Annotated in this window: 52 protein-coding genes; 43 read left to right on the top strand and 9 right to left on the bottom strand. The window is 41.2% G+C overall.

The annotated features are described in order from the left end of the window. Nucleotides 1-312 precede the first annotated feature (312 nt). The 6 genes from B9T36_RS17925 to hisG all read left to right on the top strand — a co-directional run bounded on the left by B9T36_RS17925 (nt 313) and on the right by hisG (nt 5,800). Entirely contained in the window at nt 313-624 is a 312-nt protein-coding gene (locus tag B9T36_RS17925; protein ID WP_086210789.1) for an ankyrin repeat domain-containing protein, read from the top strand. An 864-nt stretch (nt 625-1,488) separates the two neighbouring features. Then, on the top strand, nt 1,489-2,943 hold the full coding sequence (locus B9T36_RS17920; RefSeq protein WP_086210788.1) for an RNA polymerase factor sigma-54: 1,455 nt from the start codon (nt 1,489-1,491) through the stop codon (nt 2,941-2,943). A gap of 171 nt (nt 2,944-3,114) precedes the next feature. Next, entirely contained in the window at nt 3,115-3,447 is a 333-nt protein-coding gene (gene hpf / locus B9T36_RS17915) for a ribosome hibernation-promoting factor, HPF/YfiA family (protein ID WP_004695021.1), read from the top strand. A gap of 137 nt (nt 3,448-3,584) precedes the next feature. Beyond that, nucleotides 3,585-3,836 (top strand): BolA family iron metabolism protein IbaG, encoded by a 252-nt coding sequence (gene ibaG, locus B9T36_RS17910; protein WP_004695019.1) that lies wholly within the window; start codon nt 3,585-3,587, stop codon nt 3,834-3,836. Between the two features lie 6 nt (nt 3,837-3,842). Further along, on the top strand, nt 3,843-5,102 hold the full coding sequence (gene murA / locus B9T36_RS17905) for a UDP-N-acetylglucosamine 1-carboxyvinyltransferase (protein WP_086210787.1): 1,260 nt from the start codon (nt 3,843-3,845) through the stop codon (nt 5,100-5,102). Next, nucleotides 5,099-5,800 carry an ATP phosphoribosyltransferase gene (gene hisG / locus B9T36_RS17900; protein ID WP_004984172.1) on the top strand — a complete coding sequence of 234 codons (702 nt, stop codon included), beginning with the start codon at nt 5,099-5,101 and terminating at the stop codon, nt 5,798-5,800. Before murA ends, hisG begins: the two co-directional genes overlap by 4 nt. Nucleotides 5,801-5,873: 73 nt before the next feature. Here hisG and B9T36_RS17895 read toward each other — a convergent pair whose 3' ends face one another. Continuing rightward, on the bottom strand, nt 5,874-6,218 hold the full coding sequence (locus tag B9T36_RS17895; RefSeq protein ID WP_086210786.1) for a hypothetical protein: 345 nt from the start codon (nt 6,216-6,218) through the stop codon (nt 5,874-5,876). 175 nt (nt 6,219-6,393) lie between these two features. Between B9T36_RS17895 and hisD the strand changes: the two genes are divergently transcribed. Beyond that, complete coding sequence (hisD, locus tag B9T36_RS17890) at nt 6,394-7,695, top strand: histidinol dehydrogenase (protein ID WP_162900311.1); 1,302 nt, start codon at nt 6,394-6,396, stop codon at nt 7,693-7,695. Between the two features lie 174 nt (nt 7,696-7,869). Then, a complete protein-coding gene (gene hisC / locus B9T36_RS17885; protein WP_086210784.1) occupies nt 7,870-8,961 on the top strand; it encodes a histidinol-phosphate transaminase in 1,092 nt (363 codons plus the stop codon). A gap of 72 nt (nt 8,962-9,033) precedes the next feature. Here the strand turns inward: hisC and pabB are convergent, their stop codons facing one another. Further along, on the bottom strand, nt 9,034-10,383 hold the full coding sequence (gene pabB, locus B9T36_RS17880) for an aminodeoxychorismate synthase component I (RefSeq protein WP_086210783.1): 1,350 nt from the start codon (nt 10,381-10,383) through the stop codon (nt 9,034-9,036). Between the two features lie 254 nt (nt 10,384-10,637). Here pabB and B9T36_RS17875 point away from each other — a divergent pair, with 254 nt between their 5' ends. From B9T36_RS17875 to B9T36_RS17850, 6 genes are all read left to right on the top strand, one after another. Further along, on the top strand, nt 10,638-11,591 hold the full coding sequence (locus B9T36_RS17875) for a DUF6160 family protein (RefSeq protein WP_086210782.1): 954 nt from the start codon (nt 10,638-10,640) through the stop codon (nt 11,589-11,591). Between the two features lie 185 nt (nt 11,592-11,776). Further along, nucleotides 11,777-12,610 (top strand): C39 family peptidase, encoded by an 834-nt coding sequence (locus B9T36_RS17870; protein ID WP_086210791.1) that lies wholly within the window; start codon nt 11,777-11,779, stop codon nt 12,608-12,610. Nucleotides 12,611-12,674: 64 nt separating this feature from the next. Further along, nucleotides 12,675-13,793 (top strand): hypothetical protein, encoded by a 1,119-nt coding sequence (locus B9T36_RS17865; protein WP_086210790.1) that lies wholly within the window; start codon nt 12,675-12,677, stop codon nt 13,791-13,793. 12 nt (nt 13,794-13,805) lie between these two features. Further along, a complete protein-coding gene (locus B9T36_RS17860) occupies nt 13,806-15,470 on the top strand; it encodes an OmpP1/FadL family transporter (RefSeq protein ID WP_086210781.1) in 1,665 nt (554 codons plus the stop codon). Nucleotides 15,471-15,475: 5 nt separating this feature from the next. Continuing rightward, nucleotides 15,476-16,711: a putative pilus assembly protein FilE gene (gene filE / locus B9T36_RS17855; RefSeq protein ID WP_171264506.1), complete on the top strand. Its 1,236-nt coding sequence runs from the start codon at nt 15,476-15,478 to the stop codon at nt 16,709-16,711. 19 nt (nt 16,712-16,730) lie between these two features. Beyond that, entirely contained in the window at nt 16,731-18,650 is a 1,920-nt protein-coding gene (locus B9T36_RS17850) for a flagellar protein FilF (protein WP_086210779.1), read from the top strand. 55 nt (nt 18,651-18,705) lie between these two features. Here B9T36_RS17850 and B9T36_RS17845 read toward each other — a convergent pair whose 3' ends face one another. After that, a complete protein-coding gene (locus tag B9T36_RS17845) occupies nt 18,706-19,254 on the bottom strand; it encodes an NUDIX hydrolase (RefSeq protein WP_162622349.1) in 549 nt (182 codons plus the stop codon). 124 nt (nt 19,255-19,378) lie between these two features. Here B9T36_RS17845 and B9T36_RS17840 point away from each other — a divergent pair, with 124 nt between their 5' ends. The 9 genes from B9T36_RS17840 to B9T36_RS17800 all read left to right on the top strand — a co-directional run bounded on the left by B9T36_RS17840 (nt 19,379) and on the right by B9T36_RS17800 (nt 27,640). Continuing rightward, nucleotides 19,379-19,981 (top strand): CoA pyrophosphatase, encoded by a 603-nt coding sequence (locus B9T36_RS17840; protein WP_086210777.1) that lies wholly within the window; start codon nt 19,379-19,381, stop codon nt 19,979-19,981. A 23-nt stretch (nt 19,982-20,004) separates the two neighbouring features. After that, nucleotides 20,005-20,535 (top strand): gamma carbonic anhydrase family protein, encoded by a 531-nt coding sequence (locus B9T36_RS17835; RefSeq protein ID WP_086210776.1) that lies wholly within the window; start codon nt 20,005-20,007, stop codon nt 20,533-20,535. Nucleotides 20,536-20,664: 129 nt separating this feature from the next. After that, on the top strand, nt 20,665-21,330 hold the full coding sequence (gene tsaB, locus B9T36_RS17830) for a tRNA (adenosine(37)-N6)-threonylcarbamoyltransferase complex dimerization subunit type 1 TsaB (protein ID WP_086210775.1): 666 nt from the start codon (nt 20,665-20,667) through the stop codon (nt 21,328-21,330). 12 nt (nt 21,331-21,342) lie between these two features. Beyond that, on the top strand, nt 21,343-22,167 hold the full coding sequence (locus tag B9T36_RS17825) for an undecaprenyl-diphosphate phosphatase (RefSeq protein ID WP_086210774.1): 825 nt from the start codon (nt 21,343-21,345) through the stop codon (nt 22,165-22,167). Continuing rightward, complete coding sequence (locus B9T36_RS17820; protein ID WP_086210773.1) at nt 22,161-22,979, top strand: class I SAM-dependent methyltransferase; 819 nt, start codon at nt 22,161-22,163, stop codon at nt 22,977-22,979. The genes B9T36_RS17825 and B9T36_RS17820 overlap by 7 nt, the downstream gene beginning before the upstream one ends. 123 nt (nt 22,980-23,102) lie before the next feature. After that, nucleotides 23,103-24,479: a C13 family peptidase gene (locus B9T36_RS17815; protein ID WP_078426258.1), complete on the top strand. Its 1,377-nt coding sequence runs from the start codon at nt 23,103-23,105 to the stop codon at nt 24,477-24,479. Between the two features lie 23 nt (nt 24,480-24,502). After that, a complete protein-coding gene (gene fghA, locus B9T36_RS17810; protein WP_086210772.1) occupies nt 24,503-25,339 on the top strand; it encodes an S-formylglutathione hydrolase in 837 nt (278 codons plus the stop codon). Between the two features lie 125 nt (nt 25,340-25,464). Further along, a complete protein-coding gene (locus B9T36_RS17805; protein WP_086210771.1) occupies nt 25,465-26,574 on the top strand; it encodes a YjgN family protein in 1,110 nt (369 codons plus the stop codon). A 10-nt stretch (nt 26,575-26,584) separates the two neighbouring features. Continuing rightward, nucleotides 26,585-27,640 carry a M48 family metallopeptidase gene (locus B9T36_RS17800; protein ID WP_086210770.1) on the top strand — a complete coding sequence of 352 codons (1,056 nt, stop codon included), beginning with the start codon at nt 26,585-26,587 and terminating at the stop codon, nt 27,638-27,640. A gap of 23 nt (nt 27,641-27,663) precedes the next feature. Here the strand turns inward: B9T36_RS17800 and B9T36_RS17795 are convergent, their stop codons facing one another. Then, entirely contained in the window at nt 27,664-27,939 is a 276-nt protein-coding gene (locus B9T36_RS17795; protein ID WP_086210769.1) for a DUF2218 domain-containing protein, read from the bottom strand. A gap of 179 nt (nt 27,940-28,118) precedes the next feature. Between B9T36_RS17795 and rpe the strand changes: the two genes are divergently transcribed. The 8 genes from rpe to B9T36_RS17755 all read left to right on the top strand — a co-directional run bounded on the left by rpe (nt 28,119) and on the right by B9T36_RS17755 (nt 34,285). After that, complete coding sequence (rpe, locus tag B9T36_RS17790) at nt 28,119-28,805, top strand: ribulose-phosphate 3-epimerase (protein ID WP_086210768.1); 687 nt, start codon at nt 28,119-28,121, stop codon at nt 28,803-28,805. 432 nt (nt 28,806-29,237) lie between these two features. Continuing rightward, nucleotides 29,238-29,711, top strand: a complete 474-nt coding sequence (locus B9T36_RS17785; protein WP_086210767.1) for a hypothetical protein — start codon at nt 29,238-29,240, stop codon at nt 29,709-29,711. 45 nt (nt 29,712-29,756) lie between these two features. Beyond that, nucleotides 29,757-31,625 carry a copper resistance system multicopper oxidase gene (locus tag B9T36_RS17780; protein WP_086210766.1) on the top strand — a complete coding sequence of 623 codons (1,869 nt, stop codon included), beginning with the start codon at nt 29,757-29,759 and terminating at the stop codon, nt 31,623-31,625. Continuing rightward, nucleotides 31,612-31,905 carry a hypothetical protein gene (locus tag B9T36_RS17775; protein ID WP_086210765.1) on the top strand — a complete coding sequence of 98 codons (294 nt, stop codon included), beginning with the start codon at nt 31,612-31,614 and terminating at the stop codon, nt 31,903-31,905. The genes B9T36_RS17780 and B9T36_RS17775 overlap by 14 nt, the downstream gene beginning before the upstream one ends. Further along, nucleotides 31,892-32,818 (top strand): copper resistance protein B, encoded by a 927-nt coding sequence (locus B9T36_RS17770; protein ID WP_086210764.1) that lies wholly within the window; start codon nt 31,892-31,894, stop codon nt 32,816-32,818. Before B9T36_RS17775 ends, B9T36_RS17770 begins: the two co-directional genes overlap by 14 nt. A gap of 236 nt (nt 32,819-33,054) precedes the next feature. After that, a complete protein-coding gene (gene sugE, locus B9T36_RS17765) occupies nt 33,055-33,372 on the top strand; it encodes a quaternary ammonium compound efflux SMR transporter SugE (RefSeq protein WP_005400191.1) in 318 nt (105 codons plus the stop codon). An 82-nt stretch (nt 33,373-33,454) separates the two neighbouring features. Next, complete coding sequence (gene sugE / locus B9T36_RS17760) at nt 33,455-33,772, top strand: quaternary ammonium compound efflux SMR transporter SugE (protein WP_010325989.1); 318 nt, start codon at nt 33,455-33,457, stop codon at nt 33,770-33,772. Between the two features lie 33 nt (nt 33,773-33,805). Then, nucleotides 33,806-34,285 (top strand): methylated-DNA--[protein]-cysteine S-methyltransferase, encoded by a 480-nt coding sequence (locus tag B9T36_RS17755; RefSeq protein WP_086210763.1) that lies wholly within the window; start codon nt 33,806-33,808, stop codon nt 34,283-34,285. Here B9T36_RS17755 and B9T36_RS17750 read toward each other — a convergent pair. Next, the gene (locus B9T36_RS17750; protein WP_086210762.1) at nt 34,282-35,535 is read right to left on the bottom strand and encodes an ImmA/IrrE family metallo-endopeptidase; all 1,254 of its coding nucleotides are present in this window, start codon (nt 35,533-35,535) and stop codon (nt 34,282-34,284) included. The two genes, B9T36_RS17755 and B9T36_RS17750, sit on opposite strands and share 4 nt — an antisense overlap. A 68-nt stretch (nt 35,536-35,603) precedes the next feature. Then, entirely contained in the window at nt 35,604-36,371 is a 768-nt protein-coding gene (locus B9T36_RS17745; protein WP_086210761.1) for a hydroxymethylpyrimidine/phosphomethylpyrimidine kinase, read from the bottom strand. A 93-nt stretch (nt 36,372-36,464) separates the two neighbouring features. On the opposite strand from B9T36_RS17745, the gene B9T36_RS17740 reads away from it, so the two are divergent. Next, nucleotides 36,465-37,112 (top strand): HAD-IA family hydrolase, encoded by a 648-nt coding sequence (locus B9T36_RS17740; RefSeq protein WP_086210760.1) that lies wholly within the window; start codon nt 36,465-36,467, stop codon nt 37,110-37,112. Between the two features lie 45 nt (nt 37,113-37,157). After that, nucleotides 37,158-38,408: a hypothetical protein gene (locus B9T36_RS17735; RefSeq protein ID WP_086210759.1), complete on the top strand. Its 1,251-nt coding sequence runs from the start codon at nt 37,158-37,160 to the stop codon at nt 38,406-38,408. Nucleotides 38,409-38,421: 13 nt separating this feature from the next. On the opposite strand, the gene B9T36_RS17730 is transcribed toward B9T36_RS17735, so the two are convergent. Further along, nucleotides 38,422-38,886, bottom strand: a complete 465-nt coding sequence (locus tag B9T36_RS17730) for an Lrp/AsnC ligand binding domain-containing protein (RefSeq protein ID WP_004694947.1) — start codon at nt 38,884-38,886, stop codon at nt 38,422-38,424. A 137-nt stretch (nt 38,887-39,023) separates the two neighbouring features. Here B9T36_RS17730 and B9T36_RS17725 point away from each other — a divergent pair, with 137 nt between their 5' ends. From B9T36_RS17725 to B9T36_RS17705, 5 genes are all read left to right on the top strand, one after another. Next, the gene (locus B9T36_RS17725) at nt 39,024-40,283 is read left to right on the top strand and encodes a D-amino acid dehydrogenase (protein WP_086210758.1); all 1,260 of its coding nucleotides are present in this window, start codon (nt 39,024-39,026) and stop codon (nt 40,281-40,283) included. Nucleotides 40,284-40,319: 36 nt separating this feature from the next. Next, nucleotides 40,320-41,417: an alanine racemase gene (gene alr / locus B9T36_RS17720; protein ID WP_086210757.1), complete on the top strand. Its 1,098-nt coding sequence runs from the start codon at nt 40,320-40,322 to the stop codon at nt 41,415-41,417. A 37-nt stretch (nt 41,418-41,454) separates the two neighbouring features. After that, on the top strand, nt 41,455-41,814 hold the full coding sequence (locus tag B9T36_RS17715; protein WP_004694941.1) for a RidA family protein: 360 nt from the start codon (nt 41,455-41,457) through the stop codon (nt 41,812-41,814). 142 nt (nt 41,815-41,956) lie between these two features. After that, nucleotides 41,957-43,399 (top strand): amino acid permease, encoded by a 1,443-nt coding sequence (locus B9T36_RS17710; RefSeq protein ID WP_086210756.1) that lies wholly within the window; start codon nt 41,957-41,959, stop codon nt 43,397-43,399. A gap of 186 nt (nt 43,400-43,585) precedes the next feature. Further along, the gene (locus B9T36_RS17705) at nt 43,586-44,692 is read left to right on the top strand and encodes an acyltransferase family protein (protein ID WP_086210755.1); all 1,107 of its coding nucleotides are present in this window, start codon (nt 43,586-43,588) and stop codon (nt 44,690-44,692) included. Nucleotides 44,693-44,772: 80 nt separating this feature from the next. Here B9T36_RS17705 and B9T36_RS17700 read toward each other — a convergent pair whose 3' ends face one another. After that, nucleotides 44,773-45,225: a CopD family protein gene (locus B9T36_RS17700; protein ID WP_005011820.1), complete on the bottom strand. Its 453-nt coding sequence runs from the start codon at nt 45,223-45,225 to the stop codon at nt 44,773-44,775. Between the two features lie 23 nt (nt 45,226-45,248). Beyond that, nucleotides 45,249-46,478 (bottom strand): beta-ketoacyl synthase N-terminal-like domain-containing protein, encoded by a 1,230-nt coding sequence (locus B9T36_RS17695; RefSeq protein ID WP_086210754.1) that lies wholly within the window; start codon nt 46,476-46,478, stop codon nt 45,249-45,251. Nucleotides 46,479-46,756: 278 nt separating this feature from the next. Between B9T36_RS17695 and B9T36_RS17690 the strand changes: the two genes are divergently transcribed. The 5 genes from B9T36_RS17690 to B9T36_RS17670 form a co-directional block, all read left to right on the top strand. Then, nucleotides 46,757-48,211: an EcsC family protein gene (locus B9T36_RS17690; protein WP_086210753.1), complete on the top strand. Its 1,455-nt coding sequence runs from the start codon at nt 46,757-46,759 to the stop codon at nt 48,209-48,211. Nucleotides 48,212-48,365: 154 nt separating this feature from the next. Then, nucleotides 48,366-48,740: a 30S ribosomal protein S12 gene (gene rpsL / locus B9T36_RS17685; RefSeq protein WP_002050319.1), complete on the top strand. Its 375-nt coding sequence runs from the start codon at nt 48,366-48,368 to the stop codon at nt 48,738-48,740. 177 nt (nt 48,741-48,917) lie between these two features. Then, nucleotides 48,918-49,388 (top strand): 30S ribosomal protein S7, encoded by a 471-nt coding sequence (gene rpsG, locus B9T36_RS17680; protein WP_004694929.1) that lies wholly within the window; start codon nt 48,918-48,920, stop codon nt 49,386-49,388. 131 nt (nt 49,389-49,519) lie between these two features. After that, nucleotides 49,520-51,655, top strand: a complete 2,136-nt coding sequence (gene fusA / locus B9T36_RS17675; protein ID WP_086210752.1) for an elongation factor G — start codon at nt 49,520-49,522, stop codon at nt 51,653-51,655. A gap of 93 nt (nt 51,656-51,748) precedes the next feature. Next, the coding region (locus tag B9T36_RS17670) for a GTP-binding protein (RefSeq protein WP_228147030.1) at nt 51,749-52,032 on the top strand (284 nt) is incomplete at its 3' end.

The raw sequence follows: 52,032 nt of genomic DNA, 5'->3' as shown, positions 1-52,032 counted from the left end.
CCGAACTCAGAAGTGAAACCTCTTAGCGCTGATGGTAGTGTGGCGTTTGCCATGTGAGAGTAAGTCATCGCCAGCTCATTATTCAAAAGCCCCCTAACGATTAAGTTAGGGGGCTTTTTTTATTATGCGGTTAGTGAATCGGGAAGAGGTTTATCAAAAAATAAATAAAAATGATGTTTCGAGTTATTGATGGTCTCTATGGCTAATATTAACTTAATTAAATTTATAGAAAGTTTTTAAACATGGATTGGATTACCTTTAATGAATATGCTTTTATATATTCGGTCTAAAATTAAATTTTGAGGTGGTTTAATGAAACTTAGTTCATTCTCCCCAATCCCTGAAAGCGATGATGAACTGCATTTACCTGAATTGGTTTATTGGGCATCTTTAGGTGAGTTGGCAGAAGTTGAAAAAAGTCTTGCCAGCGGTACAGATGTGAATTCTACTGATGATGAAGGCTATAGCGCGCTTCAAGCTGCTGCTGAAAATGGTTATCTAGATGTGGTGAAACTACTGGTTGAAAAAGGCGCAAATGTTCAGTACAAAGGTGAATATACTGCATTACAACTGGCTGAAATGGCGGAACAATTAGAAATTGCCTCCTATTTAAAAAGTCTGTAATTTTAGAAAGTGAATACAAGGGCTTGATGAATTTCAGGCTTTTTTATTTTATAAAGCTTTTAATTAGATTGATTGGATTTAGCTTCGCTCAAGACTAGTGATTGGATATTTACTGGGACACATAAGCTGATCACGGAATAGCTAGGAGTATTGCATTTGTTGGTAGCTTCATTGACCCAAATCCTGCCCATATTTTCCAAATCAAATTATATAGTTTTACGCGAGTTTAAGGAAAGATGTTCAGCTTCAATGCAGATGATATATCACAGTATGTTTTGGCTACATGACTAAAGCATCCAGTAATTTCGAGTGTTTTGTGATGGCGGTTAACCAATTAATATTGATTGATGCACCTAGAATAATGAAAAAACCATCGTTTTTTAATGCGCGTGTGCTAAGTCCGTATCCGAGGTGGTCTTGCATAGCTTCTTTCTTTATTTGACAGTGTAGATTTCGCTGTGCTCAATACTGTGCAATCTACAAAATAGGAGGCTGAATTTACGCATTATGTTCTACAGCTATGTTTGAGGTTCTTAATAATACTTTTGAGTTGTGTAAATTACTTTAAAAAATATCTATACGTAGGTTTTTACAAAGTTGAATGACGATGATGTTTTTATTTAATTGGCCCTTATAGCGAACTGAAAGTATGCGTTGAGTCTATTAAAATAGGATGGGATGATTTATTTTTTCTTAATTGATAAAAATCTGTGTAAAGCATGATGTTGTGTTATTCAGGTTGCGTAAAATAATATGCTCAAAATTTGTAGGTTTTTTGAATTTTTTATGCTATAAAAAATAAAACGGCACAAAAATTGCTTGTAATGCGTGCTTTAGAAAAGTTGTATAAAAGAGTAGGGATCTATGAAGTTATCTGTTGGATTGAAAGTTGCGAACTCTTTGTCGCTAACCCCCCAATTACAACAAGCTATTCGATTGCTTCAATTGTCGAGCCTTGAACTTGAACAAGAAATTCAGATCCAACTCGATAGCAACCCGCTTTTAGAAAAAGTAGAAGAACAATCTTCAATGGAAAGCTTATCTAGTGTACAAGAGCAAGAAGTAGATAAGAAAGACTTAACCAATGAACTGAATGCTGACCATTTACCTGATGATTTACCTGTCGATACAGATTGGGATGATGTTTATACACATCAGCCGACAAGTCTCGGTGCGGCAGAATTTGAAGAGCGTGAAGATAACCGCCAAGGGCATTTGGGTTTAAAAGAGCATATGCTCGAGCAAATTAATCTTTTGCATTTTTCGCAAGTGGATCAGTTGATTGCTTATTGCATTATTGACTCATTAGATGATAAAGGATTTTTAGATAGCGATATTTCAGAAATTACGACTTCAGTTCAGCACCTTTTAGAAAGTATGGACTATGACGATGAAGTGGAAGATGATGAAGTCGTTGTCGTGCTCAAACATATTCAGCGTTTAGATCCATTGGGTGTTGGTTCTCGTAATTTGGCTGAGTGTTTAATGGTGCAGTTAGAAGCCTTGCCTGTACAAACTGTTTGTCGAAATGATGCCATGATTTTACTGAAAAATTATGAGCTGTTAATTACCAATGAGTTGGCTAAACTGATTAAACAAACAGGGCTGAATCAAGAGCAATTAAAATGTGCAGTGGATTTATTAAAAACTTTAAAAGCACATCCAGGATTGGAATTTGAAGATAAAGACTCGGATTATCAAATTCCTGATGTCGTGGTCATGAAGAAAAATGAGCAATGGCAAGTGGCATTGAATCCAGACATTATGCCTAAACTGCGTATTAACTCTTTTTATGCCAATATGATTAAACGTGCTGATCAAAGTGATGATAATCAGTACTTACGTAATCAGATGTTGGATGCGAAAAACTTTATTAAAAGTGTCGACGAACGGCATAAGACCTTGTTGAAAGTGGCGACGTGTATCATTGAACATCAACGCGCATTTTTAGAAATTGGTGCTGAAGGCATGAAGCCTTTGGTCCTTCGCGATATTGCCGAAGAGGTAGAATTACACGAATCGACCGTTTCTCGCGTAACTACAAATAAATATATGCTGACGCCACGCGGCTTGTTCGAGTTGAAATATTTCTTTTCAAGTCATGTCGGTACAACTTCAGGTGGCGAAGCATCTTCAACTGCAATTCGCGCCAAGATTAAAAAATTGATTGCTGAAGAGAATGCTCGTAAACCTTTGTCTGACAATGCAATTGCCAATCTTTTAAAAGATGATGGGATTGATGTTGCTCGTCGGACGGTGGCAAAGTATCGTGAATCGTTACATATTCCGTCATCTTCTGAACGAAAAGTCTTGATCTAAAATTTAAAATCTGACTATTCTAGAGGTTCATTATGACAACATAATGAACCTCTTTTTTCTTTAAGGAATGGCTAAAATGATTTGATGTTTCTATACGCACTGGTTGTTTTGCAGTCATTAAATCGTCTTGGCTTTTCCTCATTAATCCTAATGAAGGTGAGGGATAGATATATGCAAATAACAATTCGTGGACACCATTTAAGCATTACCCCAGCTATTGAAGATACTATTCGCTGCAAGTTTGCAGAAATGACCAAGCATATTGATCAAGTGAACAGTATGCAGGTAAAATTGACCAAAGATCATCAGGTCGATAAACATACTAAAAAAGGCAGTAGCAATCATATTGCAGAAGCAATTATCCGTTTACCGGGCATTGAATTTTTTGCTCAGGCTTCAGCAGATGATATGTATACGTCGATTAAAAAATTATCAGAAAAACTCAAAAGACAGCTCGATAAGCATCGTAAAATGCAGCAAGTTTACCAACCTATTGCCATTTAGTTTGATTTTTAAGCAAAAAGAGGTTTTTTTGAACCTCTTTTTTTATATATAAAGTGTATGGGTCTAATGCTTTATTTTTCAGATTTATAGTAAAATGGCAGGTTTTTACACCGTTGGTCCTATAAGAGGTCTTTGTGATGAATAGTGAACAGCTCACTGAAATTTTAAAAGCTGCTTTTCCTGAAGCTGAGGTTGCAGTTAGTGGGCAAGGCGGAAAGTTTGACTTACGTATTGTCGATGATCAATTCGAAGGCAAGCGTCCTGTTGCGCGTCAGCAAGCTGTTTATGCACCATTAAATTCTTATATCGCAAGTGGCGAAGTGCATGCGGTGACTATTCGTGCAATGACTAAAGAAGAATGGCGTAAAGCAAGCTTATTCGGAGCTTAATACTAGATGGATAAATTTTTAATTCAAGGTGGCACTAAGCTCGAAGGTGAAGTCCGTATTTCGGGTGCTAAAAATGCTGCTTTGCCTTTGCTTGCAGCAATGATTTTGCCTGAAACTCCAACCAAGCTTACCAATGTGCCACATTTAAAAGATGTGAATACTTTAGTGCAGTTGATTGGTGGTTTAGGGATTACCATGACCTATGAAGGGGATACGGTCACTGCAGATACTTCAACATTGGACAATCAGTTTGCACCGTATGAGTTGGTGAAAACCATGCGTGCATCTATTTTAGTGCTTGGTCCGTTGGTGGCGCGCTATGGTAGTGCAAAAGTATCTTTGCCGGGGGGCTGTGCGATTGGCTCGCGTCCAGTCGATCAACACTTAAAAGCTTTAGAAGCTTTAGGTGCAGAAATTGAAGTTGAAGCGGGTTATGTACACGCTAAAGTCGATGGACGTCTGAAAGGTGGCGAAGTCGTTTTTGATATGGTGACCGTAGGTGGTACCGAAAATATCTTAATGGCTGCGGCATTGGCAGATGGTGTAACTACGATTCGCAATGCGGCACGTGAACCTGAAATTACTGACCTTGCGAAAATGTTGATCGCGATGGGTGCAAAAATTGAAGGTTTAGACACTGATACCTTAGTGGTAACAGGCGTTGAAAAACTACATGGCTGTGAATACGCTGTAGTTGCTGACCGGATTGAAACGGGTTCGTATTTGGCTGCTGCGGCCATTACAGGTGGTCGTGTAAAAACTACACATACTGATCCAACGTTGATGGAATCTGTTTTAGAAAAGTTTGAAGAAATGGGCGCAGAAGTGACCCGTGGTGATGATTGGATCGAACTGGATATGATGGGTAAACGCCCGAAAGCAGTGAGTTTCCAAACGCTTCCACATCCTGACTTCCCAACCGATATGCAAGCACAGATTATGGCAGTCAATGCCATTGGCCGTGGTTTTGCCACCATTTCAGAAACGATTTTTGAAAACCGTTTTATGCATGTACCTGAATTGTCACGTATGGGTGCAAATATTCAGGTCGAGGGTAATGATGCTGTCGTGACGGGTGTAGAGAAACTTTCTGCAGCACCTGTGATGGCAACAGATTTACGCGCTTCTTTCTCGCTGGTGTTGGCGGCACTTGCTGCTGATGGTGAGACGCTGATTGATCGTATCTATCATATTGATCGCGGTTATGAAGATGTCGAAGCGAAATTACAAGGTATAGGCGCCCAAATTAAGCGAGTAAGTTCATGAGCGATATGAGAAACGATGATCCAAATTTTGACGTAATGGGCAATTTTGATCATGGTTTAACATTGGCATTGAGTAAAGGTCGTATTTTAAAAGAAACCCTGCCTTTACTTGAAACGGCTGGAATTAACTTACTGGAAGATCCTGATAAATCACGTAAGTTAATTTTCCCCACCACCCATAAACAAGTCCGTATTTTAATTTTACGTGCTTCTGACGTACCTACCTATGTGGAAAATGGTGCGGCTGATATCGGTGTTGCGGGCAAAGACGTGCTTATGGAACATGGCGCGCAAAACGTTTATGAACCACTCGATCTAAAAATTGCAGTATGTAAACTGATGACCGCAGGTAAAGTTGGCATGGAGCGTCCTAAAGGGCGTTTAAAAATTGCCACCAAATATGTAAATTTAACCCGTCAGTACTATGCAAGCTTAGGTGAGCAAGTCGATGTGATTAAGTTATATGGTTCAATGGAACTTGCGCCATTGGTGGGTTTAGGTGATTACATTGTTGACGTGGTTGATACGGGGAATACTTTACGTGCCAATGGTTTAGAACCTTTGGAAGAAATTTGTAAAGTCTCTTCACGTTTGATCGTGAACAAGGCAAGTTTCAAGCGTAAGCAAGCATTGTTAAATCCAATTCTTGCACAGTTAGAAACAGCTGTGGCTGAGCGTGAAGCATTAAAGAATAAGTAAGTTGATCTTTTGTGTTTAAAGAAACCGCTATCTATGATGGCGGTTTTTTTGTGCGTACTCATTTTTAATATTTTTATTGGATTGAAATACAATAGGATTGAATTTGAACCAGTTGATTTAAAGCATCAAAGTTATAGACATCACAAGCAGAAATTCGGGATGTCTGCTTGGCATCATGGAATTGCGCTTCACCTTGAATAATTACATGATGAGCTACTTGATGAACCGCTTGGATTTGGAACTCATGCGATATGCGCTTAAAATAATTTTCAATAGAGTGGCAATGTTTTAGAACTTGGTCGATGCCTGAGAGCTGTCGCTCGTCGATGATTTCCCATACAATATTTTGTGAAAAATACGGCTGAACTTGGCTGAATTGCCCGATGGAAAAGCTTTGGGCTATATCTGTAATCGTCATTAACGTTCACCTATTCTTTTAATTCTTAAAATCATTCTAGTTCAAAAATAAGATTTCTACTTATTTGCCGATGCGCTTAAAAGTAATTTTTCATTAAACTCTATCTTAAGCTGCAGGATTGTTGCCCACAAAATACAGGAAACAAGGTAAACTAAAGCTTCCGTTTATTTTCATTGTGGATAAATTGATGCGACGTTTATCGACTCAAGATCAGAACTTTAAACAAGTCTTTGCTGATTTGTTGGCTTTTGAAACCGTGAGTGACCCAGAACTTTTAAAAACCGTAGATCAAATCATTGCTGATGTCCGTCAGCATGGTAATGCTCATGTTCTTAAACTCACTCAACAGTTCGATCGACATCCCGCGCATCAATTCTCAGATTTAGAGCTGACCCAAGAACAATTAAAAACCGCTTTTGATGGTTTGAGTAGCGAAGTTCGCGAAGCTTTAGAGCTTGCAGCAAATCGTATTCGTGAGTTTCACCAAGCACAGAAGCAAGAAGGCTGGACTTATGTGGATGCCTTGGGCAATACGCTCGGACAAAAGGTCACACCACTCGACCGTGTCGGGATTTATGTACCGGGCGGTTTGGCATCTTATCCGTCGTCAGTATTGATGAATGCTGTACCTGCACATGTCGCAGGTGTACCTGAAATTATTATGGTTGTACCTGCACCAAACGGCGAGTTGAATCCGCTGGTGTTGGCTGCCGCTTATTTAGCTGGTGTGCATCGTGTCTTCACTATTGGTGGGGCACAAGCAGTTGCAGCATTAGCTTATGGTACAGAAACGATTCCATCGGTGGATAAAATTACAGGGCCGGGCAACCGTTTTGTGGCTGCAGCGAAGCGTGCAGTATTTGGTCAGGTCGGTATCGACATGATTGCAGGGCCGTCTGAAATTTTAGTCTATGCTGAAGGCGTGAATAATGCAGAATGGTTGGCGATGGATTTATTGTCTCAAGCTGAGCACGATACTGTGGCGCAAGCTGTATTTATCACGCCAGATGCACAGTTGTTAAATGACGTAGAACAAGCGATTGAAGCACATTTACAAGCTTTACCTAAAGCGGAGATTGCACGTACTTCGATCGCCAACCGTGGTGCATTGGTGCTTGTGAAAGACCGTGCCGAAGCTGTTGAACTGATTAATCAAGTGGCGCCTGAGCATTTAGAGCTTTGCCTAGACGAAGCGCAGGAAATGGCCGAAGATATTCGCCATGCAGGCGCAATCTTCATGGGGCGTTATACCCCAGAAGCGATTGGTGACTATTGTGCAGGGCCAAACCACGTTTTGCCAACTTCAGGTACAGCACGCTTTTCCTCGCCGCTGGGTGTCTATGATTTCCAAAAGCGTTCAAGTTTGATTATGTGCTCTGAGCAAGGTGTGAAAACTTTGGCGAAAACTGCGGATATCTTAGCGCAACAAGAAAACTTAGATGCGCATGCGCGTTCAGCACGTTATCGTTATCAATAATATAAATTTAGATCCCTCATTTGTTCAGTAATGAATGTTCCTCTCCCTATGGGAGAGGTTAGGAGAGGGGAAAATATTTAATTCAGTTTGGGACATCATAAACCTTTCCCAAATCCTCTCCTAGAAGGAAAGGGCTTACAGAAAAGTAAGTTGAGTGCATAAATGAGATAGACAATGTCTAACATTACTACAGAACAAATGCGTTTTTGGAGCCCTGAAGTACGCGAATTAGAACCGTACGTACCAGGTGAACAACCGAAAATTCAAAACTTATTGAAGCTCAATACCAACGAAAACCCATATCCACCTTCACCAAAAGTAGTGGAAGCAGTTCAAGCGGTCTTGGCAAATTCTGCAGATGTACTGCGTTTATATCCAGATCCAGATGCTTCTGCGTTAAAGCAGGCGATTGCGAAACAACAACATGTTGCCGTTGAAAATGTCTTTGTCGGCAATGGTTCAGATGAGGTCTTAGCGCATATTTTTAAAGCTTTTTTTGTGCAAGAGCTGCCTGTGCTTTATCCAGATATTACTTATAGTTTTTATCCTGTTTATAGCCAATTTTTTGGAGTCAAAACCAAAATTTTGCCACTTAATGATGACTTTGAAATCGTGGTGGATGACTATAAGCAAGCCAATGGTGGCATTATTATCACCAATCCAAATGCACCAACCAGTATAGATATCGGTTTGGTAGCTATTGAGGAAGTACTTCAAGCTAACCCAAATTCAGTCGTGGTGATTGATGAAGCTTATGTGGATTTTGGTGCAGAGTCTGCGGTCAGTTTGGTGGAAAAATATGAGAATTTGGTGGTGTGTCAAACGACTTCAAAATCTCGTTCATTGGCAGGCTTACGTGTAGGTTTTGCGATTGCTCAGCCGCATTTGATTGCTGCCTTAGAAGCGGTGAAGAACAGTTTTAACTCTTATCCGATGGACCGTTTTGCGATTGCCGCTGCGGTTGCATCATTTGAAGATCAAGCTTATTTCGAAGCACAAAATCAAAAAGTCATAAAGAGTCGTGAACGATTGGTTGAACAATTGACCGTGCTGGGCTTTAACGTTTTGCCATCGAGTGCCAACTTTATCTTTGCATCATTGTCGAGCAAAGATGCAGGTGAATTAGCGGCTGAATTACGCGAACAAGGTATTATTGTACGTTATTTCAATAAACCGCGTATTAACCAGTTTTTACGTATCACGGTTGGAACTGATGAACAAAATCAGCGTCTTGTCGATACATTGAAAAATGATATTTTAAAATAACTTTTCAGTGAATTTGCCCGTGGAAAAAGTGAACCGTCATTGATGTGAAGGTTCACTTTTTTATTTTGGTGGCTATTCGACATCCTGTTTTACAAAGGTATTGAGTAAATTAAGAAGGGCGGAGACCTTGTCAAAGCATTCTTGATATTCAGCCTCACACTCTGATGCAATGGTGATTCCGCCACCAGCCCAAAGTGAAAGTTTGTCCTGTGATTTTTGGATTGAGCGAATCAGAATGTTCCAAGAGCCCGTACCATCGAAATTAAAATACCCCATTGAACCGCAGTACGCTCCACGTGGAGCACTTTCCAGCTCGTCAATAATTTGCATAGCCCGAATTTTAGGTGCACCTGTAATTGAGCCACCGGGCAGTGCAGAGAGTAAAACATCAAAGGGATGAATATCTGCTCTAAGTGTGGCTTCAACTTCGCTGACCATGTGGTGGACTTGGTTAAAACTTTCAATATTAAACAGCTTAGGTGTTTTGACTGAACCTGTTTCAGCATAAACGCTTAAATCATTTCGCAATAAATCTACGATCATTACATTTTCAGCTTGGTCTTTTTCTGAAGCCATCAAACGTTGTTTTGATTGTTCATCTAATATTGGATCTGCATAGCGGGGCATTGTCCCTTTAATTGGTTTTGTGACAATTTTCCGCTGTTCTTTAAAGTCGATAAACAGTTCAGGAGAGCAGCTTAGAAGTTCAAAATCATCAAGACGTAAGTATCCTGAATAGGGTGCATCCGTGAGTTTCCAAAAATGCTCAACGGCGCTGAGTAACTGACCTTCTGCGTTAGCTGTGAATTCTTGTGTGAGATTAATTTGATAGCAATCGCCCGCTTTAATGTACTCTTGCACCTGCTGAAATGCCTGCTGGTATTGGGTTTGGGTCCAGCGAGCTTGGCATGTGGATTGAAGCTGTAAAGGCGAGGGAAGAACAGGCATTGTACTGATGCATTGTTCTATTTTGCTGAAAATACGTTCTGCTTGCGGATCTGTACTATAAAAGACCCAGCCTGCATTGCTCCATTTGAGATAAGTGCTATATAGCCCTAAAAATAAGCTGGGTTGAGACTTTATTTGAATGTTAATTTGTTTTTGTGCTGCATAATCATAACTAATAAATCCAATGATCCCCCCATTGAAAGAATCTGTTTTGGAAGTAGATATTGGTTTGATTTCGGTAGAAAGTTCACTTGCCTGATCATCAGATATGTAACAAAAATCAGCAGTACGTTGAAAGAAAAAGTGCTGTTTTTCCTGAAAAACTTGATAACGCTCAGGCAGGAAAGCAATGACAGGTGCATCTACATTTTGTAAATAGACTAACTGCGTGAGATCATTCAAGGCATGCAATAGTCTTGATACTGAAATGCTAGAATCACAGATTGTCTTTTTAAATGATGGGTTTAGAGTCATGCTAACGCAAATAGAGTCAAAAAATTCAGGCTATTTTACCGCATTGTGAGTATGTGCACAGCGTAAATACCGTTTATCGGTAAGCTGGGGATTACGACCAACAGCAGTTGATCAAAAAAGCACGCACATATAACTTAGTTCTGGCAGTTAGGTCACTCAAGGATAGATGTTGATACTGGGTCAAAATAAAAAAAACAGTAATTAACATCGAGTGACTGGTATCACAAAAATAAAGCTCTTAGGAGAGGAACAAGATGAAAATTATTACTAAACTTGCTTTAGTTTCTTCAATGGCAATCAGTGCAAATGCAATGGCAATGCAAGCAATGGATGACGCTTCGCTCAGTGCCGCTACAGGTCAAGATGGTTTAAATATCGGCATCGGTATTTCTAAAATCGAAATTGGTAAAGTCTTTGTCCACGATAATGATGGTCTAGCAGTTGCAAATGGCGGTACTGCCAAAGCTGGTGCTATTGTGATTCAAGGAAATGGTAAAGCGGGTGATGTGCTCGAAAATCACGGTATTATTATCGGTGCAAACTATGACAACGCGGGAGCATACTTACTGCCTTCTCGTAACTTGGCTGATCTGCAAATTGACTCTGATGCAAACGGCGGTAATGCATTTATTAACGTTGCAGCTCAAGTTTCTGGTTTAGATATTAAAATTGGTCAAATTGGTGTCGTGGCTTCAGCTGATATACCAACTACAGGGGCAACATCTATCCGTCGTGGTGGTACAGGTACTGTAAACCCAATCTTAAGTGGCTTATCACTTAAAACGGGTCCAATGTCCGCAAATATCCAATTGGGTGCTGCACCGCAAGGCGCAATGATCCAATTGAACGCAACGATGGTGGGTGGTTTAGAAATTAAAGACTTGGGTATCTTAGATAACTCAACAAAAACAGCAACACGTGCTGCAGGTGAAATCTTTGTTGAAAGTATTAAAGTTGCAGATGCTAATTCTCTTGATTTAACGCTAAATCAAAAAATTAGCGTGATTGGTGAAGAAGGTGCGAATAAGGGCTATATTCGTATGATTAGCACAAGCGGTGCGCACGATACTTATGTTAAAGGTGTGCATTTAGGTAGCCGTGGTGCTGCGTCAATTGGTGATGTAGAAGTTCAAGGTATGCAAACATACTTTAGTCCTGCTGCTGGTGTATATATGCCAGGTGCTGTGATTACTATTTCTGGGCACTAAGCTTAGAACTAAAAAAAGCGCGTGAATTCACGCGCTTTTTTTCTAAAATATATTCATAAAAAATACAAAAAAGACTATTTTTTTTTAAGAAAACGCAGTATCTTCTTGAATGTATGGATATAGAGTATTAACTCTAAAAACAAAAAATGGGCGGGATGCCTAAATTATTAAAAAAAGTAAAAGCTATGTTAGAGATCGCATTGGGCTCAGCAATGATGTATTACTTTGCCACCGAAGCCTTTGATATAAAGAAGAAACCTGCGGAAGCGGTTTACTATACTGAAGTTCTAGATTCTCGGAATGCATCTTTTACAAGAATGCACCATGAACCAGTCTTAATTAATCCTGCTGTCGAAGACCAATTTCGAGGGATTGTTCGTCAAGCCTATGACTATAGTTGTGGTTCAGCTGCACTGACGACACTCATTAATGGTTATGTCGGTGCTCAACTTACAGAACAGCAAACTATGGATGGCTTGCTTCGCTATGGGGAGTATGAGCGCATCATTGAACGTCGTAGTTTTTCTTTATTGGATATGAAGCGTTTTGTGACCGCACTTGGTCTAGAAAGTGGAGGATATAAAGGGGAGTTTGAGGATCTGGTTAAACAGGGTCAACCCGCAATTGTTCCAATTTCTTATGCCGGTTTTAAGCACTTTGTTGTGTATAAGGGCTATAAAGATGGTCGAGTGTATGTTGCTGATCCTGCACTGGGAAACATTAGTTTTGATGAGCAGCGTTTTAAGGATATTTGGGAAAACAACACACTGTTTTTAATTAATGTAGCCCCTGAGAAACGAAAAAATATGTTGGCTTTACAAGAGGCTGATATGCGACATGTCGATGATGCTACTGTCAATCGTTATGCATTGGTCGATATCCAATACCCTCAACATTACATGGGAAAAATAGCTGATCGGGCCTCAACAATTCGCCTAGAGCGCAATAAAAATAAAGAGTCGGAATACTATGGACAGCCGACATATAATTTTCTCAGGCTTTATTACAAAAACAAATAAAGTGTGAAAAAAATTAAAACAAGAACAATTGGTGGTAGGTAAAGGGACAATGATGAATAAATGGATGAATAAGACACTGCTCGCAGTAAGTGTGCAGATGATTCTTGGGGTGGCTTATGCAGCAGAAGAACCAACTTTGGGGGGCTATGAAGCTGTCAATGAGAATGTTGCAGTAGAACAAGCGACTGTTCAGCCTCAAGATACTACTGTATCTGAAGCACAAGTGGTTGCTCAGAGTGGCAGTAATGAGCAAGCAGCTTCTTCTGCTTTACAACAACAGGAAGGAGATGCAACCAAAGAGACGAATCTTCAAGAAGTATTTACTTCTAATGAACGTCAATATTCATTGATTAAACAAGGTGAAATTTCATCTTATTACGACATTGATTATACCTACTACCGAGATACTCAACTCGATCTGGAAATGGCACAAGGACAGCTTTATCAGCTTCGTGTCCAAGAAAATGCAACTCATAGTTTGACCAATACCTTCACAGCCCAATATGGTTTGAGAGATAACTTAACCTTAACGGCTTCATTGCCTTTGGTTGCTAAAACAGATTTATTAAAAGATACCTCTACGGCTGGGCTAGGGGATATTTCTTTTGGTGCTCGTTGGGAACCCTTCCCACTTAAAGCTGGTCGTCTACCTTTGATTTTATTCGGTAATATTTCGACTAAAACAGGCGATAGTCCTTATGAAATTAATGCCACTTCAGACTTAGCAACGGGTAAAGGATATTATTCGGCAGGTGTTGGAGCAAGTACACGTAAGTATATTGATCCTGTGGTGTTGTTTGCCTCCGTTTCTGCTAACTATGGTTTTAAAGAGTCTGGTTTAGATCAGCGCCGTGGTAGCCGCGTGATTGAAGAATTTGAACCTGGAATTAGTGGTGGTTTTGCCGTAGGTTTTGCTTACTCGTTTAACTACGATGTATCAATGACAATGTCCTACCAACAGAGTTTCAATACGGGTGCGGAGTTTAAGTATAGCTCTGGTGAAAGTTATTCCCCAGCAGATCAAACCAGTTCAACGTTTGCTATTTCACTTGGGGTACGTGTTTCACCTGAAACAATTGTGAATGGCACGGTCGGTCTAGGTTTGACCGAAGATGCACCTGATGTATCACTCGGTTTATCTTTCCCGTTAGATATTCTTGGTTTTGGAAAAAAGCTTAAATAAAAGGGCAGTCGTATGAACAATCTTCGACTTAGCCCTTTGGTGTCTGCCATATTATTAACGGGCTATTCTAGTGTTACCTTTGCCGCTTTGGGGCAAAACCTATCAGTTGATATTCGCTCTTTGTCCATGGGGAATGCTGTGACCGCTGATCCTCCTGGAATCAGTGCGATTCATTTTAACCCAGCAGCCTTAACCAAGATTGAAGGCTTGCAGACAGATGTACAAGGAATTGTTGCTGATTTTAATATCGAGCGAGAATTTACTGTTCCAGCTGGTTATAACGTTTTTGGTTATTCTGATGACCCAATGGTCTGTAACGATGGACCTGAGGTTGATGCTGATATTTGTACTGATTTTAAAGGCTCAGTTCGAGGAGATGTTGAATACCCAAGCCTATATGTCCCAGGCTTAAAGAAAATGGTGGACTTAGGTAAAGGTATGCCAGTTGCTGCCCCTACGGCGGGTATTGCCTATACCCCTCCTGGATCCAAAATGACATTTGCAACCGCAATGTATGCACCTTTAATTGCAGGCTTTGGGGCTGAAGATGGCAATCCTGGTAACTTTATGGGGCAACAGGTTGCGTTAGAGCGGATTACATATTTATCTCCATCTATGGCTTATCAAATCAATGATCAACTTTCGATTGGTGGTTCAATCGGTATGTCATATCAAGCACTAGCATTGAAAAATGATTTGCGTTTTCCCAATGAGTTAATTGGGATGCTAAGAATGATAGATGATGTTGTATGTACACCATTCAAAGAAAATTCAGATGTGATTACCGATATTTTATTATTGGGTATGTGTAATGCCAAAGAGGGAATGAATCCTTTTGGGCTTTTTGGAAAATTAGATCTTTCAGTTGAGCAGACACTGAGTCCATCCTATAACCTAGGTGTGCTTTGGGAGCCAACAGAAGACTTTAGCTTTGGTGTGGTTTATCAGAGTGCTGCCAAAATGAGGATGAAAGGTCGCTATCACATTGAAAATACGAAAGCACCACGTGAGTTGATTAACGGTTTAATGTCATCCCCGACAGGGCAAATTTTAGCTGCAATTTTAAGTTTTCCAAACTCTATACCAGCAAGTGAGTCTGGTTTAGTGTCAATGGAGTTGGAATATCCTGCACATTTCCAAACAGGGATTAAGTATAAGCTTTTACCTGATTTACAAGTGAATATTGATGTCGGTTGGACTGATTATAGAGCATGGAATAAGTTTAAGTTTGAGTTCGATCGTGAAGTTTCAGCACTCAAAATTGCAAAACTGCTTTCGGCAAATATTACAGATAATAGTTTGGCACTGCCTTTAGAGTTTGAGTCACCATGGAACTATGGTATTGGGCTTGAATATTCCGTTACAGACCGTTTGAAGCTCCGCGCTGGTTATGAGCCACGCACCAGTGCAATTCCAGATGGTAAGCGAAACACTATGGTTCCTATTAATAATGCACGTTTGTTTGGTTTAGGTGTAGGTTATCGGTTTGATGCAGATACCGATGTGGATTTGTCGATTGGATTTTTACAAAGCCGAGATAAAATTCCAGCAAATACCAGTAGTTTAGCGAACCAAACTGGGGTGAATAATATTTTATTAAATCCATACGCGGGTTTGAATGTAAAAACAGATACAACCATTACGATTTTAGGGTTGAACTATAGATCAAGGTGGTAAGCACATTGAATACAAGAAAACGGATTTTATTGTCTACATCATTTTATATCTTGAGCTGTGCTTTTAGTATTGGTTTTGCGGGCGAGTTTTTTACGATTATTGGTCCAGATGGAAGACCGATGGTTGTTCAACGCAAAGCAAATGAGGTACAAGCGAAGCCACCCTTGCAAGAAACCAAACGTATAGACGTTATGAAGCCTGAGGTAAATCTAGTCATACCTCAGCCTAGTCTATCTACATCTTCACCACAGTCAGTACCATTGAAACCTCAACAACAAGTGATTAAACAGCAAGCACATACGATTAAAGCAGGTGTAACCCAAGCTAAGGGTGTTCCTGGAGTGAAACAAGTAGATCCCTCAGTTCCTCCTCATGCTGAACAGCTACAGCATGAAAACCAATTTCAAGGACAGCAAAAAACGGTCGAGCAAAGCCCGTTGATAAAGGCAAAGCAAGAGGCTTTACCAATAACTCAACCTGTTGTGATCAAAGCAAATACCACAGCTGCGGTAGCCAATGAAGTGGCACCTGTACCGTCAACAATGTTTAACCAAATGGATGGTACCGAGTATGTACGAAATGAATATTTGGAAGATCGTGAATTTAATTTGGAGGGTAAAAAACGTTTTTATACTATGCCTGAGGGGGTCATTGACCATAAAACAGGAGCTACCCGTTTTCAGGTTATTGAACGAGAAAAAGGGGTAAGTAAGTCTGTTCTGAACTCCATATTAAAACCGAAACAAAAAGAAAACTTAGTACCGATTGTGCTTGCATCGACATATTACAGAATGCCTAAACAAGACACGATTGAGAGTTTGGGACAAATTTGTTTTAACGATAAGAAGGTGGAAAAAGCCAAAACTTTGCAGGTTAATCATGATATTAACGTTTGGCCAAAAAAACCGTTAAAAGAAAAATTTGAGTTCGAAATTATCAAAATTGAGAACAATGTTCAAAATATACAATTGAATTCTTATGCCTCAAGACAAAATGATCCCACCTTTTATTGGCCTTTTGCTGTGTTTTTAGATGAAAAGGCCTGTGTCATTGAGGGAGCGGGGGGATTTAAAAACGATGAGAACTCATCTTCAATGTTATCTCATGGAATGATCGCAGGAACTCTACATGTACCTGAGCAAAGTCATTATTTACTTTTGACCCCACTTTCCTCAGCTATAGATGTTGAGCATAAAGTGTTAACCAATCATGGACAGTTAAAACTCATCGCAATTCGCTAAAAATAAATAGAGTACGAAAATGAAAAAACAAATGTTATGGCCGTTTACTTTGTCCACCTTGATGGTTGCGTTGACGGGTTGTGGTGGTGAAAGTGCAAATGTGAAATCAGAGCCAAACCACGTGAATTCTGTTAATGGCAGTTGCTTAGTTCAGGACAAAAATTGTGTTGAGTTTGCTTTAGACTATCCTATTGATGGGATCAATTTTGTTTGTAGTAGCGATCCTGATAATACCTATATCACACTCATAGAACCGAAAACCAATGCAGCAACAGGGCGTTGCTCTGAAGGCGACAAAGTTCATTTTTTCTTGACAGGAAGTTCAGATAAGCAAGTTGAACTTGGTACAGTTCCCTTGTCTGAGATTGGTAATGTAAGTACTGTTTCAGCGGCTCTTCCCCGCCTCAGTATTTTAAATATGGCAAAAGCTATCAATAGTGATATAGCTGCAACGAGTTTAAGTCCAGCAGATAAAACTGTACAAATTGCGATGTCTTTAGCAAAAATTTTTCAGGCACTTGGAATAGAGCGTAGTGCAGGGGTAGCTGGAGATGTGCAACCTTTTAGTATCCCAACTGCTAAGAAAGAAGAGCTTTCTAAACTTTTAGCTTCTATTTCTGCAGATGATTATGTGTCAGGAGCTTATGCAGATAAAATTAAACTATGGATAGATGTCAGTCAAATTAGTAATGATGATGCTTTTAAAGTGGTGCAAACATTGGTTCTGATGAATAATTCAGCGACTTATCAAGCCGACTTTCCAATCTTTACAAATGCATTGTCTGAAAGTACAGGGATTGGCTTACCGCAAGGCTTATATGGATGTAATGCTACTGACTGTAAAAGTAATCCCGCCAACCTTCGTCATTTAATTGGTAGTTTTTTAATCTTAACCGATCGGCAAGGTTATACTTTTGGCTCAGGGGTACAGTGGCGTGGTCCATTAAAACAACAACTAGGGAGCGATTTGGCAACGAGTGTCACTGTTGATTTATTGAAAAATATTGAACCAGTCAAAATGAATGCATTGGCGCAAACATCGTGGATTAGCCCGTTGACTAAAAGCATTCAACAACCCTTTAAATTTAATTTGAGTGACCCAGATTCTAGTGACTTTACCATTAATCAGGGCAAGCTTTTTAACGATTATATGATTGCTGGAACAGAGAGTTTCTACAAGCAACTTACGAAGTCGACAACAGGTAGCCCATCTTCTTATGGTTTATGGCAACAAAATTATGGTACGGATACTTTTAAGGGTTCCTTTGATGTATTTAAGATTTTCCCGATTGGCTATTTAGATAATGATGTTTTTAAGTCTAAAAATAATGTTGAATCTGGTCAGAAATATATTTTCCCGCTTTATGCTAATTTGATTTTTACTGGCAAAGATTCGAGTGAAAAAGTGACTTTAGGAATTGCAATTGATGAGTCGGGAGATATTCGTACCGATATGCAGTCCAATACCAATAAGGCAACAGCTTGCACACCACTGACCAGCACAAGTGAAACGCTGATGACTGGTACCAATCAAGTGCAATATCGGATTGGGACATTAGGGGCAACCGATACAACAAATAAAGCCGTAACGTTCCGAATTCTATTGGCAAATCCAACATTTGAAAGCATTGATGGTGTGGCTATTGGTGTAAATACGAATATTGTTACTGACGTAGATAGTAATGGGAAACAAAGCTCTACAGTGAGTGGTGGGGCACGTATTAATTTGGCGAATTTACTCTCTGCAAATGCCAATGAAAGTGCTTATATTTCACTTAGTGATTTTGGTGGTGCGGGTGTGAAATGGACCAATATCTACAAATCGTATTTAAATGCGTATTATGAGAAAAATAATATTGCCAATCGCGCAGCAGCAGCTTTCCGTGAAGGTGATGTTTCTATTGAGATAGCAGATTGTTATCGTGTCTTACAGAAATAACCCCGTATAAAGATGAAAGCCCATCACTGATGGGCTTTTTTTATTTCTATGAGCATTAACCAGTATGGTCTAAACGTGTGCCCAGTGTTTCAAGATGCATCGTAAATAGATTACTTTTACGGTCAGCAAAATAATGGCGTAATGTATGTTCAACACTAGGAAAAGCTAGCTCTGACCATGGTATTTCATGTTCTTCGAATAAACGGCATTCAATACTTTCTTCGCCTGCACCAAATTTACCATCTACTAAATTGGCTTTAAATAAAACGTAAATTTGACCAATACGTGGAATATTGTACATACAATACAATTGTTCGATTTCTACCTCAGCTTCAGCTTCTTCTCGCGTTTCACGTGCAGCGCCTTGCTCCATGGTTTCGAACAATTCCATATAACCTGCGGGTAAGGTCCATAAACCATAACGTGGTTCAATGGCACGACGGCATAATAAGACTTTATTTTCCCAAAGTGCAAGTGCACCACAAATCACTTTAGGATTAACATAATGAATAGCGTTACATGAGGTGCAAACACGACGCAATTGATGGTCACCAAGAGGGATTTGTTCAGTTGTTTTCTGCCCACAATTGCTACAAAAGTCCATATTCATCATCAATGATAAAGTTCAGACTCAGCATAACTGAAAAATTAAATTTTGGCATCATTTCTCTTTTTTCAGTATGAAATTCAGCTATGATGAAAAAAAGAAAGATTAGAGATGACGTGGAATGGATGAACACTCATTAACACACATATTGCAACAACAATTACGGTTTTCAAGAAAAATTAAATCGGCAGATGCAGCTGTGTTAATCGCGATCACCAATGAAGCAAATCCCAAAGTTCTACTGACTCGTCGCTCAGCTTATTTGTCTAATCATGCTGGAGAGGTCTCTTTTCCAGGGGGAAAAAGAGACCCTCAAGATACCAGTAATATTGTCGTCGCCTTACGTGAAGCCTATGAAGAAACGGCATTGAATCCTTTTGATGTACAGTTATTAGGTGATTTGCCGATGCAAAAAGCCCGTAATGGCATGCTTGTTAAACCCGTAGTTGGCCTGATTCCACCTGAAGTTGAACTGGTGGCTCAACCGACAGAAATTGATCGTATTTTTTTTGCCTCGTTAAAACAACTGATGGAAGTACCTGCGGTGCCTTATGAAGTTCGCTTTGCTCATCAGTCGCTCTATTTCCCCAGTATGCGGGTGGAAAATGAAATTGTGTGGGGGCTCACTGCACGCATGCTAGTTGCATTGTTTCAATATGGTTTGGACTACCATAAAGAATGGCCATTTTTAGTCAATTCACCGACATTTCGGTTGCCCAAGTAAGTTTAATATTTTAAGGAAGAGATATGCTGTACAAATTTAAAGATCATGCACCGCAAGCCACGTATCAACCTTGGGATGGTTGGGTTGCTGAAAATGCCACAGTGATTGGCCAAGTTCAATTGGGACGGCAGGTCAGTATTTGGTTTGGAGCAGTCGTACGTGCAGACAATTGTAGTATTCGTTTGGGTGACTTTACCAATGTTCAGGAAAATGCAGTTTTACATACCGATGCTGGAATTGAAATGAATATTGGTCATTATGTCACCATTGGGCATCAAGCTATGTTGCATGGTTGCACCGTGGGGGATAACAGTCTGATTGGGATTAATGCGGTGGTTTTAAACAATGCCGTGATTGGAAAAAATTGTATTATTGGCGCCAATGCACTGATTCCTGAGGGTAAAGTCATTCCAGATAATTCCCTAGTCATGGGTTCACCCGGTAAAGTCGTCAAAACTTTGGATGAAGCAGCGGCAGCCAGATTAAAAATGAGTGCCTTGCACTATGCTGAACACTTTAAACAGTTTATGGACTTAGAGCCTGCACATTTATAAATCTGCTTTTTAAAGTATAGCCTAGATTTGTCTAGGCTTTTTTATATCTACTTTGAGAACAACTCGCCTAGTGCTTTTGAGTGGAGTATCATAGCCACGTTTTTATAGATTAAATCATTAAGGTTGTGCATGAAAGTGCTGGCATTGGAATCTGCAAATGAGCAGTGTTCCGTCTCTATTGTAGATGAAAATCAAGAACTTTTTTTCCAATTGGATACGCGCGCAAAAGCACAAACGCAAACGATTCTTCCAATGATTGAGCTAGGTTTTCAACAGTTGGGTTTAAAGACAGAAGATTTATCTTGTATCGCTTTTAGCCGTGGTCCCGGTTCTTTTAGTGGCGTTCGTATTAATGCCGCAGTGACTCAAGCTTTGGCATGGTCAAATGATTTACCTGTGGTTCCTGTCTCAACTTTACAGGCTCTGGCTCAAGCTGCTCATCGTGTACATGGATTAATGGAAGTAACAGCAGTTTTAGATGCGCGAATGAGTGAGGTCTATATTGCAAGTTTTCAATTAGATGCAGACGGCATCATGCAAGCGACCAATGAAGAGCAACTTTTAAACTATGCTGATGCGACGGCCTATGCTCGCTTTACGTTAGTCGGTTCAGGCGCAACCTTAATTGACCCATCACAAATACAATACAAAGATATCAGCGCAAGTGCGCAAGATATTGCCACAATTGCACGCAAGTTTGCACAGCAACAACAATGGGTCAGTGCTGAATTGGCACTTCCAGTCTATTTGCGTGATAACGCTTGGAAAAAAATCCCAGAACAGGGTAAAGCATAATTAGGGTTTTTTATGGATCTTTTACTGCTGCTCAAAGCAGCAATTATGGGTATTGTTGAAGGTATTACCGAGTTTTTGCCCATTTCAAGTACAGGACATTTAATTTTAGCTTCTGAACTCATGAATTTTTGGACCAAAGAAAAAAGTGATGTCTTCGTGATTGCCATTCAAATGGGGGCAATTGCAGCCGTTATTTATGAATATTGGGCACGTTTGTGGGGGGCGGCAACGGGCATTTTTAGTGGCGAGCCCCAAGGTCGTCGTCTCGGAGTTGGACTCATTTTAGCGTCGATTCCTATTGTGCTGATTGGTTTGACCTTAGGTCAGACGGTGAAAGAGCTTTTATTTAATGATATTGCCATTGCCATCGGTCTGATTGTGGGTGGTTTGATTATTATTTGGATTGAAAAGCATCCACCACAAGAGCGCGTGCATGAAGTTGAAGACCTAAGTGTGAAAGATGCGATGTGGATTGGTCTGATTCAAGTGCTGTCTTTAATCCCAGGTACATCACGTTCGGGGGCAACCATTATTGGCGCGATGTTCTTAGGTGTATCGCGTAAAGCGGCGACTGAGTTTTCATTCTTCTTGGGTATTCCAGTAATTATTGGTGCGGGTCTTTTAGATTTGTACCAAAGTGCACATGTGTTTGATGGACAACAAGATTGGATCGTATTGGCAACAGGCATTATTGTTTCTTTTGTCTCAGCTTTACTGCTGATTCGTGCTTTAGTTGCTTATGTGGCGAAGCGTGATTTCATGATTTTTGCATGGTATCGCATCGCTTCAGGCTTAGTGATTCTATTGTTTGCCTTTACAGGTTGGAAGTTATGGTAAGCCCAATGCGCTTATATGTGGAACAAGAGCATTTAGAAAAAGCACAGCACTATGTTGCTGTGCTTTTTTCTCGTGGTGTAGATGTCAGCATCGAAGTCGCCGAGAAGCTAAATGCACGTTTTTTCCGTTTTCACCCTGAACTGGGGTTGTGTGCCGATGCCGATGGGCTTTGGCTTTGTGCCAATGGCATGAAAATGCAGCCAGATTGGAAAGCAGAAGTTCCACGCTTAAAACGTGCATCGTTGAAGTCTGAAATGATTGCGCGTGCTTGCCACTTGACTGAAAAACCGAAATTGATTGATGCAACGGCAGGGCTTGGGCATGATTCATTGCTCATGGCATATTTGGGGGCCAATGTCACTTTAGTAGAACGCCATCCCATTTTATTCACCTTGCTAGAGTCAAGTAAGGAACAGGCTTTGCAGGATGCATTTTTAAACTCTGTGGTGAGTCGAATTGACTTGGTTTTTTCAGATTCAGCGCAGTATTTGCAGCAACAAGCAGAACAGGGCAATACGGTTGATGTGGTTTATCTGGACCCGATGTTTCCGCAACGGGATCAAAATCAGCAAGCAGTGAAAAAACAGGCGCAAGTGAAAAAGCAAATGCAGCTTTTACATATGTTATTGCCAGAAGATGGCGAAATGGATTTGGGTGATCCTCTGCTTGGCTTGGCACAAAAAGTGGCAAAACGGGTGGTGGTCAAACGTCCGCGCTTGGCCGTATTTTTGGCAAATCAAGAAACCACTCATCAGTGGCTGGGGGATGCATGCCGTTTTGATGCCTATTTTCAGCATGAACGCTTAGACTGAAGTGGAAGATTGCTTCAAAAGTATGCAAAGATTTGTTATATAGTTAAAAACATCATTGATAAAATGCTGATCAAGCATAAACTTAGTGTGTCCCTACGCAAGTCACAATTTAATTAGAATCTTATGATCGACTTCAAACCTTCCATCAACTTTTGGCATGATTTTAAAAGCAACCAAACTGCGGGGATGTGGTTGTTTCTAGGTTCACGACGCTCTTTGCAAATTGTCCATCCTTCGATTATGCAGCTCATTTTTTGGGGGATTTTAGGCGGCTCAGCCAATACTTTATTTAGCTGGTTGAGTGCAGGAGAGATTGGTGACTTTAACCCGCAAGGTTTGGTCAGTTATGCGCTTTGGCCCTTTATTGCCCTGATTGTTGGGATTTTTCTGTCTCAACGGGTGAATAATCCACGTTTGATGTTGGTACCAGCACTCCTTTGGTTGGTGCTGGATACGCATATCGCGTTATTACAAAGTTTTATCCAATATTTGGGCATGATTGATGTCTTGCCTTATTTCTTCTACGACTATCTGCCGAATGTGTTCATGGTGCTGTTTGTCTGGCAGAGTTTGGCTGTGGTGTGGGTGTTTTCCCGTGAGCTGAAATGGCCATGGTGGGAGCGTGCTCTGATTGTCTTGGCCACGCTGTTTACTCTTGTGGTTTGGCAAATGTCAGTGACCAGTCAGCCGATTTGGAAGGTAGAAGAAACGCCACCAACCTTTGCAGAAGATGCTTTCTATGCACAAAGTCGTTTATTAAATAAAGCACTTGAGTCTGTGCAATATGGCGAATTTGCGCAGTCACATTGGTACTTCCTTGGGGTAGCGGGAGCGAGTTATCAAGATGTATTTCGTTCGGAAGTCGAGCGAATTAAAGAACAATTCGATACCCGTTTTGGTACGTTGGGTCGTTCGATGATGCTGGTGAATAATCCTGCAACACGCACAGAAATTCCGATAGCCTCTAAACATAGTATTGAAATGGCGTTGCGCCGTATGGGGCAGCAGATGAACCGTGAAAGTGATGTGTTATTTTTATATATGACCTCGCATGGTTTACCAAACCAGTTCGAAATGGAAAATGCACCTTTAGACTTAACACAGGTCGACCCGAAATGGTTACGTGAAACTTTAGATGCATCGGGTATTCGCTGGCGTGTGATTGTGATTTCCTCGTGTTTTTCAGGTAGTTTTGTGCCTGCATTGCAAAATGACAATACTTTGATCATTACCGCATCGGCAGCAGATCGTCAGTCTTTTGGATGTACCAATGAAGCCGATTATACTTATTTTGGTCGGGCGTTCTTTGATCAGGCGATGCGTGAGCAAAACAGCATAGAAACGGCGTTTAGCCAAGCACAAAAAACCGTGAGCCAATGGGAAACAGCACAAGGTTTTGAACCGTCAGAACCACAATGGTCGATGGGTAAAAATATGGAGCTGATGCTTCCTCAACTTGAACAGCGCTTGTTCCCACCTAAAGCTGTTGCAACCCCTTAATTTGGATCTAAAAAGGAACCTTGATGGAATTAGTACAATCTAACCGTAGTTTTGATGGTGAACAGCGTATTTACCGATTTAATTCCATCAGCCTCCAAGGTGAGAGCAAGTTTGGTATTTATTTACCTGCCCAAGCGTTAGCAGGGCAAGCTTGTCCAGCCTTATTTTACTTAGCGGGATTAACCTGTAGCGAAGAAACTTTTGCCATTAAAGCGCATGCACAGCGTTTAGCAGCACAACTAGGTCTGATTTTGGTAACGCCTGATACTTCACCCCGTGGTGAACAGGTCGCGCAAGGTGATCATTGGGATATTGGGCAAGGGGCAGGTTTTTATATCAATGCAACCCAAGCGCCGTGGGCTGAGCATTTCCAGATGGAAAGCTATGTCGCTGAAGAACTGTATGATCTCGTGATTCAGCAGTTTGCCGTACAAGCTGAGCGTATCGGTATTTTTGGGCACAGCATGGGCGGGCATGGTGCTTTAACCTTGGCCTTGAAATATCCTGAGAAATTTAAGTCTGTGTCTGCTTTTGCCCCGATTTGTGCACCCAGCCAATGTCCTTGGGGCGAAAAAGCATTTTCAAACTATTTAGGTTCAGATCAAGCTGAATGGCTAAACCATGATGCAACTGCTTTAGTACAAACAAAAACTGCTCAATTTGCCGATATTTTAATTGATCAGGGTTTGAGTGATCAATTTTACAGTCAGCTTAATCCTGCATTATTTCAGCAAGCCTGTCAGGCTGTGGGTCAGCCACTAACCCTTCGTGAACATGCAGGCTATGACCATGGTTATTACTTTATTCAAAGTTTTATTGATGACCATTTACAGTTTCACGCGGTACAGCTTGAATCTTAAATATTGATTTGTAATATTTATTCTTAATTTTTGACTAGAAATCATCCAATACTGGCATTAACATGGTTGGGTGATTGATTGATGTGCTTAAAAAATAAAACAGTAAAATAATAGATAGGGTATACATGCAAAACTCTGAGGCATCATTGCCACCTGTAGAGGCTTCTTTTGAAGCAAGTTGGCCACCTCCGCCAGTCGTCCCAGCGGATGAACCTAATACATACTTAGGTCAGACCTTTCGTTTCCAGTTCAAAGGTAATGCTAGAGAGTACTTTGGCATTTGGATTGTGAATATTCTACTCACGATTGTGACCTTCAGTTTATATGCACCTTGGGCAAAGGTTAGACGCTTACGCTATTTTTATGGCAACACTGTATTTTATGCGCGTAAGTTTGATTTTACTGGAGTACCGACACGGATTTTAATTGGTCGAATTATTGCATTGGGCGTGTACTTTGGTGCTTCAGCTTTGGCTAAGGTTTCACTGACTGCAGCGCTGATTGGTTTTGTTCTGATTTTTTTATTGGTGCCATGGTTGCTACGTTCCACTATTCGCTTTCGTGCCAGAAACAGTAAATTTGGCAATAGCCGCTTTTATTTTACAGGCACAACCAAAGAAGCCTATATCTTGGCGCTGAAAGGCATTTTGATTTACATCTTTACCCTCGGGATCTTTTTCCCAGTGCTGTTTTGGTATTTTAAAAAATACACGATGGATAATTTACAACTGGGGCAGTTACGTTTTGAGCTACATGCCGATTGGCCTGACTATATGCGTGCCATGTATGTCCCGGTGTTTTTGTTTATTGGAATCGTCTTTGTTTTAGGATTATTCGTTGTCTTCACCCTTCAAGTGGGGAGCAGTTCTCCAACCCAGTTTGGGATCATTGTGGCAGCGATTTATATGATTGCTGCTTTTATGATTTGGCCGCTGATGATGGCGCGAATTTTTATTACCACATGGAATAAAGCCACTTTGGGGCGTAGTCCTTTCCAAACGGACTGTGGTCAGATGCATTATGCATGGATCGTAATGACCAACTGGATTTTAAAAATTCTCTCGCTTGGTTTGTTGTCGGCATGGGCCGCAGTACGTTTATATCAGTATCAAATTGAGTCATTAACTTTAACCCTAAAAAATGATCCAGACCGTATGTACAATTTGGCTCAAGATGACCCGAATGCCATTGCTGAAGAACTGAGTGATATTTTTGACATCGACATTTCGTTGTAACGAGGCTTAAATGCAGGAACAAGATATCACCTTTTACGATGGACAAATCTCAAAACCGTATCCCGCGACGATTTCTCCAATTGACCGCGAAACAGTGTTGATTTGTTATAACCAGCAGCAGCGCCGTTATTATTATGCCGATATGCAGTTGATTGGGGCCTTGGGGCAGATACAACCTGTGATTGAGTTGAAAGATGATGCACGGATTGAATTTCCACAAGCATTGCCTGACTGGTTTGAGCTGAACAAAAAGCATGTACAGCATTCGATTTGGAAATTAGAACGCTCCCCAAGTCTCATCTTATTTAGTGTGATGTTTGTTGCCGCTTTCATCTTCGCCATTTTAAGGTGGGGCATTCCAAGCGCAGCGCATTATGTTGCGATGCAACTGCCTGAGGACACTATTTATCAACTGGGAGATGAAGCACAAGAACAAGTGTTCAATATGACGGCGCCTTCGACTGTACCCGTATTACGTCAAAAACAAATCATAAAAAGCTATCAGGATCTTGTTGCCAATGGTCGGCCTGCCAAAGTCTTATTTCGTTCAGGTGGAAAAATTGGAGCCAATGCTTTAGCTATTCCAAACAATACGATTATTTTGACCGATGAACTGGTTAATTTAGCCAAAGATGATCATGAAATTATTGGGGTGTTAGCGCATGAACAAGGGCATTTGGTTGAGCGACATAGTCTACAGCAAGCCTTATCCAGTTTAGGTTTTAGTGTGCTGTTGATTGCGGTGACGGGAGACAGTTCGGCCTTATTTACAACTTTGCCTGTGGCTTTGGTGGGTGCAAGTTATTCACGTAATTTTGAAAGTGATGCTGACTTGTATGCCATGCAAGTGCTGGATAAAAATCATATTTCCAGCTTACATTTGGCAAACTTTTTAGCGCGTATGGAAGTCGAAGCACGTGGCGAAGAAGAAGAAAAACAGCCACAAGAGAAGTCTAAGGAAGAGGAGGACGGTGGCATTGGTTCATTTTTCCAAAGTCATCCAGCGACTCAAGAGCGTATCGCAGCTATTCGTCAGTTTATAATCAACAGCAACAACGTTGATTAAACAGATTCAATTTAGCCACTTACTTAAACTTGTGTCCACGTGGCTGTAAGTGGTTGTTGCCCCATACGAATCAGATGATCTAAGACGACGTGTTCTAAGTGACTCAGTTTATCTTCACTTGCCTCAATGCTGACATGTAAATGCTCGGCTTGAGGGCTTAATAACACGCGTGCTTCAGGCATGATAATACCAAATGTCGTTGTTTCTTGTTCAATATCAAATTTGTGTTTCCAGTGATTCACCAGTCGTTTTGCAATTCGAGCTGCATCTGTCGTGACAATATCTGCTGTACTTTTCATATTTACCTCGTTGATTGATCTATCAACATAGCAGTTTCATCGCAAATGGAAAGTTGAATGTTGCAACGCTATGTTGCAAATTTAGAAAGCTTGGGGCTTTCTTTTTTGACAAGTCTGCAGTTCAAAAGCTGAATTTGCTATAATACCTCTATTCCCTTTTGTATAAGCCAGGTACACGCATGTCCAAGCCTTATTTAATCGCACCATCTATTCTATCTGCTGACTTTGCTCGTTTAGGTGAAGATGTTGAACATGTACTTGCAGCAGGTGCAGATGTGGTTCACTTCGATGTGATGGATAACCACTATGTGCCAAACCTGACTTTTGGTGCGGGTATCTGTAAGGCCCTCAAGAATTACGGCATCAAAGCTCCGATTGATGTGCATTTGATGGTCAAACCTGTCGATCGTATGATTGGTGACTTCTTGGAAGCTGGCGCGGACATTATTACTTTTCACCCAGAAGCTACTGATCATATCGACCGTTCTTTACAGTTGATTAAATCTGGTGGCGCAAAAGCAGGTTTGGTCTTTAACCCAGCAACACCGCTCCATTATTTAGATTATGTACTGGATAAAGTCGATCAAATTTTGTTGATGAGTGTGAACCCAGGTTTCGGCGGTCAAAAATTTATTCCGATGACTTTAGACAAACTCCGTGAAGCACGTAAAATTATTGATGCTTCAGGTCGTGATATTCGCTTAGAAGTCGATGGTGGTGTGTCGCCTGCAAATATCCGTGAGATTGCGGAAGCAGGTGCAGATATGTTTGTTGCCGGTTCGGCTATTTTTGGAAAACCAGATTATAAAGCTGTGATTGATGATATGCGCTCAGAGCTTGCAAAAGTCGGTGCGGTAAAGGTTTAAGCTCACAGGTATAAATACATAATGGGTTGTGGATAACTTTGTGGGTAAGCTAGTGGATATCTGTGTTGATAACCACGTGGATAACTTGATTAATATTCAAACGTTTACACAGCAATGGTTTAGTATTTAGACATTAAATGTATAAAAAGGACTCGTTTAAGTCCTTTTTTATGTCTTGAATAGTTGATTTTCACTGATGCTTTATTCAACTTTGCTTAAAAATGGCACTGTTTAAAAAATAACTTTCTTGTTTAAGTCTGCTGGGAGACTAAACCCTCACAGTCATTGAATTTAAATTTATAATCTTGTGTATAAGCCATTCTTTGCTTATCCTGTAAGGAATCAGCTAAAAAATGTAAGCCATTTACTGGCGATAAACATTTGATCGTGCTTAGATACCACCTTCCATTCACTGACTTAATAGGATTGATTGTGCGTTCATTGCTCAAGTCACATTCTTGGTTTGTCTTACTCATTACCTTGGTAATGGGGTGGAGTGGTATTGCCCAAGCTTCGGCGGCGCCGATGCATCAAATGATGCAACTCAGTATGCAGGTTGCAACCAGTGAGCAAAGTTCAGCGCATGCAACAGGCATGCAAACCATGCCAGACTGCCATCAAGCGAAATCATCGAGTCCAGCCTCTGGACATCAAATGCATATGGCTCAAGCCGATATGGCAGCGAAGAGCAACTGTCATGTGTCGGATGTAATGCAAAGCAATCAAGTTCAGTGTCAGGAGTGTGCACATTATCACTGCCAAACGACACTGACACTTTTAGATGTTGAACCCCTCGTATTGGTTCAGCTTGAAGCTGCTGTAGCACAATCAACCCCGCATTTTCGCTATCACGCTCAACATTTAGTGGGCTATTGGCAAGAAATTCTACGTCCTCCTAAAGCCTAATCCTGATTTTTAAAACTTTATTTTTAAAATTATTAGGATTTAGTCATGTCTATTCAATTTAAACAAAGCCTCATCCTTGGGGTGTGTCTGATGTCATCATCTTGGAGCTTTGCCGCAGTCAAAGAGTACCAATTGGTGATTGATGAAAGTCCCGTTAACTTAACGGGAAAGTCGCTCAAGCGGATTAGTGTCAATGGGCAGTTTCCAGCGCCTTTGCTTGAGTTTGAGGAGGGTGATGATGCAGTCATTCGCGTCAAAAATAACCTAAAAAATCAAGACTCATCAATCCATTGGCATGGTTTGCTTTTGCCTGGGTTGATGGATGGTGTTCCGGGTTTTAATGGGTTTAACGGCATTCAGCCGAAAAGCGAATTTGTCTATAAGTTCAAAGTTCGCCAGAGTGGAACTTATTGGTACCACGCACACTCGAAGGGACAGGAACAGGACGGGCTGTATGGTGCATTGGTCATTTATCCTAAAGACAAAAAGCCTTTAGCGCAGCATGAAAAAGCCGAGCGTGACTATGTGGTGATGCTATCAGATTTCCATGAACAGAGCAGTGAACAAATTCAGAAGAATCTGAAAATTTCTGCCGAGTATTATCAAAATCAACGCGAAACCTTAGGTGATACTTGGAAGCAAGTGCAACGTGATGGTTTAAAAGCTGCATGGAAAGACCGTTCGATGTGGAATCAAATGCGCATGTTGAAAACGGATTTGTCCGATGTCACGGGCTACACCTTCCTCATCAATGGCAAAACCCCTGAACAGAACTGGACAGGTATGTTTAAGCCAAATGAAAAAGTTCGTTTACGTTTTATCAATGCCTCAGCCATGTCATTTTTTGATGTACGTATTCCTAATCTAAAAATGACGGTAGTCAGTGCAGATGGTCAGCCTGTTAAACCCGTTCCTGTGGATGAGTTTCGGATTGGAACGGCCGAAACTTATGATGTGATTGTGGAGCCGAAAGCAGGGCATTACCAAATTGAAGCAGAGTCGATTGACCGTTCAGGCTACGCCATTGGAACTTTGCATAATGAGTTGACCCCAATGGCACAGAGTATACATATGCCTGCACCCCGTCCACGTTCATTGTTGACTATGGAAGATATGGGGCACGGCTCAGAACATTCAGGTATGGATCATTCACAGATGAACCATGAAGCGATGGTTGAAATGGATCATTCAAAGATGAATCATGAAGCGATGGCTGAAATGGATCATTCAAATATGAATCATGAAGCGATGGCTGAAATGGATCATTCAAAGATGAATCATGAGACCATGTCTGAGATGAACCATACACAGATGGGTCATGCGCAACAGAATACGACAGCAAGTTCGGTACAGAAAACTGTTACACCAGTTTATGGTTGGGCGAATGCCTCTACGCCTAAAGGTGATAAGGCATTGCAATATAGCGATCTCAAATCCTTAGAACCCCAAAAAGATACCCGTGAGGCAACGAGCGAGTTGGTGATTCGTTTGGGCGGAACTATGGAGCGTTATTTGTGGACCATTAACGGGAAAAAATTTAGCGACGCTGAACCGTTGAAAGTGAAGTATGGCGAGCGTATTCGGATCAAATTTATCAATGACAGCATGATGGCACATCCGATGCATTTGCACGGGATGTTTATGCAACTGGAAAATGGGCAAGCTGCCGTTGATATGCCGAATAAGCACACGTTGATTGTACCACCAGGCAAAACAGTGACCGCTTTACTGACCGCAGATGAGTTAGGTGAATGGGCCATTCACTGTCATCTGCTTTACCACATGAGCTCAGGCATGATGAATAAATTGATAGTGGCCAATGTCAGTGACGCTCAAGTGTCCACCACCCCAATTCAAGGGCAAAAAACAGCAGCTCAAGCTGAGCCAAAAGGAGATGAACATGCGCACCACTAATCTTTTTTCAGGATTTGCCTTAGCTGTTACTGTCTTGTTTAGTTCGGTTGCTATGGCTGCTGAATCTCATGCACAGCATGAAAAACAAAAAGCCAAATCAACAAGTCAAGCTCAGTCCAAAGATATGGCACATGAGCATCATCAGCATAGTGCCGATGAGCATGCTCAGATGCTGAAACAGAAAAATGCGGTAGGTCAGCCTTCATCGGAGAAGCAAGCTCAGACTCAACCAAGCAAGCAGTCGAAGGCTCAGAAAGGAGATCATCATGCGCACCATTAATCTTTTTTCTAAAAGCATATTGAGCAGTTCTTTAATGTTGATGAGTGCTGCGGCTATGGCGCATGAAGGGCATGATATGCCTGCTGAAGCAAATGAAAATATGTCCATGACCACTGAGTCTGTGATGTCACAACATGCACAGCATCAGGCGATGACCATTCCAACTCAAGTTGCTCCGCAGTCTAGTGCACAACATGGGCAGCAGATAAATCATGATTCAACAGCACATACGCATGATCACCGCAAAGAGCACGGTGCACAAATTTATGCGGTCACCACCGTTGATAACAAATGGTTGCTGAATGAAGACGGTGATGGTGGTTTAAAGTCTGAGTTTGAAACTCGTATCGGGACAGATGAAAATAAGCTGTTTATCAAACTACATGCAGATAAGCAGGAATCGCATAAGGCTGAGTATGATGCCAAAGTACTGTATAGCCGTATGATTTCAGACTTTTGGGATGTACAGGCGGGTGCACGTTACCGAGTTGAAAAAGTGGAGCGTGAACAGCATGACTGGGATACGGAAGAAAAAGTGGATGGGGTGCTTGGCTTACATGGTTTAGCACCGTATTTCTTTGAAACCGATGCCTACGTATATGCTGGTACAGACAACTATGCTGCGTTTAGTTTGGAAACTGAGCGGGACTTGTTATTGACTCAAAAGCTGATCTTTAAACCTTATTTAGATCTGAACATTATTTTTAGTGATGACTCTAAATATGCCAAAAAATCAGGTCTTAGTAGTGCAGCTGTCGGTCTTGAGACGCGTTATGAGATCAGTAAAAAAGTCATGCCTTATGTAGACATTGCCTATGAATATAGCAAAGGCAATGAAGCGACGGCTTGGCAAGCTGAAAGCGATGAAGAGAAAGGTTGGCAGTATGGAATGGGTATTCGCTTCAAGTTTTAAGTCGAACGTTTAGGTTTAAAGTGAATATCTGAGATTGCACCAGATTTGTGCTGAAAGAGGAGTGATTCGTTAGTTTGGATCACTCTTTTTTGCGTTTTAATGATTTTTAAGTGTGAAAATAACTCATTTTGGTGCATATTTTGCTATAATTTAAGGCATATTCAGGAGGAACGACCTCCCTCATATTGAGAAAATTCGTCAGGACGACCTGACTCTAGTGAAATGGAGTTGGTAGTATGGCTTGGGTTTTTCTTATCTTTGCGGGTCTGTTTGAAATCGTTTGGGCATATTCAATGAAGCTGTCCGAAGGGTTTAGCAAACTCACACCCAGCATCATCACCATTGTGTTCATGATTTTAAGTTTTGGTTTACTGGCTTATGCAATGCGAACATTGCCGCTAGGGACTGCGTATACCATTTGGACTGGAATTGGCGCGATTGGGTCTTTCTTGGTGGGGATTTTTATTTTAGGTGAACCCGCAACGGCTATGCGGATGTTTGCTGCGGTGCTGATTGTATCGGGCCTAATTTTGATGAAACTCTCATCAAGCTAAATTCATTTAAATCTGTCGAGCTTCAAGCGATCCTTCGTTTGAAGCTTTGTTGTTTCTGGTTTCGGTAAAAGGTGTGTGGCGTATGGCATGGGTGATTTTAATTGTTGCAGGTTTGCTCGAAGTGGTTTGGGCCTATGCGATGAAAGTATCGGATGGTTTTACCAAATTGACACCGAGTATTTTAACCCTCGTATTTATGGTGGCCAGTTTTGCGCTGCTGTCTTATGCCATGAAGACCTTACCTTTGGGCACAGCCTATACCGTTTGGACTGGAATTGGTGCGATTGGTTCATTTTTGGTTGGAATTTTGATTTTGGGCGAACCTGCCAATGCCATGCGGATGCTCGCAGCGGTTTTAATCATTTCTGGACTTGTACTGATGAAACTTTCATCGTCATAATGTTGCATACATAGACAATTTTTGTGGTGAAGCATGCACTTATTTTTTAAATATATGCCATCTCCTGTCGGGGTACTGAGACTGGTGGCACATGATCAAGCCTTGGTTGCCGTATTGTGGGAAAATGAAAACCCAAAACGGGTCCGTTTAGCTGAGTTGGTCGAACAGAATCAGCATCCGATTTTGTTGGAAACTGAACGACAGTTGAGCGAATATTTTTCGGCAAAGCGTCAAAGTTTTGATTTGCCTTTGGATTTTGCTGGGACAGATTTTCAGAAGCAAGTTTGGCAGGCTTTATTACAAATTCCGTTTGGTGAAACCCGAAGTTATAAAGATATTGCGCTACAGATTGGCAATGTCAAAGCTGTTCGTGCAGTGGGTGCAGCCAATGGCAAAAATCCGATTTCAATTATTGCGCCGTGTCATCGGGTGGTGGGGGCGAATGGAAAATTGGTTGGTTTCGCAGGCGGTCTGGACAATAAAGATATTTTATTGAAGCTTGAGAAAAATTAGATTTGCGTTTTCTTATCAAATGAACTTTCGAATTTAGCAAGTCCTAATTCTTCTAATCGAATTTTAAGAGTCTCTTGTGAGACAGAAAATAACTCAGCGATAGGCATGCAAACTTTTACATAATTATCTTTATTGCATGGTTGCTCATCAATATATAAGGGGCAAAATCCTTTATTTTTAATATCGTAGTGTTCTAATAGGTTAAAAAATACCTGTTTTAACCGTGTATCTGGTAATAAGATACAAGCAGCTAAAAAGTTTGCTTGAAATTCTAACCTGCTTATATCTTGACCTGAGATCAAATTGGTATGGCCTGTAGATTGTTGATCAATAAGCTGAGTTTCTGAGATGAAAAATTTATCATGACTTAGAATTTTATGAGCTAATTCATGTGCGAAAGCAAAATTTAATTGTTGAGGACTAAAAGTATTTATACCGAATAGCATTACAATATTTGTTTGAAAATTAATCTCGGCTATAAGTTTTTTATTTAATAAAGTTTCTGTCTTTATAACTTCTAAGTTTAAATCTTTAGCTATGAGTTCTAAATTTAATTTAGAATCTTTTGAGTACTTGTTAAAGAAATCCTGTCCTAATATTGAAAGTTTACTTTTTGAAATATATGGAATTTTTTGTTTTTTAAAAAGTTGTAAATAGCGATCCCTTAATTCATGGTTATCTAATAATAAATCGCTAAAAAGATCAATTAGGCATGTAGTCACGCGAAATGGAGTCTGAATAAAATTTGATCCATATCCCTTTGGCACATAATTAGAATCCGTCAAACAAGATATAATCTCATTAGTTTTGTCTATTTCCCGATTGAACCTTCTATTTAAAATTGTTTCATGTCCATCATTAAGTATCTTCCATAATCCTATTTTACGTGACTTAGCGAGTTTTTCAGCTCCTCTTTGAAACCCTTTTGTTGTAATACAAATGGCTTTGGAATTATGATGAGCGACTTTGCTAACGTTATCTGAAAATACTTGTATATCATCGACAGGCACCTTATTAGCGTAATTTTTACATTCGAATAAAAATAAAAAAGAGGGAGTTTCTTGGTTTTCAAAAAAGACTTCTATCGAAACATCAAAGTAAATTAAACCTCTTTCGAGAGAAGAGTAAGCTTTCTGCTTGAAAATTTTACAATTTTTTTCTATTACACCTAGTGAGCCATTCTTTATTAAAGCTTGTAAATAATTATAAGTATATTCTTCAAGTTCATTGCCTTTTTTTGTCGTATTCATATGTTTAAGGATATGATTAGATTAATTTATTTTATTTGAATAAGCTCGCTGTTGCGAGCTTATTTTGCTTAAAAACGCTTTGGAATTTTCTGACCGCCTTCAACAGGTGTTTCTGCCTGTTTTAATACGCCAAAGAGCCATGTTTCGGCATGATGTACTGCGACTTTAACACTGTCACCTTGTGCCAAACGACCGGCAATAAAACTCGCCAGCGAGCAACCTGAACCGTGATATTCACCGGCTAAGCGTGGGCAGCGAGTTTCAGAAATGAGCTCGCCATTCACAAACAGAGCATTGCGAATATAGTCTGGTGTGTCTTCATGACCACCTTTCACCAGTACCGCTTTGGCGCCCATTTCAAACAGTTTTTGCGTTGCGGCATCTAAGTCATCGAGACCTGTTAACGCTCGTAGCTCAACTGTATTTGGAGTAATAATGTCTGCTAATGGGATCAGTTCAACAAAAGCTTTGACCAAGGTTGCTTGATCGCCCAGTGAACCTCCACTGTTCGCTACTAAAACAGGGTCGAGCACATACTGGTACTCAGGATGTTCACGTAGAAATTCAGCCAGTGCTGCAATATTATCTGTGGTGCCTAACATGCCAGACTTTACGGTTTTAATCGGTAAATCACCGACAACAGCGTGCGCCTGAGCTAACAGCAATTCTTTTGACGTCGCTTCAAAACCAAACACTTGTTGCGAGTTTTGAACAGTGAGTGCTGTACACGCAATGGCTGCATGTGCACCACTTTGACCAATCGCTTCGATATCGGCCTGTAAACCAGCACCACCTGAAGGGTCTAAACCAGAAAAGCACAGTACGGTTGGGCGCACAGAAATATCCTTGTTGCGAAAATTTGCGATAGTATAGGCAACTTTAGCAGAACTCTCGATAGTATTTTATTTAAAGCCCAAGAAGGATCAGCTGTGATTAAACATATTTTGCTAGATTTAGATGGAACATTAACAGATCCGAAAGTTGGTATTACCACCAGTGCACGTTATGGCTTAAACAAAGTTGGGCATCCCATTGCCGATGATCTAAACATTGACTGGATTATTGGGCCACCACTCAAAGCGTCTTTGGCAAAACTCTTAAATGTTGCAGTGGACGATGTTTTGGCAGAGCAAGCTCTACTGGGCTATCGTGAGCGTTTTGCGGTGAAAGGTTTATATGAAAACCATTTATTTGCCGATGTTGAACCGACCTTAAAAAAACTGACCGAGCAGGGTTATCACTTGTATTTGGCGACAGCAAAACCAGAAGTCTATGCCCGTCAAATCTTAGAGCATTTCAATTTACTACAATACTTTGTGCACCCTTATGGCAGTGAACTGAACGGTGAGCGCACCAATAAGGGAGATTTAATTGCTTATATTCTAGAAAAAGAACAGTTAAAAGCAGAAGAGTGTCTGATGGTTGGTGATCGCGAGCATGACATTTTGGGTGCACGTCGCAACGGCATTGAGACTATTGCGGTGGAATACGGTTATGGTTCTGATCAAGAGTTGACGGAAGCCGCGCCTAAAGCACGAATTAAAACTTTTGCTGAGATACTTCAATTTATTAAGTAAAATCAGTATGATTGCTAAATAATAAAATACTTGATTATGCGAATAATGATAAAAAAAGTTCTGCTGGGTTTGGTTATATTGGCATTCGGTAGTGGTGGATTGGTTTATTGGTTACAGCAGGATGATGAGTTATCTGCTCAAACCAAAGCCTTGATAGATGCTGACTATGCCTTTCAAAGCGATCTGAAACAGCATCCATTTTTCTATGCCTGGGGAATGGATGCGAAAGCAGATGTTGAGCCTGAAAGCTTGGGTCGTTTACGCTATTATGAGCAGTGGCAACAGCAGGGAAAGCCATTATCTTCTGCAAATAAAGTAGCACCTATGCAAATACAGCAGTTGCAAAAGCACCCGTTGTCGGCAAAACAAAAACAAGTATTAGATGAACTCAATCAGGTTTTACTACAAACGCCAGAACAAAGTGAATCCTTTATTCGCCAACATCAATCTCAGTTTGTTGCAATGTTTGCAACAGAGCAATTTGCAATACAGCGTTATTTGCACTGGTTAAACAGTACGGATTATGTCTCTTTATTGCTTCCAGCTGACGGTGTACTGCCAGACTATCAAACTCTGCGCGATCTTCATTTATTGCATGCGGTTCAATTGAGTTTAAAACCTAAAGATGAGTCAAAGACTGCACTTTTACAGTACATCTCTGCTTTACAAAATATGCAGGGACAGAAACTCTCTATGATTGAGAAATATATCATGCAGAACTTTATCTGGCAGAGTCTGGATATGCTCAATCTAAAGGCTCAGCATGCGAGCGTGCATGTCGCACCTTTAACTCAGCATGCTTTGAGTTTAAGGCAAAGTATGCGTTATGAAGTGAGCCAAAATGCACACTCCTTTCAAAGTCTAGCAGTACCAAAAGGTATGTCTGATTGGCAATACCGTCTGGTTTATCTACCAAACCGCAGTTTAAATCAGCAAGTTAAAGACATCGAACCTTATATTGCATTGTCTGAACTATCGTATTTGGATTTCTTGCAACAGTATGAGCATTTTCAGCCTGAGAAGCGCTCTAAATACGTTTTGAAAAATTCGGTGGGAAATATTTTAGCGCAAGTAGCTGTTGTTGATTGGCGGCCTTATGCACTTCGTTCTCGAATTTTAGACAATAAAATTCGAGTTTTTAATGCGGTACAAAAGCAGGAATCGGTAGAAGAGCTGAATAAAAATAGGGAAGGATATGATTATTATCAAAAAGGGCATCAGCTCTGTTTGAAACAGCCATTTCCACAACAAAAGCTCCCTGCGTATTTAGCTCAAGATACTTGTATGCCGATTTAAGCTATTGTGCAATTTAGCGAATGTCCAAATAAAAACTTTCTTTGACTTCTTCCATCACAATATAACTGTGCGATGACGCTGAAGAGGGCAGTTTTTTTAGTAAATCACCCAATAGGCGTCGGTAGGCACTCATTTCTTTTAAACGGGCTTTGACCAAATAATCGAATTCACCTGAAATCAGATGGCATTCTAAAACCTCTGGAATCTCGACCAAGTCACGCGCCACTTGATCAAACACATCGCCAGACTTGGCTGATAGCTTAATTTCTAAAAACACCAATAAGTTTCGATCGACCAGTTGCGGATTGAGGCGTGCGTAGTAACCCATGATAATACCATCACGCTCTAAGCGTTTGACGCGTTCCGAACATGGCGTGGTTGAGAGGTTAACGCGAGAGGCCAATTCACTAATTGCAATTCGTCCATCGCGCTGCAAAATGTCTAAAATCTGCTGATCAATCCGATCTAATTTACGCATTATAAATTTCCTATGTTTAGAATTTTAGCGCGACAAAAGTGGTGATTTACCTAGATTATAATATTAAAAACAGTGAAAAAAACTATTAACCTAAAAATATACTAGTGAAATAAACTAGTGTGTGTAAGGGATCAGTCATGCGTGTAATTGTCTTAGGTAGTGGTGTCATCGGTGTTGCAAGTGCATATTACCTTGCACAACAAGGCGCAAGCGTTACGGTTTTAGACCGTCAGGCTGGTCCTGCTGAAGAAACTAGCTTTGGTAACGCAGGGCAAATCTCTCCGGGTTATTCTACACCGTGGGCTGCACCTGGTATTCCGTTTAAAGCCGTAAAGTGGATGTTCCAACATCATGCACCCTTAGCCATTAACATTGATGGTAGCATGTGGCAGTTAAACTGGATGGCGCAGATGTTAAAAAACTGCAATCCACAAAGCTATGCCATTAACAAAGAACGTATGACGCGTGTTGCTGAATACAGCCGTGACTGCTTACGTGAACTGCGTAAAGAAACTGGTATTCACTATGAAAACCGTGCGAAAGGAACTTTGCAGGTTTTCCGTAATGAAGCTCAATTGGATGCCGTACAACGTGACATCCAAGTATTAAAAGAATGTGGCGTTGACTACGAACTATTATTAAAAGATGACTTAGCCAAAGTTGAGCCAGCTTTAGAATATGCTAAAGATAAATTAGTCGGTGGTTTGCATTTACCGAATGATGAAACAGGTGACTGTTACCTATTTACCAATGCTTTGGCAAACCTTGCAAAAGACATGGGTGTAGAATTTAAATTTAACCAAAATGTTGAAAAACTAGTGGTTGAAGGGGATGAAATCAAAGGCGTGGTGGTGGATGGTCAAGTGCTTACAGCAGACCGTTATGTGCTTGCTTTTGGTAGTTATTCACGTGATTTCTTGAAACCATTGAATTTGAATTTGCCTGTATACCCTGTCAAAGGCTACTCACTAACCATTCCAATTGTAGATCCTGCATTTGCGCCACAGTCTACGGTTCTTGATGAAACTTATAAAATTGCCATCACGCGTTTTGACCAACGTATCCGTGTGGGGGGGATGGCAGAACTGAGTGGTTTCAACCACGGTTTAAACCAAGATCGCCGTGCAACTTTGGAGATGGTGACTCAAGACTTATTCCCAGGTGGGAACTTAGCTGAAGCCAGTTTCTGGACCGGTTTACGTCCAATGACACCAGACTCAACGCCAATCATTGGTGCGACTCGTTTTAAAAACCTATTCTTAAATACAGGGCATGGCACCTTGGGTTGGACCATGGCATGTGGTTCAGGCAAGCTCATCAGTGACTTGGTGATGAATCATCAACCAGACATCAGTACTGAAGGTCTCTCTATTCAACGTTATCCTTCAGCAGCCTAATCCGTTTTAGGCCGTATTGATTCAAGGAAGAAGAAAATGCCACGTCCAATTACTGCAGTGATTCATAGCCAATCACTGCAGCATAATTTAAATGTTGCTCGCACTAAAATGCCGAATAGCCAAGTCTATGCGGTGGTCAAAGCCAATGCTTATGGTCATGGTATTGAACGCGTCTATCAAGCGTTCAAATCTGCCGATGGTTTTGCGCTGCTCGATTTGGCAGAGGCAAAACGCATTCGTGCTTTGGGCTGGACAGGCCCAATTCTGTTACTCGAAGGTATTTTCTCAGAGCAAGATCTATTTGACTGCCATGAGCTAGGTTTAAGCTTCAGTATTCATAGTGAATATCAACTTGAATGGTTAGCGCGTTTTCCTTTAGAGGCGCAGTTCGATGTTTATTTAAAAATGAACAGCGGCATGAACCGTTTAGGTTTCCGTCCTGAACAGTACCGTCAAGTATGGCAGCAGCTCTTAAACTTGCCTCAAGTTCGACGTTTGACCCATATGATGCATTTTTCGGATGCCGATGGTGAGCGTTTCGGACGTGATGGCATTGCGCATCAATGTCAGTTGTTTGATGCCATTACCCATGATCTACCGGGTGCACGTTCAGTCAGCAACAGCGCAGCCATCTTACGTCATGAACAGTTGCAGTCGGATGTAATCCGTAGCGGCATTATGCTTTATGGCAGTTCTCCAGATTATCCAAGCCACTCCATTGAAGACTGGGATTTGCAACCTGCCATGAGTTTGCGTAGCGAGTTGATTGCCATTCAGCAGTTAAAAGCAGGCGATAGTGTCGGTTATGGCTCAAAGTTCATTGCTGAAAACGACATGCGTGTGGGTATTGTGGCTTGTGGTTATGCCGATGGTTATCAACGGATTACCGCAACAGGCACGCCTATTTTAGTCGATGGACAACGCAGTAGCTTGGTCGGACGGGTCAGCATGGACATGTTGGCAGTTGATTTATCTCACCTCCCAAATGCCCAAGTTGGCGACGAAGTGGTGTTGTGGGGTACATCGAAACAGGGCGCTATGCTTAGTATTGATGAAGTCGCAGCAGGTTCAGGCACGATTGGCTATGAGCTGATGTGTGCTGTCACTGCACGTGTCAATTTTATCCAAGATTAAATTTTATTTTTATACAGTTTCATACAAGGAAAGACCTATGTCACATTCAGACATTCAAAAATTCAACACCAACGAAGTCATGAGTGCAGTCACTGTGTTTAATCAAGTGGTGTATTTGTCAGGGCAAGTGCCAAAAAATACCGACAATGATGTCGCAGGTCAGACCCGTGAAATTTTAGCAACGATTGATGAGCTTTTAGCTTTGGCAAATACAGATAAATCACGTTTGTTATCTGCTCAGCTTTACATCAAAAATCTCTCTGATTTTTCAACAGTCAATGCGATTTGGATTGATTGGATGAACGGTTGTGTGGCGCCTTCACGTGCCACGATTCAAGCTGATTTGGTGAATCCAAACTGGTTGATCGAAATTGCAGTAACTGCTGCACAAAACTAATTTTTTAAACTCTCCCCGTGTGTATCAGCCCTTTGGCTCAGGCTGAATGGCTGATCAGCGTATAAATACCGCCCGTTAGGAAAACGAGCACTGTATGAACATGGTTTATACGCAAAAAAGGACATTAACAGGATGTTAAATTATGACGACCACACCACAAGCTGACGGTGCAAATGCATCATCGCATGAATTACAACGGAAATTATCTAACCGCCACCTGCAATTGATTGCCATTGGTGGCGCGATTGGGACGGGCCTATTTATGGGTTCGGGCAAAACTATCTCTCTTGCTGGTCCTTCTATTCTGATCATTTATATGATTATCGGGACCATGTTCTTCTTCCTAATGCGTGCATTGGGCGAAATTCTATTGTCCAATTTGCACTATAAGTCGTTTATCGACATGGCTCATGATCTGATTGGGCCGGGTGCGGGTTACTATATCGGTTGGTCCTATTGGCTCGGTTGGGTCTTGGTCGGTATTGCGGACTTGGCAGCCATTATTAACTATCTTGGCTTTTGGCTCCCGCCAGATATGACCTTTACGCCTATGGGACAGGCTTTAATCAGTGTCGGCTGTGTGCTGTTTGTCCTTGGGCTAAATTTGCTGACCGTGAAACTTTTTGGCGAAATTGAATTTTGGTTTGCTTTAATCAAAATTTTAGCCATTTTAGGGTTGATCGTGATTGGTGGCTTTATGGTGTTTAGCCATTTCCAAGCACCGGGCGGTTCAGTTGCAAGCTTCAGTCATGTTTGGTCGCATGGTGGGATGTTCCCTCAAGGCGGTAGTGGCTTTTTAGCAGGCTTCCAAATAGCACTCTTTGCCTTTGTCGGTGTAGAGCTGATTGGAACCATGGCTGCTGAAACCAAAGATCCTGAAAAGAACTTACCGAAAGCAGTGAATGCGATTCCAACCCGTATTATTTTATTCTATGTGTTGTCGCTATTTGTCGTGATGTCGGTGACACCATGGAATCAAATTCCTGCGGATCAAAGCCCATTCGTTTCACTATTTTTACATGCGGGTATCCCAACTTCAGCCATCATTATGAACTTGGTGGTACTGTCTTCAGTGATGTCTTCCATGAATAGTGGTGTGTTCTCTACATCACGGATGCTGTTTGGTTTGGCAAGAGAAGGGCAAGCACCACAGAGCCTAGCGCGTCTGTCAAAACGTGCTGTACCAGCAAAAGGCCTATTCTTCTCATGTGCCTTTATCATGGCAGGTGCGGCGCTACAGTATTTTGTACCAAACACCGTTGAAGCCTTTACATTAGCCAGCTCATTGTGTGTGATTCTGTTTATCAGTATTTGGAGCATTATTATGGTGTGCTATATCCGCTACCGTAAATTGCGTCCTGAGCTACATGCAAAGTCGACCTTTAAAATGCCGGGCGGTGTTTGGATGTCTTATGTGGTCTTAATCTTCTTATTCTTCACGTTGGTTATTTTGAGTTTAGAGGCGGATACCCTTCGCGCATTGATGATCAGTCCGTTATGGGTGATTATTTTAGCCGTGACCTATCAACTGCTGTACAAGCCACGTATGAAAAAACGTCTGTTAGAACAGCAACTGGATAACTAAGTAAATTCATTCTGTACTCGTGATGTTTGAAAGAAAGCCCTGCATAAGCAGGGCTTTCTTTTTGCTTAAGCTGAATCAATGGGTTCTAATTCAGTGTTGGATCATTGTATGATTTTATATATAAAAGCTATTTAAATCTGATGGTTTCACTTTTAATGAAGCACTTTAAAATTTTAACAATGATTTATGCGTAATTATAAAATTGACATCCTGCGTGGCGTGTCCATCCTGTTGGTGCTGATTCACCATTTCAATATTCCGTATAAATTACACGATACGGTTCTCGGCATTCCCATTGGGGGCGAGAGCTTAAGTACTTTGATTGCAAGAAATGGCAACTATGGTGTGACCATATTTTTTGTCATTTCGGGTTTTTTGATTACCCAGCATACTTTACAGCGCAGTGGTTCTTTGGCGCAGATTAAACTGAAAGATTTTTATATCCGTCGTATTGCCCGAATTATGCCGTGTCTGGTGTTATTGGTCGCGATGGTTAGTGTGCTCGGAAGTTTAGGATTACAACCCTTTATCAATCAGTCGCCCAATGGCGTAGAGGTGTCCTATGCTGTGACTGTTCTTTCAGCTTTGAGTTTCTGGATGAATCTACTGATTATTGAATACGGTTGGGTGAACTATGCTTTGGGCGTATTGTGGTCTTTATCGGTTGAAGAAGTCTTCTATTTAGCCTTTCCTGTCCTGTGTTTAGGGCTTGGTCGGGGCAAAGGCTTTATTGTTTTGCTGCTCGCCGTCATCGCGTATGCACCGTATTTTCGTGCCCTGCATTTTGGAGAGGAAAGTGGGGCTTATCTATATCACTATTTCTCTAGCTTTGATGGAATTGCCATTGGCTGCCTCACCGCAATGTATGCACAGTATTTCAAGGGAACTATTTATAATCAAAAAATGATTGTTGCAGTAACAGCGTTTCTAATGACCGCTTTATATTTTTATGCACCCATCAAAGAGGTGAGTACTTGGGGCATCAGCGTATTTGCGTTACTGACGGCATTACTCATATTTTGCTTTACTCAAGAGCCGAAAGCTAAACCTGTTTCACACACGGCACGGAGTTTGGTCTGGATTGGGCAGCGTAGCTATGAAATGTATCTGTTTCATTTGATTATTCTTGGCTTAATGAAAGTGGTGTATTTCCCAAAAGACACTTTAGCGGCTGAAAAGCTGATGTTGTTGCCTGTTTATTTTATCGCGGTGTTTATTTTGAGTTGGGCGATTGAGAAATATTATTCGACCCCGCTCAATTTGAAGATTCGTCAATTTGGGATACGGTCATAGCGTGGATCTTGAGTTGTACTGTTGATTTTTACAGACATTAAAAAGCCCCGAATCAATCGGGACTTTTTAACTGTGGGATTTTAAAATGTCGGTTTAACCACGACTAAAATCACCACAGCAAATAAAATGAGGGTCGGCATTTCATTAAAGAAGCGCCAAAATTTGTGTGACTTGTAGTGTGCATGACCAATCAATTTCTTACGGTAATAACCGCAAACAAAGTGGTAAATCACCAACAGTCCAACCAAACCGACTTTGAGGTAGAACCACAGGGCTTCATGATAGTGGCGTGTTGCATCACCCCAATCGACCAAGAAATGTGCCGTGATCAGTGTTGCAATCATCGACGGCCACATAATGCCACGGTATAACTTACGTTCCATAACCTCGAAACGTTGATGACTGACTGCATCATCACTCATGGCATGGTAAACATAGAGCCGTGGTAAGTAGAATAATGCAGCAAACCAACACACCACGGCAATAATATGTAATGCTTTTACCCACAAGAAAGCATCAGAAGGAGCATCCATCAAGTCACCCTAAAATGGGCGGCTTAGCCTTCCCATTTTTTGAAAATGAGACATGCATTTACGCCGCCAAAACCGAAACTGTTACTCATCACAGTATTCAATTTTGCGTCACGTTTTTCAAGCACGATATCAAATGGTTTTGCGCCTTCATCCAGTTCAGTCACGTTGATGTTGGGTGCAATAAAGTCATTTTGCATCATTAGGACAGAGTAGATCGCTTCTTGTACGCCTGCTGCACCTAAGCTATGACCTGTCATTGACTTAGTTGAGCTCAGTGGAGGAACTTGACCTTCGCCAAATGCACGTTCCATTGCTTTTAACTCAGTCACATCACCAGCAGGCGTTGATGTCCCATGCGTATTCACATAGTCAATTTTGTCGACGCCGTGCTGTTTTGCTTCTTCAAGTGCCATCAGTACACAACGTGTCGCACCTTCACCTGATGGTGCAACCATGTCTGCACCGTCAGAGTTTGCAGCATAACCTACGACTTCAGCCAAAATGTTGGCGCCACGTGCTTGCGCATGCTCTAAAGACTCAAGCACCACAAAACCGCCACCGCCAGCAATCACGAAGCCGTCACGGTCAGCAGAATAAGGACGAGACGCTGTTTCTGGTGTGTCATTGTACTTTGAGCACAGTGCACCCATGGCATCAAACAACAAGCTTTGAGACCAGTGATCTTCCTCACCGCCACCTGCAAGCATTAAGTCTTGTTTGCCGAGTTGAATCAGGTTGTAGGCATAACCAATTGCATCAGCAGAGGTTGCACATGCGCTGGTAATGGTGTGTGCAACACCTTGCATTTTAAAAGCAACACCAACGTTTGCTGTAATTGTGTTCGACATATTACGTGGTACGAAGAACGGACCAACTTTACGTGCGCCTTTGGTGTCTAACAATTCTTTCATTTCAACTACAGATGCAGTTGAACCACCACCTGAACCGCCTGCGATACCATAGCGTGGATTGCCACCAATTTGCTCGGCTGTTAAGCCTGCATTTTCAACCGCAGCAACCGCAGCGTTATATGCATACATAGCACAAACACCCATAAAGCGTTTTAGCTTACGGTCGATACCATCAAAGTCTTGTTCAGCAGCAGCACTGATATGACTTTTAAAATTGAGTTCAGCATAGGTTGGGTTAAAACGTGTCCCAGAAATCCCGTTTTGTAATGCATGAGTAACTTCTTCCAAAGTATTACCGATACATGAGTTGATCCCCATGCCAGTGATTACTACACGTTTCATTTACAGATCCCTTATATGGTGGTTTTACCGAGTTGCGCTTAGAGATGAATCAACAATTTATTTCTAAGCCAATTGCAACTCTTATGTTTTCAATGCAGATCATAATAGCAGAAAGAATTTTTAATTCTTATGGCAAATCCTATGCCAATTTAGCTTGTCTTAAAATCAAGCAAAGCACATTTCAACTTTACTAAAAGACACATATTGTTATTGAGATAAATGCGTACTACACCTAGTATTTAGCTAGAAATGAAAGATTATAAAGCACGAGGTAAGGAATGGCGGATTCAAACAATAAACAGCGCAGTGGTTTCTTTTCAAATGCCTTTGGAGTGGCTAAAAAGCTCAGTCATACAGGTTTAAATCTCTTAAACCAAGTGGCTCCAGACGCGGTGTCAACACTGACAAATAGCCCAACAGGAGATGCCACGACTCCAAAAACAAAATCAAAAAGTAAAACTTATGAGCGCCCGCAACATGTTTTACGTGAGCACCTGCCGACGGTATCACGTCAGTTATTAGGCCGACATTATGCGAAAGCAAACCGTATGGCGAGTTTTGTTTCTCCGCAACTTTCCGATAAAGCGGCTGATTATCTATTTGGTCAGCTCAATCAATTTAGTTCGAATATGTGTTCTGTCGATGCTGTTTTAGATGAAGCGGGTGTGCGTGATCTTGAAATGTTAACTCAAGATGTTGACCGTTCTAAGCGGATTAGTCAGGCATTATCGGAACAAAATAAGATCATTGCCATTGTTCAGGGGGCATTGACAGGGGCAACAGGTCTAGTGGGTTCAACCGTGGATGTGCCTGCTTCTTTGGTCATGTCATTGCGAATGATCTATCAAGTAGGGCGCTCTTACGGTTTTGACTTAAATAAAGAGTCTGATCAGGACATCGTACAGTTTATTTTTAAGCAAATTGATTTGGGTTTAATTGCCGAAAAGCAAACTTTATTGATGGCGATTAAAGCGATTTCGAGTACCTTGCAAACCCATGATGTTTCTCAGTTACAACAGTTGTTGGGATCGAGCAATGATGCAGAAGCTTTGAAGAAATGGTTGACCAATGCCGATGGTCAACTGAAATGGGGGCAGTCGCTTGCTAATCTATCCTTACTCAATAAACTAGCAAAGCTCTCACCCATTGCCAGTGCTAGTGTGAGTGCCGCTTATAGTTGGCGCTTAGTGGATGATGCACATCAAAAGGCGCAGTTGATTTTTTCACAAGCTCGCCAGTATATCATTCAGCAAAAAGACAATAGCCTAAGTGCCTTGACCGCTTATGAGCGTTCACTTGAGCTTTTAGTTAAAGCATCGCCGCGACTGCTTACTCAACGCAGTGCAACAGATGCGGAAACAGAGAGCTTAAATATGGGCACTGAAATCGCATTGGATGGTCATCAAAATATTGCTAAAGTGAAAGTTCAGAAGAAGTCAGACAAAGGCACACAAACACCAACCGATGATCTCGTTCAACAAGGCCTAGAGCAGCTTGCAGATCAAATGGTTGAACCCCATGATGCTGTTGCACCGCAACAGCCAGCCCTGCAAGTGGAAGAAGATCTTGCAGATTTATATCCTATGGATGAGGTTGAAGAAACCACACAAAACAATAATGCGTCTTTTGTACAAAATGAACCCAATACGGCTTCAAAAGTTGCTGCGAAGCCTACTGTAGAGCCGACTGAAAAAAAGGTTACAAAAAGACGAAATGCGCCAAGTAAAAAATAAACTACTTAAAATAGATGAAAATTTGTAAAAGTCCTGATGTAGTCAGCATTACATGTAGTTTGAAATGTTGACCATTTTTGCGTCTTAGCTTACAATTGCATGCCCTCAAAAAGTCGTCTTTTTTTGGGTTTTTTATTAACGGGAGAATTGCCAAATGGCAACAACAAATCAGTTGATCCGTAAGGGTCGTACGACTTTAGTTGAAAAATCTAAAGTTCCTGCGTTGAAGGCTTGTCCACAACGTCGTGGTGTTTGTACACGTGTTTACACAACTACACCTAAAAAACCGAACTCAGCAATGCGTAAAGTTTGCCGTGTGCGTTTAACTTCTGGTTTCGAAGTTTCTAGCTACATCGGTGGTGAAGGCCATAACCTACAAGAGCACAGTGTTGTTCTTATCCGTGGTGGTCGTGTTAAAGACTTACCAGGTGTACGTTACCATACCGTTCGTGGTTCTTTAGACTGTGCTGGTGTTAAAGATCGTAACCAGTCTCGTTCTAAATACGGTACTAAACGTCCTAAGAAATAATCTTTCGAGATTAACTTCTTAGTTCGCTAGAACTGCAATCCTTTATCGTCTCGCTTGTCTGATTTCTGCATTAATTTTGTGAAATTCAAGCGACGTGTAGTAAGGCCAGCGAAAGCACATGACACTTTGTGCTACGGCTGGATTAACCTGAAGTGTCATATATATAGGTAGTTTAAAATGCCAAGACGTCGCGTAGTTGCTGCTCGTGAAATCCTTCCGGATCCTAAGTTCAGCAGCCAAACAATCGCTAAATTCATGAACCACGTAATGCAAGATGGTAAAAAATCTATTGCTGAAAGTATCGTTTACGGTGCTTTAGACCGCGTTCAAGAAAAAAACAAAGTAGACCCAGTTGAATTTTTCGAGACTACTCTTGAAAAAGTTCGTCCTATGGTTGAAGTAAAAGCACGCCGTGTTGGTGGTGCTACTTATCAAGTACCTATGGAAGTACGCCCATCCCGTCGTACTGCTCTAGCTATGCGTTGGTTAGTAGATGCTGCTGCTAAGCGTTCTGAAAAAACTATGGCTTTACGTCTTGCTGGTGAGTTGCTTGATGCAGCTGAAGGTAAAGGCGCAGCGGTTAAAAAACGTGATGACGTGCATCGTATGGCTGAAGCCAACAAAGCATTCTCTCACTACCGCTTCTAAGCGACTAAAACAGCCCCTATTCAGGAGGGTGACAGCTTGGTTTACGCCAAACTGTCATCGAATCGCTTTAAGCTGTCTGCCAGCTTAAAGCGTCCTGTTTTAAACAACAAAATTTAGGAATGCAAGAAATCATGGCTCGTCAAACCCCAATTTCTCGTTATCGTAACATTGGTATTTCTGCGCACATTGATGCTGGTAAAACCACAACTACAGAACGTATTTTGTTCTACACAGGTGTATCTCACAAAATTGGTGAAGTACACGATGGTGCAGCAACAATGGACTGGATGGAGCAAGAGCAAGAACGTGGTATTACCATTACTTCTGCTGCTACGACTACATTCTGGTCAGGTATGTCTAAGCAATTCCCTGAACACCGTATCAACGTAATTGATACACCGGGACACGTTGACTTCACAATTGAAGTTGAGCGTTCTATGCGTGTTCTTGATGGTGCATGTATGGTTTACTGTGCTGTAGGTGGTGTACAACCTCAGTCTGAAACTGTATGGCGTCAAGCAAACAAATACCAAGTACCTCGTTTAGCATTCGTGAACAAGATGGACCGTACAGGTGCAAACTTCTTCCGTGTTGTTGAACAAATGAAGACTCGTTTAGGCGCGTCTCCAGTACCTGTAGTGATTCCTGTTGGCGCTGAAGAAAACTTCCAAGGCGTAATCGACTTGATCGAAATGAAAGCGATCATTTGGGATGAAGCTTCACAAGGTATGAAGTTTGAGTACGGTGAAATTCCAGCTGAACTTCTAGCTTCTGCTGAAGAATGGCGTACAAACATGGTTGAAGCTGCTGCTGAAGCTTCTGAAGAGCTAATGGACAAGTACCTAGAAGAAGGTGATCTTTCTAAAGAAGACATCGTTAATGGTCTACGTGTTCAAACTTTGGCTTGTCAAATTCAACCAATGCTTTGTGGTACAGCGTTCAAAAACAAAGGTGTTCAACGTATGTTGGACGCAGTAATTGAATTCTTACCATCACCTACAGAAGTTAAAGCTATTGAAGGTGTACTTGACGACAAAGCTGAAACTAAAGCGATTCGTGAAGCATCTGACGAAGCTCCGTTCTCTGCGCTTGCGTTCAAAATCATGAACGACAAATTCGTAGGTAACTTAACTTTCGTACGTGTTTACTCTGGTGTTCTTAAACAAGGTGATTCTGTTTATAACCCAGTTAAATCTAAACGTGAACGTATCGGCCGTATCGTGCAAATGCACGCGAACGATCGTCAAGACGTTGAAGAAATTCGTGCAGGTGATATCGCTGCGTGTGTAGGTCTTAAAGACGTAACTACGGGTGATACACTTTGTGATGAGAAAAATGTCATCACACTTGAGCGTATGGAATTCCCAGAGCCAGTAATTGCATTGGCTGTTGAACCAAAAACTAAAGCTGACCAAGAAAAAATGTCAATTGCTTTAGGTCGTTTGGCTAAGGAAGATCCATCATTCCGCGTTCGTACTGACGAAGAGTCAGGTCAAACAATTATTGCTGGTATGGGTGAGCTTCACCTTGACATCATTGTTGACCGTATGAAACGTGAATTCGGTGTTGAAGCAAACATTGGTAAACCAATGGTTTCTTACCGTGAAACGATTAAAAAGTCAGTTGAACAAGAAGGTAAATTCGTACGTCAAACTGGTGGTAAAGGTAAATTCGGTCACGTATACGTACGTTTAGAGCCAATGGATCCTGATGCTGGTAAAGACTACGAGTTCGCTGAAGAAGTTGTTGGTGGTGTAGTTCCTAAAGAATTCTTCGGTGCTGTGGATAAAGGTATCCAAGAGCGTATGAAGAATGGTGTCCTTGCTGGTTACCCAGTTGTTGGCATTAAAGCTACATTATTTGACGGTTCTTACCACGATGTCGATTCGGACGAATTATCGTTCAAAATGGCAGGTTCTTACGCATTCCGTGACGGTTTCATGAAAGCAGATCCTATCTTGCTTGAACCGATCATGAAAGTTGAAGTAGAAACTCCAGAAGACTACATGGGCGATATCATGGGTGACTTAAACCGTCGTCGTGGTATGGTTCAAGGTATGGATGACTTGCCTGGCGGTACTAAAGCAATTAAAGCTGAAGTTCCACTTGCGGAGATGTTTGGTTACGCGACTCAAATGCGTTCTATGTCTCAAGGCCGTGCAACATACTCTATGGAATTTGCTAAATATGCTGAAACTCCACGTAACGTGGCTGAAGGCATCATTTCTAAATTCCAGTCTGGCGGTAAAAAAGGTGACGACGAGTAATCTTTCGATTACTATAAGCCCAAACTAATTCATAGTTAAAAACCAAGTGCTCATGCAGTGATCCTGCATGAGTAGTTTAAAAAGGAAGATCTCATGGCTAAGGCTAAGTTTGAACGTAATAAGCCACACGTTAACGTGGGCACAATCGGTCACGTTGACCATGGTAAAACAACTTTAACAGCTGCAATTGCAACTGTATGTGCGAAGAAATTCGGTGGTGAAGCGAAAGACTACGCTGCAATTGACTCTGCACCAGAAGAAAAAGCACGTGGTATTACAATTAATACTTCACACGTAGAATACGATTCACCAACTCGTCACTACGCACACGTAGACTGCCCGGGCCACGCCGATTATGTTAAAAACATGATTACTGG

The sequence above is a fragment of the Acinetobacter sp. ANC 4204 genome (assembly GCF_002135205.1).
Taxonomy (GTDB): Bacteria; Pseudomonadota; Gammaproteobacteria; order Pseudomonadales; family Moraxellaceae; genus Acinetobacter.
This window is presented reverse-complemented; position numbering and strand designations above follow the sequence as displayed.

Coding starts and splice junctions, on each gene's coding strand:
- fusA (WP_086210752.1), top strand. CDS start 49,520: ATGGCTCGTCAAACCCCAATTTCTCGTTATCGTAACATTGGTATTTCT.
- fghA (WP_086210772.1), top strand. CDS start 24,503: ATGGAATTAGTACAATCTAACCGTAGTTTTGATGGTGAACAGCGTATT.
- B9T36_RS17800 (WP_086210770.1), top strand. CDS start 26,585: ATGCAGGAACAAGATATCACCTTTTACGATGGACAAATCTCAAAACCG.
- B9T36_RS17705 (WP_086210755.1), top strand. CDS start 43,586: ATGCGTAATTATAAAATTGACATCCTGCGTGGCGTGTCCATCCTGTTG.
- B9T36_RS17730 (WP_004694947.1), bottom strand. CDS start 38,886: ATGCGTAAATTAGATCGGATTGATCAGCAGATTTTAGACATTTTGCAG.
- B9T36_RS17850 (WP_086210779.1), top strand. CDS start 16,731: ATGAAAAAACAAATGTTATGGCCGTTTACTTTGTCCACCTTGATGGTT.
- B9T36_RS17820 (WP_086210773.1), top strand. CDS start 22,161: ATGGTAAGCCCAATGCGCTTATATGTGGAACAAGAGCATTTAGAAAAA.
- B9T36_RS17795 (WP_086210769.1), bottom strand. CDS start 27,939: ATGAAAAGTACAGCAGATATTGTCACGACAGATGCAGCTCGAATTGCA.
- B9T36_RS17690 (WP_086210753.1), top strand. CDS start 46,757: ATGGCGGATTCAAACAATAAACAGCGCAGTGGTTTCTTTTCAAATGCC.
- B9T36_RS17815 (WP_078426258.1), top strand. CDS start 23,103: ATGATCGACTTCAAACCTTCCATCAACTTTTGGCATGATTTTAAAAGC.
- B9T36_RS17925 (WP_086210789.1), top strand. CDS start 313: ATGAAACTTAGTTCATTCTCCCCAATCCCTGAAAGCGATGATGAACTG.
- B9T36_RS17845 (WP_162622349.1), bottom strand. CDS start 19,254: ATGGACTTTTGTAGCAATTGTGGGCAGAAAACAACTGAACAAATCCCT.
- B9T36_RS17860 (WP_086210781.1), top strand. CDS start 13,806: ATGAACAATCTTCGACTTAGCCCTTTGGTGTCTGCCATATTATTAACG.
- B9T36_RS17870 (WP_086210791.1), top strand. CDS start 11,777: ATGTTAGAGATCGCATTGGGCTCAGCAATGATGTATTACTTTGCCACC.
- B9T36_RS17840 (WP_086210777.1), top strand. CDS start 19,379: ATGGATGAACACTCATTAACACACATATTGCAACAACAATTACGGTTT.
- sugE (WP_005400191.1), top strand. CDS start 33,055: ATGGCTTGGGTTTTTCTTATCTTTGCGGGTCTGTTTGAAATCGTTTGG.
- B9T36_RS17715 (WP_004694941.1), top strand. CDS start 41,455: ATGTCACATTCAGACATTCAAAAATTCAACACCAACGAAGTCATGAGT.
- B9T36_RS17920 (WP_086210788.1), top strand. CDS start 1,489: ATGAAGTTATCTGTTGGATTGAAAGTTGCGAACTCTTTGTCGCTAACC.
- B9T36_RS17710 (WP_086210756.1), top strand. CDS start 41,957: ATGACGACCACACCACAAGCTGACGGTGCAAATGCATCATCGCATGAA.
- B9T36_RS17775 (WP_086210765.1), top strand. CDS start 31,612: ATGCGCACCACTAATCTTTTTTCAGGATTTGCCTTAGCTGTTACTGTC.
- B9T36_RS17835 (WP_086210776.1), top strand. CDS start 20,005: ATGCTGTACAAATTTAAAGATCATGCACCGCAAGCCACGTATCAACCT.
- B9T36_RS17895 (WP_086210786.1), bottom strand. CDS start 6,218: ATGACGATTACAGATATAGCCCAAAGCTTTTCCATCGGGCAATTCAGC.
- B9T36_RS17735 (WP_086210759.1), top strand. CDS start 37,158: ATGATAAAAAAAGTTCTGCTGGGTTTGGTTATATTGGCATTCGGTAGT.
- alr (WP_086210757.1), top strand. CDS start 40,320: ATGCCACGTCCAATTACTGCAGTGATTCATAGCCAATCACTGCAGCAT.
- B9T36_RS17750 (WP_086210762.1), bottom strand. CDS start 35,535: ATGAATACGACAAAAAAAGGCAATGAACTTGAAGAATATACTTATAAT.
- hisG (WP_004984172.1), top strand. CDS start 5,099: ATGAGCGATATGAGAAACGATGATCCAAATTTTGACGTAATGGGCAAT.
- rpsG (WP_004694929.1), top strand. CDS start 48,918: ATGCCAAGACGTCGCGTAGTTGCTGCTCGTGAAATCCTTCCGGATCCT.
- B9T36_RS17755 (WP_086210763.1), top strand. CDS start 33,806: ATGCACTTATTTTTTAAATATATGCCATCTCCTGTCGGGGTACTGAGA.
- B9T36_RS17695 (WP_086210754.1), bottom strand. CDS start 46,478: ATGAAACGTGTAGTAATCACTGGCATGGGGATCAACTCATGTATCGGT.
- hpf (WP_004695021.1), top strand. CDS start 3,115: ATGCAAATAACAATTCGTGGACACCATTTAAGCATTACCCCAGCTATT.
- B9T36_RS17725 (WP_086210758.1), top strand. CDS start 39,024: ATGCGTGTAATTGTCTTAGGTAGTGGTGTCATCGGTGTTGCAAGTGCA.
- B9T36_RS17865 (WP_086210790.1), top strand. CDS start 12,675: ATGAATAAGACACTGCTCGCAGTAAGTGTGCAGATGATTCTTGGGGTG.
- pabB (WP_086210783.1), bottom strand. CDS start 10,383: ATGACTCTAAACCCATCATTTAAAAAGACAATCTGTGATTCTAGCATT.
- murA (WP_086210787.1), top strand. CDS start 3,843: ATGGATAAATTTTTAATTCAAGGTGGCACTAAGCTCGAAGGTGAAGTC.
- sugE (WP_010325989.1), top strand. CDS start 33,455: ATGGCATGGGTGATTTTAATTGTTGCAGGTTTGCTCGAAGTGGTTTGG.
- B9T36_RS17770 (WP_086210764.1), top strand. CDS start 31,892: ATGCGCACCATTAATCTTTTTTCTAAAAGCATATTGAGCAGTTCTTTA.
- rpsL (WP_002050319.1), top strand. CDS start 48,366: ATGGCAACAACAAATCAGTTGATCCGTAAGGGTCGTACGACTTTAGTT.
- hisC (WP_086210784.1), top strand. CDS start 7,870: ATGTCTAACATTACTACAGAACAAATGCGTTTTTGGAGCCCTGAAGTA.
- B9T36_RS17875 (WP_086210782.1), top strand. CDS start 10,638: ATGAAAATTATTACTAAACTTGCTTTAGTTTCTTCAATGGCAATCAGT.
- B9T36_RS17805 (WP_086210771.1), top strand. CDS start 25,465: ATGCAAAACTCTGAGGCATCATTGCCACCTGTAGAGGCTTCTTTTGAA.
- rpe (WP_086210768.1), top strand. CDS start 28,119: ATGTCCAAGCCTTATTTAATCGCACCATCTATTCTATCTGCTGACTTT.
- B9T36_RS17825 (WP_086210774.1), top strand. CDS start 21,343: ATGGATCTTTTACTGCTGCTCAAAGCAGCAATTATGGGTATTGTTGAA.
- B9T36_RS17780 (WP_086210766.1), top strand. CDS start 29,757: ATGTCTATTCAATTTAAACAAAGCCTCATCCTTGGGGTGTGTCTGATG.
- ibaG (WP_004695019.1), top strand. CDS start 3,585: ATGAATAGTGAACAGCTCACTGAAATTTTAAAAGCTGCTTTTCCTGAA.
- B9T36_RS17700 (WP_005011820.1), bottom strand. CDS start 45,225: ATGGATGCTCCTTCTGATGCTTTCTTGTGGGTAAAAGCATTACATATT.
- tsaB (WP_086210775.1), top strand. CDS start 20,665: ATGAAAGTGCTGGCATTGGAATCTGCAAATGAGCAGTGTTCCGTCTCT.